45 protein-coding genes and 3 tRNA genes (2 of these 48 running past the window's edge) are annotated in these 57,671 nt (G+C 67.9%); 23 read left to right on the forward strand and 25 right to left on the reverse strand.

What is annotated here, in order from left to right; all coding sequences use genetic code 11:
- The 3 genes in view from ASF87_RS17710 to eccCa are tightly spaced (each overlapping or abutting the next) and all read left to right on the forward strand, a layout consistent with a single transcriptional unit that may run on beyond the window.
- Positions 1–1,162, forward strand: partial view of a hypothetical protein gene (locus ASF87_RS17710; RefSeq protein WP_056375523.1) — the 3' portion only. 203 nt of this gene lie to the left of the window's left edge; the window shows 1,162 of its 1,365 coding nt (coding positions 204–1,365); the start codon falls outside the window, past its left edge; the stop codon is at positions 1,160–1,162.
- A complete protein-coding gene (locus tag ASF87_RS08730; protein WP_056375524.1) occupies positions 1,159–2,403 on the forward strand; it encodes an RDD family protein in 1,245 nt (414 codons plus the stop codon). Before ASF87_RS17710 ends, ASF87_RS08730 begins: the two co-directional genes overlap by 4 nt.
- Positions 2,400–6,374, forward strand: a complete 3,975-nt coding sequence (eccCa, locus tag ASF87_RS08735) for a type VII secretion protein EccCa (RefSeq protein ID WP_056375525.1) — start codon at positions 2,400–2,402, stop codon at positions 6,372–6,374. Before ASF87_RS08730 ends, eccCa begins: the two co-directional genes overlap by 4 nt.
- 49 nt (positions 6,375–6,423) lie before the next feature.
- Here eccCa and ASF87_RS08740 read toward each other — a convergent pair whose 3' ends face one another.
- Positions 6,424–6,894, reverse strand: a complete 471-nt coding sequence (locus tag ASF87_RS08740) for a recombinase family protein (protein ID WP_052493032.1) — start codon at positions 6,892–6,894, stop codon at positions 6,424–6,426.
- A gap of 52 nt (positions 6,895–6,946) precedes the next feature.
- Positions 6,947–7,936, reverse strand: a complete 990-nt coding sequence (locus ASF87_RS08745) for a malate dehydrogenase (protein ID WP_056375526.1) — start codon at positions 7,934–7,936, stop codon at positions 6,947–6,949.
- A 51-nt stretch (positions 7,937–7,987) separates the two neighbouring features.
- Here ASF87_RS08745 and ypfJ point away from each other — a divergent pair, with 51 nt between their 5' ends.
- Together ypfJ and pip are read left to right on the forward strand one after the other, a co-directional pair.
- Positions 7,988–8,872 (forward strand): KPN_02809 family neutral zinc metallopeptidase, encoded by an 885-nt coding sequence (gene ypfJ / locus ASF87_RS08750; protein WP_042542245.1) that lies wholly within the window; start codon positions 7,988–7,990, stop codon positions 8,870–8,872.
- A 2-nt stretch (positions 8,873–8,874) separates the two neighbouring features.
- Positions 8,875–9,837, forward strand: coding sequence for a prolyl aminopeptidase (gene pip, locus ASF87_RS08755; RefSeq protein ID WP_056375527.1), 963 nt, complete (start codon positions 8,875–8,877; stop codon positions 9,835–9,837).
- A gap of 56 nt (positions 9,838–9,893) precedes the next feature.
- On the opposite strand, the gene ASF87_RS08760 is transcribed toward pip, so the two are convergent.
- From ASF87_RS08760 to ASF87_RS08770, 3 genes are read right to left on the reverse strand one after another with little or no spacing between them, the layout of a single operon-like run.
- Complete coding sequence (locus ASF87_RS08760; protein WP_056375528.1) at positions 9,894–11,648, reverse strand: aldehyde dehydrogenase family protein; 1,755 nt, start codon at positions 11,646–11,648, stop codon at positions 9,894–9,896.
- Between the two features lie 46 nt (positions 11,649–11,694).
- Complete coding sequence (locus tag ASF87_RS08765; RefSeq protein ID WP_056376424.1) at positions 11,695–13,074, reverse strand: MFS transporter; 1,380 nt, start codon at positions 13,072–13,074, stop codon at positions 11,695–11,697.
- Positions 13,075–13,112: 38 nt separating this feature from the next.
- Positions 13,113–13,376, reverse strand: coding sequence for a glutaredoxin domain-containing protein (locus ASF87_RS08770; protein ID WP_042542249.1), 264 nt, complete (start codon positions 13,374–13,376; stop codon positions 13,113–13,115).
- A 99-nt stretch (positions 13,377–13,475) separates the two neighbouring features.
- On the opposite strand from ASF87_RS08770, the gene ASF87_RS08775 reads away from it, so the two are divergent.
- Entirely contained in the window at positions 13,476–13,868 is a 393-nt protein-coding gene (locus ASF87_RS08775) for an SIP domain-containing protein (protein WP_056375529.1), read from the forward strand.
- Positions 13,869–13,898: 30 nt separating this feature from the next.
- Here ASF87_RS08775 and ASF87_RS08780 read toward each other — a convergent pair whose 3' ends face one another.
- A complete protein-coding gene (locus ASF87_RS08780; protein WP_056375530.1) occupies positions 13,899–14,357 on the reverse strand; it encodes an adenylyltransferase/cytidyltransferase family protein in 459 nt (152 codons plus the stop codon).
- Between the two features lie 97 nt (positions 14,358–14,454).
- Between ASF87_RS08780 and ASF87_RS08785 the strand changes: the two genes are divergently transcribed.
- The 8 genes from ASF87_RS08785 (at position 14,455) to ASF87_RS17715 (ending at position 29,230) form a co-directional block, all read left to right on the forward strand.
- Positions 14,455–15,696, forward strand: a complete 1,242-nt coding sequence (locus ASF87_RS08785; RefSeq protein ID WP_056375531.1) for a glycosyltransferase — start codon at positions 14,455–14,457, stop codon at positions 15,694–15,696.
- Positions 15,697–15,799: 103 nt separating this feature from the next.
- Entirely contained in the window at positions 15,800–17,008 is a 1,209-nt protein-coding gene (locus ASF87_RS08790) for a lipopolysaccharide biosynthesis protein (protein ID WP_056375532.1), read from the forward strand.
- A 59-nt stretch (positions 17,009–17,067) separates the two neighbouring features.
- Positions 17,068–18,393, forward strand: coding sequence for a YveK family protein (locus ASF87_RS08795; protein ID WP_056375533.1), 1,326 nt, complete (start codon positions 17,068–17,070; stop codon positions 18,391–18,393).
- The gene (locus tag ASF87_RS08800) at positions 18,377–19,654 is read left to right on the forward strand and encodes an O-antigen ligase family protein (RefSeq protein WP_156145974.1); all 1,278 of its coding nucleotides are present in this window, start codon (positions 18,377–18,379) and stop codon (positions 19,652–19,654) included. The genes ASF87_RS08795 and ASF87_RS08800 overlap by 17 nt, the downstream gene beginning before the upstream one ends.
- Before the next feature lie 57 nt (positions 19,655–19,711).
- Positions 19,712–20,362, forward strand: a complete 651-nt coding sequence (locus ASF87_RS08805; protein ID WP_157550032.1) for a hypothetical protein — start codon at positions 19,712–19,714, stop codon at positions 20,360–20,362.
- A gap of 95 nt (positions 20,363–20,457) precedes the next feature.
- Positions 20,458–25,806, forward strand: a complete 5,349-nt coding sequence (locus ASF87_RS08810; protein WP_082508806.1) for a PKD domain-containing protein — start codon at positions 20,458–20,460, stop codon at positions 25,804–25,806.
- A 131-nt stretch (positions 25,807–25,937) separates the two neighbouring features.
- A complete protein-coding gene (locus ASF87_RS08815) occupies positions 25,938–26,519 on the forward strand; it encodes a CDP-alcohol phosphatidyltransferase family protein (protein ID WP_327037341.1) in 582 nt (193 codons plus the stop codon).
- Between the two features lie 233 nt (positions 26,520–26,752).
- Entirely contained in the window at positions 26,753–29,230 is a 2,478-nt protein-coding gene (locus tag ASF87_RS17715; RefSeq protein WP_157550033.1) for a right-handed parallel beta-helix repeat-containing protein, read from the forward strand.
- Positions 29,231–29,479: 249 nt separating this feature from the next.
- Here ASF87_RS17715 and ASF87_RS08825 read toward each other — a convergent pair whose 3' ends face one another.
- The 7 genes from ASF87_RS08825 to ASF87_RS08855 all read right to left on the reverse strand — a co-directional run bounded on the left by ASF87_RS08825 (position 29,480) and on the right by ASF87_RS08855 (position 40,988).
- Positions 29,480–34,195 (reverse strand): LamG domain-containing protein, encoded by a 4,716-nt coding sequence (locus ASF87_RS08825; RefSeq protein ID WP_162238677.1) that lies wholly within the window; start codon positions 34,193–34,195, stop codon positions 29,480–29,482.
- 64 nt (positions 34,196–34,259) lie between these two features.
- Positions 34,260–34,877 carry a DUF4352 domain-containing protein gene (locus ASF87_RS17720; protein WP_056375540.1) on the reverse strand — a complete coding sequence of 206 codons (618 nt, stop codon included), beginning with the start codon at positions 34,875–34,877 and terminating at the stop codon, positions 34,260–34,262.
- A 188-nt stretch (positions 34,878–35,065) separates the two neighbouring features.
- Positions 35,066–36,205 carry a glycosyltransferase family 4 protein gene (locus ASF87_RS08835; protein ID WP_056375541.1) on the reverse strand — a complete coding sequence of 380 codons (1,140 nt, stop codon included), beginning with the start codon at positions 36,203–36,205 and terminating at the stop codon, positions 35,066–35,068.
- 1 nt (position 36,206) lies between these two features.
- Entirely contained in the window at positions 36,207–37,094 is an 888-nt protein-coding gene (locus ASF87_RS08840) for a hypothetical protein (protein WP_197065936.1), read from the reverse strand.
- A gap of 2 nt (positions 37,095–37,096) precedes the next feature.
- Positions 37,097–38,212, reverse strand: coding sequence for a Gfo/Idh/MocA family protein (locus tag ASF87_RS08845; protein WP_042536937.1), 1,116 nt, complete (start codon positions 38,210–38,212; stop codon positions 37,097–37,099).
- Positions 38,209–39,357, reverse strand: a complete 1,149-nt coding sequence (locus ASF87_RS08850; protein WP_056375542.1) for a DUF1972 domain-containing protein — start codon at positions 39,355–39,357, stop codon at positions 38,209–38,211. Before ASF87_RS08850 ends, ASF87_RS08845 begins: the two co-directional genes overlap by 4 nt.
- Before the next feature lie 98 nt (positions 39,358–39,455).
- Complete coding sequence (locus ASF87_RS08855) at positions 39,456–40,988, reverse strand: sugar transferase (RefSeq protein WP_056375543.1); 1,533 nt, start codon at positions 40,986–40,988, stop codon at positions 39,456–39,458.
- Positions 40,989–41,339: 351 nt separating this feature from the next.
- Between ASF87_RS08855 and ASF87_RS08860 the strand changes: the two genes are divergently transcribed.
- The 7 genes from ASF87_RS08860 to ASF87_RS08890 all read left to right on the forward strand — a co-directional run bounded on the left by ASF87_RS08860 (position 41,340) and on the right by ASF87_RS08890 (position 46,802).
- Positions 41,340–42,470 carry a low temperature requirement protein A gene (locus ASF87_RS08860; protein ID WP_056376425.1) on the forward strand — a complete coding sequence of 377 codons (1,131 nt, stop codon included), beginning with the start codon at positions 41,340–41,342 and terminating at the stop codon, positions 42,468–42,470.
- 89 nt (positions 42,471–42,559) lie between these two features.
- Complete coding sequence (locus ASF87_RS08865; RefSeq protein ID WP_056376426.1) at positions 42,560–43,543, forward strand: intradiol ring-cleavage dioxygenase; 984 nt, start codon at positions 42,560–42,562, stop codon at positions 43,541–43,543.
- A gap of 38 nt (positions 43,544–43,581) precedes the next feature.
- Positions 43,582–43,824 carry a twin-arginine translocase TatA/TatE family subunit gene (tatA, locus tag ASF87_RS08870; RefSeq protein ID WP_056375544.1) on the forward strand — a complete coding sequence of 81 codons (243 nt, stop codon included), beginning with the start codon at positions 43,582–43,584 and terminating at the stop codon, positions 43,822–43,824.
- A gap of 3 nt (positions 43,825–43,827) precedes the next feature.
- Positions 43,828–44,634, forward strand: coding sequence for a twin-arginine translocase subunit TatC (gene tatC, locus ASF87_RS08875; protein WP_082508811.1), 807 nt, complete (start codon positions 43,828–43,830; stop codon positions 44,632–44,634).
- Between the two features lie 2 nt (positions 44,635–44,636).
- Positions 44,637–44,849: a Sec-independent protein translocase subunit TatA/TatB gene (locus tag ASF87_RS08880; RefSeq protein ID WP_162238678.1), complete on the forward strand. Its 213-nt coding sequence runs from the start codon at positions 44,637–44,639 to the stop codon at positions 44,847–44,849.
- Between the two features lie 402 nt (positions 44,850–45,251).
- The gene (locus ASF87_RS08885) at positions 45,252–45,536 is read left to right on the forward strand and encodes a hypothetical protein (RefSeq protein WP_157550036.1); all 285 of its coding nucleotides are present in this window, start codon (positions 45,252–45,254) and stop codon (positions 45,534–45,536) included.
- 147 nt (positions 45,537–45,683) lie between these two features.
- Complete coding sequence (locus tag ASF87_RS08890; protein WP_056376428.1) at positions 45,684–46,802, forward strand: fatty acid desaturase family protein; 1,119 nt, start codon at positions 45,684–45,686, stop codon at positions 46,800–46,802.
- Between the two features lie 71 nt (positions 46,803–46,873).
- On the opposite strand, the gene ASF87_RS08895 is transcribed toward ASF87_RS08890, so the two are convergent.
- The 6 genes from ASF87_RS08895 to ASF87_RS08920 form a co-directional block, all read right to left on the reverse strand.
- The gene (locus ASF87_RS08895) at positions 46,874–47,497 is read right to left on the reverse strand and encodes a response regulator (protein WP_056375547.1); all 624 of its coding nucleotides are present in this window, start codon (positions 47,495–47,497) and stop codon (positions 46,874–46,876) included.
- Positions 47,494–48,708 carry a sensor histidine kinase gene (locus tag ASF87_RS08900; protein ID WP_157550037.1) on the reverse strand — a complete coding sequence of 405 codons (1,215 nt, stop codon included), beginning with the start codon at positions 48,706–48,708 and terminating at the stop codon, positions 47,494–47,496. The genes ASF87_RS08895 and ASF87_RS08900 overlap by 4 nt, the downstream gene beginning before the upstream one ends.
- A 106-nt stretch (positions 48,709–48,814) precedes the next feature.
- Positions 48,815–49,648 (reverse strand): ABC transporter permease, encoded by an 834-nt coding sequence (locus ASF87_RS08905; protein ID WP_056375549.1) that lies wholly within the window; start codon positions 49,646–49,648, stop codon positions 48,815–48,817.
- Positions 49,645–50,550 carry an ABC transporter ATP-binding protein gene (locus ASF87_RS08910; RefSeq protein WP_056375550.1) on the reverse strand — a complete coding sequence of 302 codons (906 nt, stop codon included), beginning with the start codon at positions 50,548–50,550 and terminating at the stop codon, positions 49,645–49,647. The genes ASF87_RS08905 and ASF87_RS08910 overlap by 4 nt, the downstream gene beginning before the upstream one ends.
- A gap of 146 nt (positions 50,551–50,696) precedes the next feature.
- Positions 50,697–52,118, reverse strand: coding sequence for a hypothetical protein (locus ASF87_RS08915; RefSeq protein WP_056375551.1), 1,422 nt, complete (start codon positions 52,116–52,118; stop codon positions 50,697–50,699).
- A 167-nt stretch (positions 52,119–52,285) separates the two neighbouring features.
- The gene (locus ASF87_RS08920) at positions 52,286–52,789 is read right to left on the reverse strand and encodes a hypothetical protein (RefSeq protein WP_056375552.1); all 504 of its coding nucleotides are present in this window, start codon (positions 52,787–52,789) and stop codon (positions 52,286–52,288) included.
- Between the two features lie 71 nt (positions 52,790–52,860).
- Between ASF87_RS08920 and ASF87_RS08925 the strand changes: the two genes are divergently transcribed.
- Positions 52,861–53,595 (forward strand): DUF2071 domain-containing protein, encoded by a 735-nt coding sequence (locus ASF87_RS08925; protein WP_056375553.1) that lies wholly within the window; start codon positions 52,861–52,863, stop codon positions 53,593–53,595.
- Here ASF87_RS08925 and ASF87_RS08930 read toward each other — a convergent pair.
- From ASF87_RS08930 to ASF87_RS08955, 6 genes are all read right to left on the reverse strand, one after another.
- Entirely contained in the window at positions 53,576–54,496 is a 921-nt protein-coding gene (locus ASF87_RS08930) for an AEC family transporter (protein ID WP_056375554.1), read from the reverse strand. The two genes, ASF87_RS08925 and ASF87_RS08930, sit on opposite strands and share 20 nt — an antisense overlap.
- A 314-nt stretch (positions 54,497–54,810) precedes the next feature.
- Complete coding sequence (locus tag ASF87_RS08935) at positions 54,811–55,434, reverse strand: GntR family transcriptional regulator (RefSeq protein WP_056375555.1); 624 nt, start codon at positions 55,432–55,434, stop codon at positions 54,811–54,813.
- Between the two features lie 105 nt (positions 55,435–55,539).
- Complete coding sequence (locus tag ASF87_RS08940) at positions 55,540–55,848, reverse strand: hypothetical protein (RefSeq protein WP_056375556.1); 309 nt, start codon at positions 55,846–55,848, stop codon at positions 55,540–55,542.
- Between the two features lie 121 nt (positions 55,849–55,969).
- A tRNA-Phe gene (locus tag ASF87_RS08945) sits at positions 55,970–56,042 on the reverse strand.
- Between the two features lie 71 nt (positions 56,043–56,113).
- Positions 56,114–56,187 (reverse strand) — tRNA-Asp (locus ASF87_RS08950).
- Positions 56,188–56,216: 29 nt separating this feature from the next.
- Positions 56,217–56,289: transfer RNA gene (locus ASF87_RS08955), tRNA-Glu, on the reverse strand.
- Positions 56,290–56,500: 211 nt separating this feature from the next.
- Between ASF87_RS08955 and ASF87_RS08960 the strand changes: the two genes are divergently transcribed.
- Positions 56,501–57,671, forward strand: partial view of a peptidoglycan DD-metalloendopeptidase family protein gene (locus ASF87_RS08960; RefSeq protein ID WP_056375557.1) — the 5' portion only. The gene runs 197 nt beyond the window's last position; 1,171 of the gene's 1,368 nt are visible here — the first part of the coding sequence; its start codon is at positions 56,501–56,503; its stop codon lies off the right edge, out of view.

The following is a 57,671-nucleotide window of genomic DNA, read 5'->3' on the forward strand; positions in this document are numbered from 1 at the left end:
TCTCTATGCGCTCATCGACCGCACGGCGCTGGCGCCGCAGGCCCGACCTGCGGTGACGAACGAACGGGCGTCGCGCGCAGACCACGGTGCTCGATGGTGGATGCTCGCGGTCAGCGGGCTGCTGCTCGTCGCCGTCTTCGCACAGGGGGCCGGAGATCCGCTGCTCAGACTCCTGATCGGTCTCTTCCTCGTGGTCGGTGCCGTCAGCGGAGCGGTCGCATGGTCGCGCCGGGATTCGGCGGCAGGGGTGCGCGGCATCCTCGGGGTCCTCGCCCCGGTCCTCCTCTCGTTCGCCGCGGGTGCTCTCCTGATCCCGGCGGAACTCGACGCGAGCGCGCACCTCTCCGCCGCCGCAGGTCTTCTCGCCGCCGGAATCACCACGGCGGTCATCGCCGTCTCTGCCCGAGCGCGTCCGATGCGGGCGGCCGCCGGAACCGCGACCGTGCTCCTCGTCGCCCTCGCCGCGGTCTGGGGGCTCGCGTTGCTGCTGCGCTGGGGACCTGCCGAGGCCGCCGCCATCTCGCTCGGACTCGTGCCGCTCGGACTGCGCGCTCTGCCGAGCAGCCTGGTGAACCTCCCTGAGGGGTACTTCATCGACTACAAGCACTTCATGACCAGTCGCTGGACGGTCCGCGGAGCCATCCCCGAGTCCGTCGGTCTCCTGCGACCCGAGCGCATCATCGCCGTCGTCGACGATTCCTCGGCACGACTCATCGCCGGAACCGCCGTGCTCAGCATCGTCGCCGCGCTGATGACCCCCCTCGCGTTCCTGCGCCCGTGGCCGGACGACCCCTTCGTGATCTCCGGAGGCATCGCACTTCTCGTCTGCGTCGGCCTCGCGCTGCTGCTGACACCCCGGCACACGACCTCGCGCATCCTCCGGTGGCTTCCCCGTGCGGCCGCCGCCGTGGTGTTCCTGGTCGCCGGTCTGCAGGCATCCGCCGCGATGGGCGACGGCTTCCAGGTGCTCGGTGCCCTTGTGCTGTTCGCTGTCGGTCTCACCGCGGTCGCGGTCATCATCCCCATCTCGCGCGGCGCGAGCTCGCTCGTCTGGTCGCGCTTCGGAGACGCCTTCGAATGGCTCGCCGTCGCGCTCGCCCTCCCCGCGGCGCTCCTCTACGCGAATGCGCTGTCCCTCCTTCGTGGAATGATGGCGGGATGATCGGGAACGGCGAACCACAGCCCTGGCCGGGCGGTGGCACCATGCCACCCGTGCATCCGGGGCCCGGCCAGCCTGGTGAGATCCCCGCGCTGCCGCCGGCGTTGATCGCGGCTCCGCCCGGAGTCGACGGCGCACCGCTTCGGTCGGGATCCACGCCTCCCGCACCGACGCCGATCGTCTCGACACGCGCCAGGACGAGACGCCCCTCTGACGGGCTCGGCCCGGCTTTCGTCGGCGCGCCGGCGGGGACCGGAGCGCGGATCGCCGCCTTCACACTCGATGCCGCGGCAGTGATCCTCAGCGCGGCGATCGTGCTCATCACCACCCGCAGCATGCTGCTCGCAGGGCTCACGGCCGCCGAGCTCGCGATCTTCCTCTGCGTGCTCGAAGCGCGCACCGGACTCACCCTCGGCAACGCCGTGCTGCGTCTGCGCGCCGCCCGCGGCGACCGGCCCTACTCGCCGGGCGTCGGGCGCCAGTTCGTTCGCGCGATCATCACCGGCGCCGGTCTCCTGGTGGCGGTCGGCAGCTGGGTCGTCGTCGCGTCGAGCGCGTGGGATCGCGGTGGTCGCCGTCAGTCCTGGGCCGATCGCGTCGCCGGCACCGTCGTGGTCTCGGTCCCGCCTCGTGCCGCCGCGGACGCGCAGCAGAAGGTCTCCGTCGCCGAGGCCGCCGCCCCTCTGACGCCTCCGCAGGTCGTGCCTCTGGGCGCACACCCGTCCGTCATCGACGAGGACTCCGAGCCGACCGAATCTCGCGCGGCCTCGCACCGCACCGAGACGCCCGCACCCGTGGCGCAGGGCGACGACAGGCCGCTCTTCACCGTCGCACCGGCCGCAGCACAGCAGTCCGATCCCGCCGCCCAGGCATCCGAGTCCGGAGCGCTGCTCCTGATCTTCGACACCGGGCAGCGCGTGCAGCTCGGGCTGCCGCTCGCGGCGAACCTCGGACGCGGACCTGTGGCGAGTGTGCACGACGACCGACTCGTGATCGTGACCGACCCCGACTCTTCGGTGTCGAAGACGCACCTGCGCCTCGAGCACTCGCGCGGCCGCACCTGGGTCACCGATTTCGGATCCACCAACGGCTCCGACATCCGATCCGACGACGGGCAGACGACCGAGCTCGTCGCCGGTGAGCGCGTCCTGCTCGACGACGCGGATCGCGTCAGGATCGGCAACCGCAGCTTCACCATCAGCCTCCTGCTGGCCACTGACAGCAGCGCCGGAGAGAGAGCATGACAGGACCCCGTCTCGCGCCGCCCCGCGTCCCCTCCGGAAAGCTCCCCGTTCAGGCGCCTCCTGAGCTCCAGCCCAATGACGGCGGCATGGGGATCCTCGGATCCCTGCTGCCGATGCTGGGCAGCGTGGGTGCGATCGTCATGGTCACGATGTCGAACCAGTCGGTGACGGGTCTGCTCACCGGCGGCATGTTCCTGCTGTCGTCGCTCGGGTTCGTCGCGGTGAACGGCTGGCGTCAGCGATCGCAGCGTCAGGCCGCGACCCTCGGCGAGCGTCGCGAGTACCTCGCGTACCTGACCGAGCTGCGCCAGACAGTGCGGGTCGCGGCGCGGCAGCAGCGCCGCGCCGCGAACTGGCACCTTCCTGCGCCGTCGGCCCTGCCGTACATCGCCGAAGAGCGCACGAGGGTGTGGGAGCGCGGCGCGAACGACCCCGATTTCCTCTCCGTGCGCGTCGGCACGAGCGATCAGCCGCTGTGCATCTCGCTCGAGGCGCCGGAGCTGCCTCCGCTCGCGCAGCTCGACCCGGTCGCCGCCTCGGCTGCGCATCGCTTCATGCTGACGCACGAGATCCAGAAGAACCTCTCGCTCGGCATCACGCTGCGCGACTACGCCCGTGTCGAGATCACGGGAGACGAGACCGAATCCCGCGGCCTCGCGCGCGCCATGCTGCTGCACCTCGCGACCATGCACGACCCCGACGCGGTGCAGATCGTGATCGCGGCAGACGCGGCTGTCCTGCCGCAGTGGGAATGGGCCAAGTGGATGCCGCACACGCATTCGCGCACGGTCAGGGACGGTCTCGGCGCCGCACGCATGATCGGCTCTCAGCTGTCAGAGCTCGAGGACATGCTCCCCGCCGAGGTGCGCGAGCGGCCGCGGTTCGCCCGCGACGGCTCCGGCGCCAAGGTGCCGCACATCGTGATCCTGACGGATGGCGTCACCACCTCGTTCAACGACGTGCTCGTGAGCGGCGACGGCGTGCAGGGGGTGACCGTGATCGACCTCCCCTCCCGGTGGGGTGATCTCGACGACCCGAACGCCCTGCGCATCGCGTTCGCGCCGGGCGACAAGGGCAGCCGAGCCGAGCTCGTCAGCCTGCAGGTGCCTGCTCGCCCCTTCGAGGCCGACGCGATCAGCATCGTCGAAGCCGAGGCGACCGCCCGGCGACTGATCGCCCTCTACTCGGGCGGCACGACGATCACGAAGAAGAAGAGCGCGACCGATCAGGCCGAGCTCGTCGAGCTGCTCGGCCTCCCCGACGTCCGTGATCTCGATCTCGATGCGGCCTGGTCGCCGCGTCTCGAGCGTGATCGGCTGCGTGTGCCCATCGGGCAGACGGAAGACGGCAGCCCGCTGATCCTCGACATCAAAGAGTCGGCTCAGCAGGGCATGGGCCCGCACGGCCTCATCATCGGTGCGACCGGTTCGGGAAAGTCCGAGGTCCTCCGCACGCTCGTCCTCGCGCTCGCGATGACGCACTCGCCCGAGCAGCTCAACTTCGTGCTCGTCGACTTCAAGGGTGGGGCCACCTTCGCAGGCATGGCCGACATGCCGCACGTGTCGGCGATCATCACGAACCTCGGTGAGGAGATCTCGCTGGTCGACCGCATGCAGGATGCGCTGCAGGGCGAGATGGTTCGGCGTCAGGAACTGCTCCGGGCGACCGGACCCTTCGCCAACGTCGCCGACTACGAGAAGGCCCGCCGTGGCGGCCGCACCGACCTCGCCCCGCTTCCCGCGCTGCTCATCGTCGCCGACGAGTTCTCGGAGCTGCTGTCGGCGAAGCCCGAGTTCGTCGACACCTTCGTGAACATCGGCCGACTCGGCCGTTCGCTCCAGGTGCACCTGCTGCTCTCGTCGCAGCGTCTGGAAGAGGGCAAGCTCCGCGGACTCGACACCCACCTGTCGTATCGCATCGGTCTGCGCACCTTCTCCGCCGCGGAATCGCGCACCGTCCTCGGAGTCCCCGACGCCTATCACCTGCCCACGCAGCCCGGCGCCGGAATCCTGAAGTCCGACACCGAGACCATGACGCAGTTCCGTGCGGCCTATGTGTCAGGGCCCCCGCCCCGGCGGCGGCGCCGTGCGGCATCCGGTTCTGCGCAGAGCACGGGCTCGACAGCGGTCGAGCTCTTCACCGCCGCGCCGGTCTGGCGAGCCGAGACGACGGTCGAGGAGCCCGAGGTCGTCGTCGACGCCGAGCCCGAAGAGAAGCGCAACACGTTCGAGATCGCCGTCGAGATGATGAGCGGACGCGGGCCGGCGGCCCACCAGGTGTGGTTGCCGCCGCTCGAGACCCCTGCCACCCTCGATCAGCTGTTCGGTGATCTCGTCGAAGACCCGGCCCTCGGACTCATCTCGCCGCGGTGGAGAGGTGCTGGTGCGCTCACGGTGCCGCTCGGAATCGTCGACGTGCCGCTCGAGCAGCGGCGCGAGAACCTCGCGATCTCGCTCGGGGGCGCAGCCGGTCACATGGCGATCGTCGGTGCGCCGCTCAGCGGAAAGAGCACCCTCGCCCGCACCGCGCTGGTCGCCCTCGCCCTCACGCACACACCGCAGGAGGTGCAGTTCTTCGTCATCGACTTCGGCGGTGGCAGCTTCACGGGACTGCAACGTTTCACGCACATCAGCGGCGTGGCCACGCGCTCGGAGCCAGACATCGTGCGCCGCACGGTCGCCGAGGTCACCAGCCTGCTCAACGCGCGCGAGGTGTATTTCCGCCAGAACGGCATCGATTCGATCGACACCTACCGGCAGCGCCGCGCCCAAGGGCTCGCCGATGACGGATACGGTGACATCTTCCTCATGGTCGACGGCTGGGGAACCCTGCGTGCAGAGTTCGAGATGCTCGAGCCGCAGATCCATGCCATCGCCGCGCGGGGACTCACCTACGGCGTGCACATCATCATCACGGCGTCGCGCTGGATGGAGGTCCGTGCCAACATCAAGGACCTCATCGGCACCCGCATCGAATTGCGTCTCGGCGACCCGACGGACTCCGAGGTCAACCGCAAGGCCGCCGAGAACGTCACGGCGATCCCTGGTCGCGGTCTCAACGAGAACGGCCTGCAGATGCTCACGGCGCTGCCGCGCATCGACGGCGTCGACGACGCATCCTCGCTCGCCGGCGGCATCGACGATCTCGTCACCCGCGTGGCGTCCGCGTGGCATGGCCCCGCCGGGCCCAAGCTGCGTCTGCTGCCCTCGCGCATCAGCCACGCCGACCTCCGGGCAGTGGCCGCTGCCGCGTCGGCGGACGGCTCGGAGCCGCGAGAGATCCTGCTCGGCATCGACGAGGCGAACCTCGCGCCGTTCTCGATCGACCCGCTCGAAGAGCCGCTGCTCTATCTCTACGGCGACGCAGACTCGGGCAAGTCGTCGATGCTCCGCGGCGTCGTGCACGAGATCACGCGTCTCTACGGTCCGACCGAGGCGAAGATCTTCGTCGTCGACTACCGTCGCGCGCTGCTCGGTGAGATCCCGCAGGAGTACCTCGGGGCCTACCTCACCTCGCACGAGATGACCGAGGGCGGGATGAGCGAGCTCGCCCAGTTCTTCCAGAGCCGCATCCCCGGCTCCGACGTCACGCCCGACCAGCTGCGCTCACGGTCGTGGTGGAAGGGCGCAGAGGGCTTCGTGCTCATCGACGACTACGACCTCGTGTCGACGTCGCAGGGCAACCCGGTCGCGGTGCTCGCCCCGCTGCTCGCGCAGGCGGCAGACCTCGGTCTTCACGTGATCCTCACGCGTCGCACCGGTGGAGCGAGCCGTGCCGCCTACGATCCGATCATCCAGCGCATGACCGACCTGGGCGCCACCGGCATCCTGCTCTCGGGAAACCCCGAGGAGGGACAGCTGATCGGCAAGGTCAAGGCGATCCCGGCGATCCCCGGCCGTGCCCAGATCGTCAGCCGCGACCGCGGCCTGGTCGCAGCGCAGCTGCTGTGGGTGCCGCCGAGCTATCAGTGATCTGGCTGGGCGCGGTCAGTGGGCGAGTGTGCCGACTGGCCGCCTGAGCTCAGCGGGTCGCGTCGGCGAGGTGACGTGCGTCGTGGCTCAGCACCTTGACGATGATGCCGTGGCGACGCAGCTCCTTGGCGGTGCGAGCACCCTCCTCGGCGTCGCGCCCCAGAGCGTTGATGTTCGCCACGACGAGAACGTCTCCGGTCTTCAGTGTGCCGATCAGGCGCGACAGTCGATCGCTCCAGCTCTCGAGGATGTCGGGAGCGGGGTGACGGAACCCCTCGATCGGCACCCCGAACCGGGTGAGGTCGTCGCGCTGCTCGACCACCGACGGCATGCCCTCGCGGGAGACGACGAGTCCGACCAGGCGCGACCCGTCGGGGCGCGCGAGCCAGAAGTCGCGGTTCTGCTGCAGTTCGGTGAAGCACTTGGGGCACTCCGCGGCCGCGTGCGGCAGATGCAGCGGACTCGTCAGGGCCTCGTCGACGGATGCCGTCGCCTTCATGGGATCGATCGTCTCGCTCATCGCGCACCTCCGGCATCCATTCTGCCCTGATCGGAGCCGGCGCGGTGACCTTTCAGAGCATCCCGAGCGCGCGTACCGCTTCTCGTTCGTCTACGAGCTCAGCCACGGAGGCGTCGAGGCGAGCCTGGGCCCATTCACTGATCTCGAGCCCTTCGACGATGTGCCACTCTCCGTCGATCGACCGCACCGGGAACGACGAGATCAGACCAGCGGGAACGCCGTACTCGCCGTGCGAGACGACCCCGGCAGAGGTCCAGTCGTCGGTGCCGTGCACCCAGTCGCGCACGTGCTCGATCGTGGCGTTCGCGGCAGACGCCACGGAAGACGAGCCGCGCACCTGGATGATCTCCGCGCCTCGCTTCGCGACACGAGGGATGAAGGTCCCATCGAGCCAGGCGGGCACATCGCCGACGATGGCCTCGAGCGCATCCGCGACCGGTTCTCCTGCCACAGTCGCGTGCGAGACGTCGGGGAACTGCGTCGCCGAGTGGTTGCCCCAGATGGGCACACGACGAATCGTGTCGACCGGCACTGCGAGCGTCTGCGCCAGCTGTGCCCTGGCGCGGTTCTCGTCGAGTCGGGTGAGAGCGGTGAATCGCTCTGCAGGGATGCCGTCTGCCGCGGCCGCGGCGATCAGCGCGTTCGTGTTCGCCGGGTTGCCCACCACGGTGACGCGCACGTCGGACGACGCGTGGGCCGCGATCGCGGCGCCCTGCGGGCCGAAGATGCCGGCGTTGGCCGCGAGCAGGTCTCCGCGTTCCATCCCGGGTCCTCGTGGACGAGCGCCGACCAGCAGAGCGAGGTCGCACCCGTCGAAGCCGACGGCGGGGTCGTCCGTGACCTCGACGTGCTCGAGCAGGCCGAAGGCGCCGTCCTGCAGCTCGAGGGCCGCTCCCTCGGCGGCGCCGAGCCCCTGGGGGATCTCCAGCAGCCGCAGTCGCACCTTCTCGTCGGGGCCGAGCATGTCTCCGGCGGCGATTCTGAACAGCAGTGCGTAGCCGATCTGTCCGCCCGCACCCGTGAGCGTGATGGTGGTCGTCATGACTCGAGCCTACGACCGTGAAGTGGCCGCCGTGCAGAGTACCCTCGTGGCATGACCTTCAACCCTGACGCGGATGTCTCCGGCAACACCGCCCGCCGACGCGGCCGCGGCGCCGTCGTCGCCGGAGCGGGCGGTGTCGGCCTGCTCGGCATCATCGCCCTGATCGCCGGACCACTGCTGGGCATCGACCTGACCGGCCTGCTGGGCGGCGGTGGCGGCACCGGCGGGGGCACCGAGCCTGCGGGCGGCAGCGTGATCGAGAACTGCCTCACCGGCGAGGACGCCAACGAGAACGTCGACTGCCGGGTGGCGGCCTCGCAGCTGGCGCTCGACGGCTACTGGGAGGACCACGTCGAGGGCTACCGCCCGCCGCAGCTCATCATCGTCGACGGAGCCACCTCGACCTCGTGCGGCACCGCGTCGAACGCGGTCGGCCCGTTCTACTGCCCGCCCGATGAGACGGTCTTCATCGATCCCACGTTCTTCGACCTCATGCAGCAGCAGTTCGGGGCATCCGCCGGCGATCTCGCTCAGCTCTACATCGTGGGTCACGAGTGGGGCCACCACATCCAGTACATCACCGACGTGATGAATCAGTATCCGAACAACGGCACCGGCCCGGACAGCAACGGCGTGCGTATCGAGCTGCAGGCCGACTGCTATGCGGGCGCCTGGATCGGGCAGATGACCCAGGAGAAGGACCCGGACGGTGTTCCCTACTTGTTGGAGCCGACCGAGGCGGAGATCACCGACGCCCTGAACGCCGCGAACACGGTCGGCGACGACAACATCCAGGAGCAGTCGTCCGGTTCGGTCAATCCCGAGAGTTTCACGCATGGCACCAGCGAGCAGCGGCAGGGCTGGTTCGCGAGCGGCTACAAGTACGGACTCGATGTGTGCGCCGACCCGCTCACGGCGGCGCCCGGAGAACTCTGACCATGGAACTCGACGCGCTGTATCCGCCCATCGAACCGTACGAGTCCGGTGAACTGCTCGTCGGCGACGGGCACCGCATGTACTGGGAGACCAGCGGCAACCCCGACGGCAAACCCGTGGTGTTCCTGCACGGCGGCCCCGGCAGCGGCACGTCGCCGTGGCAGCGCAGGTTCTTCGACCCTGAGGTATATCGGATCGTGCTCCTCGACCAGCGCGGGTGCGGGCGCAGCACTCCGCACGCGAGCGCCCCCGATGTCGACCTCCGCTTCGTCACCACCGCGCACCTGATCGCCGACATCGAGCTGCTTCGCCGCAACCTCGGCATCGAGCGGTGGCAGGTGTTCGGCGGGTCGTGGGGGAGTGCACTCGCGCTCGCCTACGCGCAGGCTCATCCGGATGCCGTCAGCGAGCTGATCCTGCGGGGCATCTTCACACTCCGTCGGGCAGAGCTGGAGTGGTTCTACGAGGGCGGCGCCGCCGCTCTGTTCCCCGACCTCTGGGAGGAGTACATCGCGCCCATCCCGGTGCTCGAGCGCTCGCACATGATCGAGGCATATCACCGGCGTCTGTTCGACCCCGATCCGGCCGTGCACGAACCGGCGGCTGTCGCCTGGTCGCGGTGGGAAGCCTCGACGGTCACGTTGCGCCCGGATGCCGCGCAGATCGACGCGATGTCCGACCCGCACACGGCGACCGCCTTCGCCCGCATCGAGAACCACTTCTTCGTGAACCGTGGATGGTGGACCGAGGGGCAGCTCATCGCCGGTGTCGACGGCATCCGTCACATCCCGACCGTCATCGTGCAGGGGCGCCACGACGTGTGCACTCCGATGATGACCGCCTGGGACCTGCATACCGCCTGGCCGGAGGCCGAGTTCGTCGTCGTCGACGATGCCGGCCACTCGGCGACGGAGCCCGGCATCCAGCGCGCGCTGCGCGCCGCGACCGACCGCTTCGCCGGCTGATCCCGCGGCGGCTGGGCCTCCGCGCCGGCCAAGCCCTCGCGGTGGCCGGTCGCACGTCAGGCGCGCAGCGCCGCGGCCAAGGTCTTCAACAGCCCGATCGTGCCGCCGTGCGCACGGAACCGCGTGAGGCCCTCGCTCACCGCTGCGCCCGTGCGGGAGGAGACGAACCACGGCGGCTTGGGCAGGATGGTGAGGCGCCCGCCGCCGTTGACGATCGGAAGAGAACGCGGGAACGGCCGGAAGGGTCCGCGGATCACAGAGCGCTCGACGCGATCGAGCAGGAGCGCGTTGTGGACGACGCCGATGCCGCTGCCGACGTCGGTGATCGTGCTGCCGGGGAACGCTCCCCACGTCATGGTCGGGGTGATGAAGCCGAAGGCCGTCCAGCCGTTGATCGCGATCGAACCATAGCGAAGGTCGGCGATCGCACGGTCGAAGCCCGCGCCGAGCGCCTTCTCGGTCGACGGGTCGATCAGCAGGTTCGCGCCGAGCGTGCCCTGCAGCCGGTCGTTCGCGTAGGCCACGGCCGCGTCGAGGAACTCCTGGCCGGTGCCCGCCACCGAGACGACGCCCAGCACCGGAGCGAAGTACTCGGTGCTCTGCAGTGCCGTCGCGTCGTCGCCGTCGGAGACCTCGACCAGCAGGCGATCGCCGAGCACGAGGGCGTCGGGGTACGCATCGGTCGCGAGGTGCATCCTCGAGGGCGAACCGGGGTACCAGATCGGCCGCTCCGGAGCGTTCGCGTAGGCGCGGCGCAGAGCGGCTCGGAAGTCATCGGCCTGCGCCCAATCCGACGAGATGATCACCACCTGGCCGGCGATGCAGTTGTGCCCGCTGTTCTGCAGGCGCATGGTCGCGACGTGCTCCGCCTGATACGTGAGATCGGCGTCCGTCCACTCACCGGGAACGATGATGATGGGCGACACCCCGCCGAGCTCGGCCGTGATGGGCTTCTTCAGCAGCGGACGGTTCTCACGGCGGCGCCGCGTGGCCGCAGCCCCGGCGCCCCACACGATGGCGTCGAAGGTCGCGGCCGACCCCGTGATGTGCACGTGCACGAGGTCGGGGTGGCCGGTCAGATAGGCGCCGACGTCGGGCCCGCCGCGCGTGATGCGCAGCAGCCCAGGACCGATGAGCGGCGCGAGCGCTCGCTTGTAGACGGGCACGAGGGCGTCCTGCGTCGGATTGACCTTGAGCAGCGCCGTGCGATTGTGAGCGAGCAGTTCGTAGAGCACGTCGAGCACCGGGATCGAGGTGATGTTGCCGGCGCCGAGCACGAGTCCCACGCCCCCCGGGTCCGACGGGGTGCGCTGCGCGAGCCCTGCCGCGGCGCGCGCGCCGTTGGGGGTGACGCCGGGTTCGAGCCAGACCTCTCCCGTGTAGCCGGAGAGCAGGAACCGGTCGATGCCGGTGAGGGGAAAGGCCTGCACGCGCGTGCGTCCGCCGGGAGCCCGGTCGATCGTGATCCCGTCCAGCGGGTTGGTGCCGTTCGCGAGGCGCGTGAGCGTCTCGATGTAGGCGTCGAGGGCGCCGAGCACGCTGTAGGGCCCGCTGAGCCATTCCTCTCCGCGCAGCGGATGCCGGCGGTCGAGACCCTTCGACGCGGCCGCGGTGTCGGCCCAGTCCTCCGCAGCTGCGGCGACGCTCGAGCGCACGGCTCGCAGCGGGGTGACCCGCTGGGCGAGCGTCAGGGCAGACCACGTGCGGGTGCCGCCCTGAAGGTCGTCGATCGCGGTGTCGAGGCGATCGCGTTCGGCATCTCCGAGCTCCGGGGTCTTCGTCGAAGCGGCGGGGGGTGTCGCAGAAGTCATCGGCGTCTCCTTCGGACGGGATCCCAGCTTATGTCGCGCACTCCGGTCAGACGTCGATGTCGGCGCGGCGCAGGCGGTAGCGGCGAAGCGTGAGCAGGCTCGCCGCCATCAGCAGGGCGGGCAGGATGCTGAATGCGAGCACGATGCCCGTGATCGCAGCACCCGGTTGCTGCGCGGTCGTACCCGCGACACTCGAGACGTATCCCGTCGCGGCCAGCGTGAGAGAGACCGCGCTCGCCCCGAGCGCGAACCCGACGGTCTCTCCCGCCGTCCAGACGCCCGTGAAGGTGCCGGCCTGGCCTCGTCCGGTGCGGCGCTCGTCGTGCGAGATCACATCGGGCAGCATCGCCATCGGCAGCGACTGCAGCCCGGCATAGGCGATGCCGGCCACAGCGATCGAGCCATACATCCAGGGGCCCGGCGTCCAGACCGCGAGGACGAGCGATGCGGCGGCGATCAGGAAGAGGATGCTCGCGAGAGCGAACGCCCGCTCCTTGCCCAGGCGCCGGGCGGCGACCGTCCAGCCCGGCGTCGCGATCAGGGCGGGCCCCACGAGCGCCAGGAACACGAGTGTCACGGCGTCTTCCGAGCGCAGCACCCACGTGGCGACGTACTGTGCGCCGGCGAGCATCGTCCCGGTGGCGAGCGCCTGCAGAAGGAATGTGCTGAGGAGGGCGCGGAACGGCTGACTGCGTCGAAGAGTGCGGAGGCCTGCGGCATACTGCTCCCGGAGTCCCGCCGGAGCGACCGCGGTGGGGCGTTCGTCCGCGGCCATATGACGGGCGGCGGCATCCGCTGTCCGTGACGCGACGAGCATGCCGACGCCGATGACCACGCCCGCCACCACGCCCATCAGCAGGTATCCCACGACGGGGTCGGCGGTGGCACCCCTCAGCTCGGGGCCGCCGGCGCCGAAGAGCAGGATGGATGCCGTGAGCACGACGACGCGCCACCCGAGCAGCCGGGTGCGCTCGTCGTAGCCCGAGGTCAGTTCGGCGGGCAGTGCGACGTAGGGCACCTGGAACAGGCTGAAGGACGTCGCTGTGGCGAGGAACGCGAGGAGCACGCAGACGGCGCCGGCGGCGGGACCCCATGACGGGGGCACCGCGAAGGTGAGCCCGAAGAACACCGGAAGAGTGAGGCCGCCTGCGACCATGAGACCTCGACGCGAGCCAGTCCTCGCGTACTGACGGTCCGACGCGGCGCCGATCACCGGGTCGATGATGACGTCCCAGATCTTCGCCCCGGTCACGATGAGGCCGGCGGTGAGCGCGGCGACACCCAGATTGTCGGTGAGGAAGTACGTCAGCACCAGCCCGGGGAGGGTCGCGTACCCGCCTGTGCCGAGCGAGCCGATCGCGTAGCGGGCGACCGTGCGGGCGGACAGGCGGACGGAGGCTTCGTCGGGCCGAGCCGCGGTGCTCATCGCGCCAGTGTATCGGTGCGCGAAGAGCACGCTTCAGGTCAGATGAGCGAGAGCTCCCGGAGCTTCGACTCGACGTCCGCGTTCGACGGCTCGACGTGGTGCGAGGAGTCGGGGTAGAGCACCACGGGGATGTTCATTCGGCCCGAGATCTCCTTCGCGATGTCGGCCGCCGAGGGGTCGGCGACGAGGTCGACGTAGGTGTACTCCACGCCGAGGGAGTCGAGTTGCTTCTTGGTGCGGATGCAGTCGCGGCACCAGTCGGCGCCGAACACGGTGATCGCGGAGTCAGCAGGAGAAGTCATGCTTCCAGCGTAGAGCGCCCTGGCTGGGCGGGCGCCGAGCGGGGGGACGTCACTGATCGATCATTGCTCACTAAGGGTAGCCTTACCTATACTTAGGGCATGAACAGCGCGTGCGAGCATCTCGAAGACCCCGAGTGGGAGAACATCGAGGGGGTCGTGCTCATCGCGGGCGACTCGACCGACGCGGGAGCCATCGCCGCCATCGCGGCGCGGCTGCCCTGGGATGCCGAGGGGGTCATCCTCCTCGAGGCGGCGGCACGCATCCAGTTCCGCCACATCGACGTGCCCGAGGGGGTGTCGGTGCGCTGGCTGCTGCGCGGCGATGGCATCCGTCAGCATGCGAAAGGCGAACGCCTCGCGAATGCCGTGCACTCGTGGTGCATCGAGTGGACGTGCGCAGAGCCCGCGCTGCAGTGGACGGTCTGGCTCGGCGCGCATACACCGCCGCACGTGGCGCGGATGGCACGCAGCCTGCTCGGCGTCGCCAACTGACGCCGCGGGCGCTGGGTCTGCGGGCCGGATTCAGCGGGTCGCGAGCGCCGGAGCCCCGACGGTCGCGCCGGCGCTGATCGCGTCGAGCGCGCGACGGAGAGACGAGCTCGACGTGTGCGCCGTGTACGGGAAGTACACCACCTCGACGCCCACCTCCGCGAACTCCCGCTCGAGCCGCAGGCCCTTGTCGGTGCCGCGCCAGTCGTCGCCCTTGAAGAAGTGCGTGAACTGCACGTCTCGCCACGAATCCATCTTCGACGGAGTGGTCTCGATGTAGACGTCGTCGACGAACGAGATGTGACGGACGATCTCCGCTCGCTCAGCGGTCGGGATGACGGGCTCGATGCCCTTCACCTGCCGCAGCATCTCATCGCTGACGACACCGGCGACGAGAATGTCGCAGTGCTGCTTGGCGTGACGAAGAAGGTTGAGATGCCCGACGTGAAACAGGTCGAAAGCACCCACGGCATAGCCGATGCGCGTCCCCATGATCTCCCCAGATCAATAATTCCCCAGAGGCGGATCCCCATCCGCCCAGCGACTCCCACAGCCGCATCCCGTCACTCTAGCAGGTCGTCGTTTCCTCATGCATAGGAACACATGGAACTATGGAGTCCGCAGTGCTGTCGGCACAGGGGAGGGGCGCACAGTGGGGACATCGGTCACCGTCATCGTGCCGACCTTCAACGAGCGCGAGAACGTCGCCGAGCTCGTCGCACGCACCGCCGTCGCGCTCGCCGGATACGACGCGGAGATCCTCTTCGTCGACGACAGCACCGATAGCACCGCCGCTGAGGTCGAGCGGGTGGCCGCCGACGCCCCGCTGCCGGTCAGGGTCATCCACCGCACGGACAACACCGGCGGACTCGGGGGAGCGGTCGCCGTGGGCCTCGAGGCCGCGGCATCCGATCTCTGCATCGTCATGGACGGCGACCTGCAGCATCCGCCCGAACTGCTTCCTGCGCTGGTGCGCCGGCACGACGAAGGCGATGCCGATGTCGTGGCAGCCTCGCGCTACATCGGCGGGGGCGACATGAGCGGTCTGGGCACTGCCGTGCGGTTCGGAGTCTCTCGGTCGGCCACCTGGCTGACGCGAGCGATGTTTCCGATCCGTCTCGCGCGCAGCACCGATCCGATGACCGGCTTCTTCCTGGTCGACCGCACGCGCCTCGACCTCTCCGCCCTCAGGCCGCAGGGCTTCAAGATCCTTCTCGAGATCCTCGCCCGCACCGATCTGCGCATCGCCGAGGTGCCGATGGAGTTCGGCGAGCGCCGCCACGGAACCTCCAAGGCGAGCCTGCGTCAGGGGGCGACCTTCGTCGCGCACCTGGCCAGACTGCGATTCGGCAAGATGTCGCTCTTCGCGATGATCGGTGTGATCGGGGCGGTCGCCAACCTCGGCATCATGTGGCTGCTGACGCTGGCCGGTGTGCCCTACATCTGGGCGGCGATCATCGGCGCCGAGGTCACCATCATCGGCAACTTCATCCTGCAGGAGCGATTCGTCTTCGCGGATATGCGCACGGATGCGCGCGGGTTGGGCGGTCGCTTCGCCGCGTCGTTCACGTTCAACAACGTCGAGGCCGCGCTGCGCATCCCTGTGATGGCATTGATGGTCGAGACCTGGCATATCTCGAGCGTCCTCGCGACGGGACTGTCGCTCATCGTCGCGTTCTTCGCACGCTTCCTCTTCCACTCCCTGGTCGTATATGCGCCGAAACGACGCGTGAAGGCGGATGCGACGACGGGCGAGCCGAAGCCGGACACCGCGACCGTGCGCATCATCCGGGCGATCGACGCCGAGGCGATGAAGCCCGGCGAGCTCTGAGGTCGTGCCGCCTCAGATCACCGCGCGGCGCGCCGGGGCCCCACGGTAGACCCGAACTCGTGGGTCCGGTCTTGCGTGCGAGGATGTCTGGCGGGGAGGCGAGATGAAACGCAAGGCTCTGGGGGCCGTGATCGCGCAAGCGGCGCAGGCGGGAATAGGTCTGCTTCTGCAGATCCTCGTCGCGCGGCTGCTCGGGATCGATGAGTACGGGCGCTTCGCGATCCTGTACGGGGTCGTGATCGTCGCGACGGCCGTAGTGACGGGACTCATCGGCGATTCACTCGTCGTGCTCGAGCGTTCGCAGCGTGCGATCCGGGCCGGTCTGCAGGCGATGCTGCTCATCACGTCGGCGGTGCTCGCGGCGGGTGCGTTCCTGACCGCCTGGCTGACGGGCTTCTCGGATGCGCTCGAAGCGGCGATCTTCGCGGTCGCCCTCGCCGCATTCGCCGTCGAGGAGATCGTGCGGCGGCTCCTGATCGCCCACATGTCGTTCGTGCGCACCGCCGCCACCGATATCTCGGGATTCATCGTCGCGCTCGCGATCATCCTCATTGTGAATGCGACCGGAACCCTCTCGCTGGGGGTGTTCCTCGCGGGCATCGCTGCGGGGCAGATCGTCGCGACAGTCATCGGCTGGCTGCTCGTGCCCCGCTCCGATCGACATCTCGTCGGACTCCGCGGTGCCACGATCGCCCCTGTCTGGCGCTATGGCATGTGGCGCGGACTGCAGCAGGTGCTGCGCCCCAGCCTGTTCACGGTGCTGCGCCTCCTGGTGCTCGCGGGCGCCGGACTCACCGCGGTCGGCCTGCTCGAAGCTGCGCGCACGTACACATCGCCACTGATCCTGGTGATCGGTGGGCTCTCGTCGTTCCTGTTCGTGCGCTTCGCCGACCAGCACAAGGCAGGCACGGGAGGCTCCGTCCGTGAAGCGGACCGCGTCGTGGGCTTCCTCCTGATCGGCACGGTCCTGATGAGCGTCGTCGCCGTGGCGCTGGTTCCCTGGGTGAGTCCGCTTCTCTTCGACGTCGAGGTCGATCCGCTCGCGGTGGTCGCCTGGCTCGCGTATGGGATGTCGGTTGCGATCGTCACTCCGTACGGCGCGCTGGGAGCGGTCGGAGGCAAGCAGGTGGCGGTGTTCCTGATCCGCCTCTCGGACACCGTCCTCGCGATCATCGCCGTGATCGTGATGCTCGCGTGGGGAGCGGAACCGTCGACTCTCCCGTTCGCACTCGCGGTGGCTTCGATGCTCGGCGGTCTGGGTCTGCGGTGGCTCGTCGTCGCCGACGGTCGGACCGAGAGGCCGCCGCGGTAACAGGTGGCCGCGGGGCGAATGGTAGGTTTAGGCCCTGTCTTCGACTGAGGGGGTTGGCGATGGAAGATGTTCCTTACGGACGTATTCTGCGCGAGGGATGGGTGGTCATCGTCGTGCTCGCGGTGTTCGGGGCCGGCATGGGGTGGCTCGTGACCAAGATGCTTCCAGAGACCTATGCGGCGACTTCGACCCTCCTGCTGCGCGTCGACTCGACCGAGGCATCGCTGTTCGAGCGCAACCAGTTCAGCCTGGCGCGCATCAAGTCGTATCCGCCGCTGGTCGACAGTCCGGAGGTCATCGACGCCGTACGCGACGACCTCGACCTCGACGACGACGAGTACCCCGACCGCGACATCCGGCGAATGGTCTCGGCCGAGAACACGGCTGACACCGTGCTGCTCGTGGTCCGCGCCGACGCGCCGACCGCCCAGCTCGCAACGGACATCGCCAATTCGGCCGCGACCCACCTGTCTGAGTTGATCGGTGAGACCGAGAACGACGAGGATGACGCGCGCTACACCGTGGCGCTCGATCAGGTGCTGCCGGCGGTCGCACCGCTTGCTCCGATCTCGCCGCAGGTGACGGCGATCACAGGGCTCGGCGGCATCGCGGGTCTCGCGCTCGGAGCGATCGTCGCCGTATACCGCACCACGACCAACCGGCGTCTGCGCACGATCTCGGACGTCCGACGCTCGTCCGGTCTTCCCGTCATCGGGCAGATACCGAGACGCAGCCGTCTGCGCCAGGACGCGAACTCCGGAGCGGCAGTCGCCTACGAGGAAGCGGCCGGAAACCTCGTCGCGCTCGCCGGAGGCGGCGTGCGCACGCACGTGGTCGTCCCGGCCACAGGCGACGCGATGGACGACGAGGCGGTAGCGGGGATGCTCGAGGCCCAGCGGCTGATCGGTGCGACCGCATGCGTCGTGGACACGAGAGAGTCGCACGTGAAGGGCAGGGGTCGCACGCTCAACGAGGTGCTCGAGGGCGAGCCGATCTCGACCGGTGAGGAGGCCGACGCGGTCTTCGTCGCCGACGATCCCATCCCGCTCGAGAAGCTGGTCTCGGAGCTCCCCGACATCATCGCGGCCATGCACGAGGACTTCGATGTGGTGGTCGTCCTGTGTGATCCCGGGGCGTCAGCGCTCATCGAGAAGCTGGTGGGTCCGGGGTCGGGCGTCATCATCAACGTGAAGCACAACTCCACGTCCGCGACCGATCTGGTGGCCGTCACGACGCGCCTGCGGGTCATGGGCGTGCGCCCGGTGGGCGTGGTGATGCTGCACACGGGCTCGAGGTCGCTCGGCTCCATCGCCGAGTCATGGCGGATCTCCGACCGTGATCCGGTTCTCGCGGGCACCGGAGGCTCGCATGCCCGCTCTGACTGACACCCGTCGCCAACCCCGGCAGCAGTCCGCTCACCACCCGAGCACCGCGCGGGTGACGGCGGTGGGCGCTCTCTACGTGCTGATCATCGTCAGCGTGATCCCGTGGCGAAGCGCGACGATCTACTCCGGCGGTGCCGATGGAGTGGTGGTCGCCAAGGCGTTCATCGCTGTGCTCGCGTTCGCCGCCACCCTCGCCCTTGCCGCGCGGACACGCGAGCGGGTCGCCGTAGGGATCGCCCCTGCATGCGTGATCGCCCTCGCTCTGCTGGTGAGCGTGCTGGGTTCGGTTCTCGCGGGCAACGACTCCGCGACGATCATCCTCGTCGGCAGGATGTTCCTGGTGATGGCCACGATCCTCTTCCTGCTCACCACCGTCCCCTGGGTGACGAGCATCGTGTGCCTCCTCGCGGCGATGGCCTCGGTGGCGGTCGTCGCCGCCGTCACGGGCCTGCCGAGTCTCGCGGCAAGTGGTCGCCTCGGCGGCGGCATCCCCGAGATCCATCCGAACGAGCTCGCGGGACTCGTGGCCGCGCCGATCATCGGACTGGTGATCCTGATGCTGCGCAACGGCGTGCGGGTGTGGCGCCTGCTCGCCGCGGTCGTTCTGGTGGGGATCGCCGTGGCCAGCGGATCGCGGACCGGGCTGCTCGCGATCGTCGTCGGAATCGGCGTCGCCGTTCTGGTCAACGGGATCCGCGACCGCAGCGTGCTCTATCTGCTTCTCGGAGCTCTCCCGCTCGGTTACGCCATCGGCTCGTTCACCGACGTGTTCGGCAGCCTGGCCACGAGAGCGGGTTCCAACGACACGTCCACCGCGCTCGACTCGCGCTTCGACGTGTGGAGGGTCGTGCTCGGCTGGGACTGGGGGGAATGGCAGAAGTGGATCGGCATCGGGCTCTCGGCCAAGAAGATCCCTGTCGACATCAAGTGGCGTGACGAGCAGGTGCTCGACAGCAGCTGGGCGTCGCTGCTCGCCCAGACCGGCCTCATCGGCACGGCGCTGATCGCGGCACTCATCGTGTGGTGCGTGGCGAGCGCGCTGATCTCGTCCCGGCGTCGGTGGCTCATCACGCCGCTGCTGACTCTCGTCATCATCCGCTCCGTCACGGAGAGCGGGTTGATCGACAGCGCTACGGCCTTCATCCTGTTCTTCGTCGTGGCCTCGCTGCTCACACATCGGTCGCGACATGCGGACGACCCCGTGGGACCCGAATACGATCGGGTCGACGGGCGCAGGTCACACCACCTGAGTCTCACCTAGAATGTCGGTATATCCGTGTCATCGACGCGGAGAACCGGTGCGCGGAGGAGGGGACCAGTGTCTGAGTCGCTCAACGAGCCGCGTCGGCGGATGGGGTGGCGAGGATGGGCGATCGCCGGCGTGATCGCGGCGCTCCTCATCGGCGGAACGGTCTGGGGTGTGCTGGCGAACAGCGACTCCAGTGAGGGGAATCCCGGTGCTTCGGCATCCCCCGGCGCCACGGGCAGCCCGGGGCCGACACCGACGCCTCAGCCCACTGAGTTCGAGACGCCGTCGCCCGGCTCCACCGACGCGGTCGTCAAACCGGACGCGGGCGATGAGGTGCCGATCGACGAGCCGGCGCCGCCCGTGCAGGGCGTCGTCTCAGAGGTCACGGCACTCGAGGCCATCACTGCCGGCAACGACATCCCGGGAGAGCCGAGCGGCCCGGCGATTCAGGTGACGGTGCGGCTGACGAACGAGTCGGACGAGGCTGTCGATACCGCAGGCGCGAACGTCACTCTCACGTACGGCGGTGACGACAGACTTCCGGCGGCCGGTCTCACGGGAGACGCCTCCTCGGTCTGGCCGGCATCGATCGCAGCGGGCGACAGCGCAGAAGCGATATTCCAGTTTGCAGTTCCCTCTTCTCCTGAGGGGGACCTGCGTGTTACCGTCGATATATTGGCCTCTGCGCCAAACGTCATCTTCGTAGGCCCACGACCCTAGGTCGTCAGCACCGAGCGACGTAATACTGGGGAATCATCGTTCGGTGCCGATGTAGGGGTCGCGCACGAACGGTCCATCATCTGGGGAGATGAACGATGGGCACTACAGCAATGTCTTGGGGACGCCGCGGACGCGGTGCATTGATCGCGATCGCGGTGACGCTCGCCGTCGCCTTCGGATCGCTGGTGACGATGTCGCCCGCGCAGGCGGACGTGAGTCCACCGGCCGGAGAGGCCTCGACGGTCACCGCTGATTCGCTGCCGACGGTGCAGATCAACGGCATCGTCTGGGATCAGGCCGTGGTCGGCAACGTCGTGTACGCCGCCGGCAAGTTCACCAGCGCACGCCCCGCAGGGGCGGCCGCCGGCACGAATGAGACGCCGCGATCGAACCTCCTGGCCTACGACATCCGCACCGGGGTGCTGATCGCGTCGTTCGCGCCGTCGATCAACGGCCAGGTGCGTCAGGTCGAAGCATCGCCAGACGGCACTCGCCTCTACATCGTCGGTGACTTCACGACCGTGAACACCCAGACCCGCAACCGCGTGGCGGCGTTCGACCTGCCGAGCGGAAACCTCGCGGCGTTCAACCCGAACTCCAACGGCGTCACCTCGGGTGTCGCCGCGACCAACGACACCGTGTACATCACCGGGACGTTCGGTCGCGTCTCCGGCAACGACCGTTCCGGCGCCGCAGCGTTCACCCGCGCCGGCGCTCTGCTGCCCTGGGCCCCGGCGCTCGAAGGCCGCCAGGGTCGTGTCGTGACCGTCTCTCCCGCGGGCGACAAGGTGGTCCTCGGCGGTAACTTCCAGACTCTCAACGGCAGCTCGAACCCGGGCTACGGCCTGGCCATGGTCTCGGCATCCGACGCCTCCCTGCTGCCGTTCTCGGCGAACAACGTCATCCGCAACGCAGGACTCGACGCGGCGATCCTCTCGCTCAAGTCGTCCGGCGACGACATCTACGGCACCGGCTACGTGTTCGGCGCCGGTGGCAACCTCGAGGGCTCCTTCCGCGCATCGTGGTCGAGCGGCGACCTCGTCTGGGTCAACGACTGCCACGGCGACCAGTACGACGTGGAGCCGATGGGCGACACCGTGTACGCGGCCGGTCACTCGCACTACTGCGGCAGCCTCGAAGGCGGTTTCCCGCAGAGCGACCCCTGGTCCTTCTACCGCGGTCTCGCGGTCTCGAAAGACGTCGCGCGGACGACGCCCTACGGACTGAACCTCGGATACTACGACTTCGGCGGCAACCCGGCGCCCAAGCTGCTGCACTGGTTCCCCGCTTTCAACGCGGGCAACGTCAGCGGCGCATCGCAGGGCCCGTGGTCGGTCAGCTCCAACAGCGAGTACCTCGTCTACGGCGGTGAGTTCACCCGGGTGAACAACACCGGTCAGCAGGGTCTCGCCCGGTTCGCGGTGACGTCGAAGGCGCCCAACGCGCAGGGGCCGATCCTCTGGAACACGGCCTGGCCCGCCTCGTCGATCGCCCTCACGGGCGGATCGGTCCGCGTCAGCTGGCCGCTCAACTACGACCGTGACAGCGAGTACCTGAAGTACGAGGTGCTGCGCGACAACGCGGTCGTCAAGACCTATGAGAACGTCCGGTCGAAGTCCGCCGACTGGGGGCTCCCTCCGATGGCGTTCGTCGACACCACCGTCACGAACGGAACCACGTACACGTACCGCGTGCGTGCCACCGACAACGAGGGACACTCGATCCTCGGTGGGACGACGACCGTGACGGCATCCGGATCCGCGGCCCCGAGCGCGTACCGCACCGCGGTGCTCGATGACGCACCGTTGAACTACTGGCCCCTCGACGACTCGTCGGCCACGCTCTCGTACGACTGGGCCGGTGCATCCGACCTCGCCGTGCGCAGCGGCGTGACCCGCGGAACCACCGGTGCCATGCTCTCGGACTCGCGCAGCGCGTCGAGCTTCGACGGCTCCGGCGAGGGCTTCGCGTCGACGACATCGGCGATCGCCGGTCCGAACACGTTCGGCATCGAGGCCTGGTTCAAGACGACCGCCACCAACGGTGGAAAGATCGTCGGATTCGGCAACAGCTCCACCGGCACCTCCGGCAGCTACGACCGCCACGTCTACATGGAGCCGAGCGGACAGGTCACCTTCGGTGTCTACCCGGGGTCGTCGCAGACGATCAGCTCGGCCAGCGCGTTCAACGACGGGCAGTGGCACTACGTGTCGGCGGGTCTGAGCGACGGCGGCATGGTGCTCTACATCGACGGCGTCCGCGTCGCCCAGCGCACCGATGTCACGTCGGCGCAGGCGTACAACGGCTACTGGCGAGTCGGAGGCGACAGCCCGTGGTCGGGAGCAGCCTTCTTCCCCGGTCAGATCGACGACGTCGCCATCTACGGCGCCCCGCTGACCCGCGAGCAGGTGGCTTCGCACTACACGGCATCCGGTCGTGAGCTCGAGGGATCGACCGCTCCGGCTGACGCGTACGGCGCGGCCGTGTACGCCGCAGACCCCGCGCTGTACTGGCGACTCGGCGAGTCGACGGGCGACACCGCAGCGGATGCCTCGGGCTACAACCAGAAGGGCACCTACTTCGGCAGCGTCAGCAAGGGCGCCGACGGAGCCCTCGCCGGTGTGACCAACAAGGCGGCCTCGTTCGAGGGTGGCCAGGTCATCAGCCAGAACTCCTACACGAACCCCCGCTCGTACTCGCTCGAGGCATGGTTCAAGACGAGCACGACCACCGGTGGCAAGATCATCGGCTTCGGCAACAGCTCGAACGGCAACTCCTCGGGCTACGACCGTCACGTCTACATGACACCGGACGGCAAGCTCATCTACGGAGTGTGGGTCGGCTTCGCCGACACGCTGCAGACCTCCGCGTCGTACAACGACGGCCAGTGGCACCAGGTGGTCGCCACGCAGGGCGCCACCGGAATGCGCCTCTACGTCGACGGCGTGGAGCAGGGGTCCAACGGCCAGACGAATGCTCAGGACTACACCGGGTACTGGCACGTGGGCGGCGACGTCACGTGGGGTCCGGGCGACTGGGAGTTCGACGGATCGATCGACGAGGTCGCGGTCTACCTGTCGCCGCTGTCCGGAACGACCGTCTCGCAGCACTACGCGCTGGGAACCACGGGAGCGCCCGCGAACATCGCACCGACGGCGAGCTTCACTAACACCGTGACCAAGCTCGGCCTCGCGGTCGACGCGAGCGCCTCCGCGGATGCCGACGGCACGATCGCGAGCTACAGCTGGAACTGGGGCGACGGAACGCCTGCGGGCACCGGAGCCACGGCGACGCACACCTACGCGGTCGCGGGCTCCTACACGGTGACCCTCACGGTGACGGACGACAAGGGCGCGACGGGCACGTCGACGTCCGTCGTCGAAGCCGTCGCGAACCAGGCGCCGGTCTCCTCGTTCACCTCCGCCGCCACCGACCTGAAGGCCGATGTCGACGCGAGCGCCTCGCAGGACACCGACGGCACGATCGCCGGTTACTCGTGGAACTGGGGTGACGGCTCGGCCGCAGGATCGGGCAAGACCGCGACCCACACGTACGCGGCAGCGGGAACGTACACCATCACGCTAACGGTGACCGATGACGAGGGAGCGACGTCGCAGACGACGGCGTCGATCACGGTCACGGCGCCGGTGGGAGCGGTGACCTACGCCACCGACTCGTTCAACCGCACGGTCGCCAGCGGCCTCGGTACCGCGAACACCGGGGGAGCGTGGACCCTGTCGAACACGGCATCCAACTACCTCGTCAGCGGCGCCTACGCGGCGTTCCAGCAGCCGGCCGGAGGAGCGCAGCGGTACGCGTATCTCACGGGAGTCTCCTCGACCGACACCGCAGTCGACGTCGACGTGGTGCTGCCGCAGCTCCCGACCGGGGGCAGCGCGTACTACACGGTGGCCGCACGTCGTGTGGGCACGGAGGACTACCGGTCGCGGGTCATCGTCTCGCCGACCGGCGGGGTCCAGCTGCAGCTGCAGCAGACGGCTACCGTCCTGACGACCGCGTCGACCGGGCTGACCGTGAGCGCCGGTGACGCACTGCACGTGCGCACCGAGGCCACGGGCACCTCGCCGACGACGGTCAGGGCCAAGGTGTGGAAGGTCGGCACGGCTGAGCCCGCGAACTGGACCTCGTCGACGACGAGCTCCACCGCTGGTCTGCAGTCGGCCGGACACGTCGGTCTCGGTGTGTATCTCGGCGGCTCGGTCACCAACGTGCCGTTCCAGACCCGGTTCGACAACTTCTGGGCAGGATCCACGACGGGCGGCCCGACGCCTCCCGCCAACCAGGCGCCGGTCGCCGCATTCACCAGTTCGGTGAGCGGGCTCTCGGCCACGGTGAACGGATCGACCTCGACCGACGCCGACGGCACCATCGCCTCGTACGCCTGGGACTTCGGAGACGGAGCCACGGCCACGGGCGTCACGCCCGCTGCGCATGCATATGCTGCCGCAGGCACGTATCAGGTGAAGCTGACGGTCACGGACGACAAGGGTGCAACCGGAACGGTCACCAAGGCGGTCACGGTGACGGCGGGTCCGGCCAACCAGAACCCTGTCGCATCGTTCACGGCGACTCCGACCGATCTCACGGTCGCGGTCGACGGCACGGCATCGACGGATCCTGACGGCTCTGTCGCCTCGTATGCGTGGAACTTCGGTGACGGGTCGACCGCCACCGGGTCGACGGCTTCGCACCCGTATGCCGCAGCGGGCACATACACGGTGACGCTGACGGTGACCGACAACCTCGGCGCGGCGAACACCGTGACGAAGTCCGTGACGGTGGTCGCTCCGGCCGGTGCGGCCTTCGCCGCCGATGACTTCGGTCGGGCGAACGGCACGCTCGGGGCGGCCCAGACCGGTGGTGTCTGGACGCAGACGAGCGGAGCGGCGAACGTCGCGATCGACAACGGGGCAGCGAAGTTCACGACGCAGGCGGCGGGGCAGACTCGGACGGCATCGTTGAACTCCGCCACCTCGACAAGCACGGATCTGACGTTCACCGTGACCGCGCCGGCGATGCCGGCCGGAGCGCGCGTCTATGTCGCGGCACTCGCTCGAGTCGTCGGGTCGGATGACTACCGGGCGCGGTGGCTGATCGGTGCCGACGGATCGGTGACGGCACAGCTCGCCCGCGGTGGCACGGCATTGGTCTCGCAGAACATGGCGGGCTTCACGTTCGCCGCCGGAACGGTATATAACGTGCGGGTGCAGGCATTCGGCACGGGTACGACGACGCTCCGGAGTAAGCTCTGGGCGGCGGGAACGACGGAGCCGGCTGCCTGGCAGCTGTCCACGACCGATTCCACCGCAGCACTGCAGACCGCCGGTTACGTCGGGATCTCGACCTACGCGGGATCCGGCTTCACCAGTGTTCCGTACACCCTGACATTCGACGACTTCCGAGCACGAGGAGTGACACCCTGACTTTCGCAGATTCGTACCGGAGCCTCGCGGCCGCCCAGAAGGGGCGTGCACGCGGGGCTCCTGCGTACTCGGTCTTCATCAACCGTCCCGTCGGCCGGGTCATCGCAGCCGGCGCATTCACCGCAGGGCTCGTGCCGAATCAGGTCTCCCTGATCAGCGCGGCCTTCACCTTCACGGGGATCGTGCTCCTGGCGACGGTCCCGCCGTCGATCGTGCTCGGGATCATCGTCTGGCTGCTCCTGGCGGTCGGCTATGCCTGGGACAGCGCAGACGGGCAGGTCGCGAGGCTCCGTGGGGGAGGCTCGCTCGCGGGGGAGTGGCTCGATCACGTGCTGGACTCCACCAAGCTCGTCGCTCTTCCGCTCGCAGTCGCCATCGGCTGGTACCGGTTCTTCCCGCTGCCGTCGGACCTCTGGCTTCTGGTGCCGCTCGGCTTCGCAGTCATCTCGACGGTGACGTTCTTCGGGATGATCCTGAACGACCTGCTGCGCGGCAAGAAGGGCGTTGCGCAGGCGGCTCAGGCCGGTGGGTTCTCACTCGGACGCTCTCTGCTCGGGCTTCCGACGGACTACGGCATCCTCTGTTTCGCGTTCGTGCTGTGGGGCTGGCCGCAGGCTTTCATGCTGATATACAGCCTCCTCGCCCTCGCCGCGCTGCTGTACTTGGCCGCCGCTCTGGCCATATGGTTCCGGAAGATGTCAGCGCTCGGCTGAGCCCGCACGCGCTCCGAACGCTGACAGTCTGTAGACCAGTATCAGCGAATCCTCAGCCACTGCGCAGGGAATTCAGGCTATTGTCTACGACAATCCGCCACCGAAGTCGGATGTCGTAGCTGCCACACCCGACCCTGCAGTGACGAGAAGCACATCGGAGACCCTCCCCCATGCGTAAAAACTCCCTCCCCCTGATCGCAGCTTTATCCGCACTACTCCTTCCCTTCGCCTCCGTGGCCCCCGCCGCGGCCGCAGAGAGCTCAGGCGTGGTCCTCATCCAGGACTCGATGACGCGCACCGTCGCCAAGGGCCTGGGGACCGCGCCCGACGGCCGAACGTACGACGCCTCACCGCTGACCTCGATCTCGGTCGCGAACGGCAAGGCGAAGCTGTCCGCTGCCGCGCCGGGTGCCACCGTGACCGCGCGACCGGTCGGTCTCTCCGTCCGCGACTCCACTCAGTCGACGGTCTTCACGCTTCCGCAGCTGCCCAAGTCGGGTTCGGGTGTGTACGTGAGCCTGCAGTCGCGACTCACGGCCGACGGCTTCTATCAGACGCAGGTCCGCGTGGATCCGAAGGGCGTGGTGCTTCTCGAGACGCTCCGCGTGAACGCGGGGGTGCAGACGAGCCTCGGCCACGCGTGGGTTCCCGAGCTCCGTGTGAAGGCCGGCGTCCCGTTCGTCCTCGAGACCCGCCTCGCTGGGACGACCGCAGTCACGGTCGATGCACGGGTGACCGCGGCAGGAACGAAGCCGACCACCTGGAAGCTCTCTGTCACGGATCGCTCGGCGAAGCGCCTCGCGGCCCAGGGGCGCGTGGGGGTGCGGCTCTATGTCTCGCGGAGCACACCCGCGCTGGCAGCCCTCTTCGATGACCTCACCGTCACCGCGAAGGCGACGACGACGCCTACTCCGCCGACGACTCCGACGACTCCGACGACTCCGACGACTCCGACGACTCCGACGACACCGACCACCCCGACGACACCGACCACCCCGACGGCTCCCGCCGGTGCGGCCGGAGCGGCCCCGGTCTGGAACGTCGCCGGCGCGAGGACGGGCGCGGGGTCGGCGCTCGTCGGAACCACGAAGTACCCGGTTCCCGCTGGAGCGCTCTTCGTCAGCCCGAGCGGCACAGCGGCCGGCTCGGGTACCTCCGCGGCCCCCTTCGCCACGGTCCAGGCCGCGGTCGACCGGGCGCCTTCTGGTTCGACGCTCGTGCTTCGCGCGGGCTCGTATCACGAGACGGTCGTGATCCCCGCGGGCAAGAAGATCACGATCCAGTCCTATCCGGGTGAGGCGGTCTGGTTCGACGGCGCCTCGACCCTGAAGAACTGGCAGGCTTCCAGCGGTCGCTGGTTCAGCGCGGACTGGAAGTACGACTTCGATTCGACGCCGTCCTTCACCAAGGGCGAGGCCGACGGAACAGAACCCGGGTGGCGGTGGCTGAACGCGGCGTATCCCATGGCCGCGCACCCCGAGCAGGTCTGGATCGACGGCGCTGCTCAGGCCGAGGTCTCTTCGCTGGCGGCACTGAAGCCGGGCACCTTCTTCACCGACGTGGCGAACGACCGGCTCTATCTCGGGAGCGACCCCGCAGGCCGTACGGTGCGCGCGTCGACTCTGACCAAGGCGCTTTCGCTGCGCGGGGAAGGCGCGGTCGTGCGAGGCATCGGCGTCCGCAACTACGCGACGTCCGTCTGGATGATGGGCGCCGTCACCGTCGAAGCGCCGAAGGCGACGATCGAGAACGTCGTGATCTACGACACGGCGTCGACCGGACTCTTCGTCGGCGCCTCGAACGCGACGGTGCGCGATGTGACGCTGGCCCGCAACGGCCTGATGGGGCTCGGCGCCAACTACGCTGACGCGCTGACGATCGATGACCTCCTCGCCGTCGAGAACAACGCCGAGCACTTCAACACGTCGCCCGTCTCCGGCGGCGTGAAGATCGCGAAGTCGCGGGGAGTCACCGTGAGCGATTCCGCCCTGCTGCGCAACGACGGCCCAGGGGTGTGGCTCGATCAATCGGTCTACGACGTGCGCATCACAGGATCCGACCTCGTCGAGAACAGGGGTGCCGGCGCTTTCCTCGAGCTGTCCCAGAAGATCGATTTCGTCAACAACCTCGTCCTTCGGAACGCGGGCAACGGCGTCAAGATCAACAACACCGGCGGCGTGAACCTGTGGAACAACACGATCATCGGCGGTGACCGGGCTGTGAACATCGTGCAGGACAGCCGCAGCTCGACGGATTCGTCCGTGCCGGGACACAACGCTCGGCGCCCGTTCCCGGATTCGACGATGCCGTGGCTGATCCGCGACATCTCGATGGGGAACAACGTCATCGGTGAGAGCGCCGGGAACTGCACGGTGTGCGTCGAGGACTACACGCACCGGTACACCCCGGCCGACCTCAACATCCGCTCGGACGGAAACGTGGTGCAGCGAAACAGCGCTGCGGCGCCCACTTGGTTCGTCATCTGGTCGCGTGGCACGGCCAATGTGAACCCGTATGTGTTCACGACGTGGGCGGATTACCGGACGACGACAGGGCAGGACGCGAACTCCACCGCGGTCGAGGGCAGGAAGGCGACGGATGCCTCGGGAAGACTGCTCGCGGGTGTGACGGCCCCCGCCAGAGGTCTTCCGGCGATCGTGGCGACGATCCTCGGATCGACGACACCCACGATCGGGGCCCGGTTCCCCTGATCGCGATCCGGTTCCCCTGATCGGGGCCCGGTGCCCCCTGGGGGCTCCGGGATGCAGCTGAGAGGCCGTGGGCGCATGTGCCCACGGCCTCTCAGCCGTCTCGGTGGCAGAAGAGCGTGTGGGGTGGCGCCCGCGATCACCATGCCCGGTGCCCCTCATCGCGACTCCCGACCTTCGGTGAGGGCGTGTCATCAACCCAGAAGGGCCGAGGCGGTGATCGCCTCGGCCCTTCGTGTCACGGATGACTGACTACTGCGCGGGCCCTGCCCAGAAGTCGTCGTACGTGTAGACGACAGGCACGGCCGTCGCGCTGGACGACAGGTAGCTGTTCACGCCCACGTAGCCGGGGGCCTGCAGCGAGGCCGTGGCATCGGTCGTCGAAAGGGTCCACGCTGTCGGTTCTGTGGTGGCGGTGCGCCAGACCTTCGCCTTGAGGGTCGTCGGGTTGGTGCCCGTCACCTGGAACTCGACGCTCAGCTGGTCGGCGCTCGTGATCGTCAGACCGGGGACGGTCGTCGACGAGAGGACCGTCTCGACCCCGGCGATCGTCTTCGTCAGCCAGAGGGACACGACGCCGTTCGACGCCACGCGGAACTTCGCCCGATAGTCGTTGGCAGTGTCGATCTGTCGTCCGAGAGCGGAGAAGTAGAACCCGCCACCGGTGGACGGCTGGTTGAACGCCACCGTGAACCGTTCCTCGGTGTTCGTCGACGGCGTCGAGCCGGCGAGCGAGGCCGAGTAGTTGTTCCCCGCTGACAGGGTGACGGTTCCGCCGGTGCCGTTGACGGCGAACTTGCTCAGGGCCGTCGCGCTGGTCGGGAACATGGTCCACGCGCCGCCGGTGGTGGTCGCGGTGCCCCATCCGTTGGTGCCCGTCCGGGTGAAGGCATCCTGCGCCCACACCTGCGGTGCCGCGACGGTGACCGACTTCGTCGTGGTGGCTGTCGCCCCCCGATCGTCCGTCACCGTCAGGGTCACGGTGTAGGTGCCCCCGGCTGCGTAGGTGTGGGACGACGTCGCTCCCGAAGCGGCGCCGCCGTCGCCGAAGTCCCAGGCGTAGGCCGCGACGGTTCCGTCCGCATCCGCTGAGCCCGAGCCGTCGACAGCCACAGCGAGGTTCGCCACCGAGGTGGTGAAGGCCGCAGACGGTGCCTGGTTCGGCGCCACGGTGACGTCATGCGTCACGGTCGCCGTGCCACCTCGGTTGTCCGTCACCGTGAGCTTCACGGTGTAGGTGCCGGCGCTCGCATAGGTGTGGGACGCCGTCGCTCCCGATCCGCTGCCGCCGTCACCGAAGTCCCAGGCGTAGATGTCGATGGTCCCGTCAGGGTCCGTCGATGTCGTGGCATCCACGGTCACTGCGAGCAGGTTCGCCGCGGTCGTGAACGCCGCCGTCGGATCCTGGTTCGGCGCCAGCGTCGTCGTGACGGCCCGCGTCTCGGTGGCAGTGGCGCCGTTGTCGTCCTTCACCGTGAGAGTCACGGTGAAGTCGCCCGCCGTCGCGTAGGTGTGGGTCGTGGTGGCGCCGGTGCCGGTCGTGCCGTCACCGAAGTCCCACTCGTACGACGCGATCGTGCCGTCGGGGTCGGACGATGCCGATCCGTCGAGTGCGACGTCGAGGTGATCCGTGGTGGCGCTGATCGCCGCGGTGGGAGCCTGGTTAGGGGCGACCGTGACCGACCGGGTGAGGGTGTTGACGAGCGAGGTGCTGTCCGTCACCTTCAGCGTGATCGTGTAGGTGCCCCCGGCGGTGTAGACGTGCGACGCCGTCGCCCCCGTCGCGACCGTGCCGTCACCGAAGTCCCACGCGTAGGCGAGCGGCCCCCCGTCGGCATCGGTCGACGTGCTCGCGTCGACGTCGATCTTCAACTTGTCGGCCACCGAGGTGAATGCCGCCACCGGTGCACGCCCGGGAACGGTGCGGCCGCTCGCTGCGAAGTGATCGCGAACCCGCTGCTCCGAGAGCACCGAGGGGTACACGGCGACCTCGTCGAGTGTTCCGGCGATGTAGTTGCTGGACGTGCTGCCCCACGTCCTGTCCGCGCCGATGCGCCAGTATCCGCGATAGTTCTCCGAACTCGCCATCGAGTTGCTGCCGACGAGCTGGGTATCGAGCCACAGCCTCATCCCGTCGGCGCCCTGAGTGGCGACCACGTGGTGCCATTGGCCGTCGTTGTAGGCGGTGGGGGTGACCAGGGTCGTCTGCGGCTGACCGCTTCCGAACTGCACCTTTCCGTCGCTCTGCATGATGACGTGTCTGTCGTACTGGGTGCTGAGCCCGCTGGTGGCGTTGCCGAATCCGATCAGCGTGCCGCCCTTGTTGCTCGTCGTCTTGAACCACAGCTCTGCGCTGTAGGTGGTCGGCGCCGTCCAGGGCTCCTGCGCGACCACGAGCGCGGTCGTGCCGTTGAAGGTGGTCGCGGTTCCGGTCCCGATCGCGGACGTCTGCCCGCGGGTCACGGTTCCGGCGAGATTGCCCGTCGTCCCGCCGGAGGCGGAGTCGACGATGGTGCCCGCCGCCGTCTCGTTGAGACGCCAGTAGAGATCCGGCTTGTCCGTCGACACCGCGGCGCCGTATACATCGGTCGGAGCTGCGGTCCACGCGGCCGAACGCCCGCTCGCGAGGTAGTGCGACTGGATGTCGGCCGGAGTCAGGGCGGACGGGTACACCGCCACGTCGTCGATCGTGCCTGCGAGACCGGCGTTGGTCGGCTTGTTGGTGAAGCCGTTCGTCTGGTCTGCGCCGATGCGCCAGTAGCCGTCATAGACCTTCGGCGAGGTGCGTGCCTGATCGCGATCCACGCGCTTGCCGTCGACGAAGAGCTGCATGCCCTCGGCGCCCACGGTGCCAACGATGTGGTGCCAGTTGCCGTCGTTCACCGCGGTGCGGCTGAAGATCGTGCGGTAGGAGCCGTCGTTGATCGCGAAGTTCGCGCGTCCCGAGTTGTCGAGGTAGAGCACTCGGTCGGTGATCCCCGACGTCGACGTGCCCGTGGCGGAGTCGCCGAAGCCGACGATGCGCCCGCCCCTCGTGTTGGTGGTCTTCACCCACGCCTCGACCGTCGCGGCCGGCGTCGCGGTGCTGACATCCTGCGTCGTCATCTTGGGCGTGCTTCCCCCGGCAGAGGTGATCGCCGCGTTGGAGTCGTTGAGCAGTGCGCCCGACGAGCCGAGCGTGAGGCTCGTGGCCGTACCGGGTGCGTTCCCCACGTCGTCGTACAGTCGCGTTCCGGTCGTCTCGTCGAGGCGCCAGAGGTGGCTGGCACCGCTTGCCCTCACCGCTGCGCGGTACGTGGCGGTCGGCGTGCTCGACACGGTCACATAGGGCGACCAGGCGCTCCACTGCACGTTGCCGTCGGCATCCTTGGCCCTGACCTGGTAGCGCACCTGCGCTCCCGGCGTCTGGCCGCTGTCGGTGATGCTCAGGCTCGGCAGGTTCCAGAACCGGCCGTCGGTGCGGGTGAAGGTCGCGATCTTGACGGAGGGGCTGCGGAACACGTCGTACGTGATCGTGGCGTTGTCGCGATCCCAGACGCTGGTGAACGGGACCCTCACCACTCCGGACTCGTTCGAGTACGGCGCGGGGGTGAGGCCGGCGTTGTAGACCGGGGCGACGGCGTGCGGCGAGACGTTCGTCTTGCCGAACCGGACGAGGCCCTGCTGCGCCACGTTGTTCACCTTCGGGAACTCGCCGCCCAAAACGACGTAGTTCGCGTTTCCGGTGACCGACCATGCGGCTTGACGCGCGCTCGTGTAGGTGCCGAACTCGAGATCGGGGTACCAGTTGAGCTGCTCCGTGTAGGGAAGACCGGTGAAGTCCCACCCGTAGGCGTCCTTCTTGGTGATCACGCCACCCGTGGGCGTGGTGCTCTCGGCGATCGCCTTCACCCAGCGCGAGCGCGGGTTGGTGTCGCCGAAGGCGCCGACAACGCTGCAGTCGTGCTTGTGCGAGACGGAGTAGAGCACGCCGCCCTGCGGGAAGCTCGCATACGTGTCACCGAGGCAGTCGTTGAGCCAGTTGATCTGGCCGGTGTAGGGGTCAGCCGCGAAGGTCCCCTCGAATGATGCTCCTGCACCGAACGCGTACCCGGTGCCGTAGACCTGCGTGCCGTCGGTGCTGAGGCTCGAGATCGCTCCGTTGAGCCCGGCGGTCTTGATCTTGTCGGTGGCGGCCCAGGGGAGTGCGGCCCCGGTCGCGGTGTCGACAGAGGCCATGCCGTATGCGGGTGCCCCGTTGAGGGTGGTGAACGAGCCGCCGATGATGACGCGGGAGGAGTCGGGCGACATCAGCATGTCCCATACGAATCCGTCGCCGGCCGCAGACGGAGCCCACGACGTGATCGTCTTGGAGGTGGTGTTCCAGGCCGCCAGCTCGCTGCGCGGCTGACCGCCGCTGGAGCGGAAGTTGCCGCCCACGTAGACGGTGTCGCCCGCGAAGGCGAAGCCTCTCACCTGTCCGTCCGTGCGGGGCGCCCAGTCGAGCATCGTGCCGGTGGCGACGTCGAAGGCCGCGACGTGCGCGCGGGCCTGACCATCGACGGCCGTGAAGTCGCCGCCGAAGTAGACGGTCTTGCCGTCGGGGGTGACTCGTACGACGAGACCCTGAGCGTCGAAGGAGTGGCTGAAGTTCGGAACGGGGTTTCCTGTGGTGATGTCGAACGCGAACACGTTGTTCGCGTCGATCTCGCCCGGCCCGCCGACGGCGACCCCCGGCGGGCGTGCCTTCGTGAAGCTGCCCGTGACGTACACCGTGTTCCCGGCCACGACCTGACTCCACACGACACCGTTGATCTGCCAGGTGGGCAGGACGTCAGCGGTGACGGTGTTGGGCTGTCCTGGTGTGTCGGCGGACGCTGACTCGGTGGGCAGAGCAATGAATGCGATCGCGGCGAGGGCTGTCGCGGCGGTGGCGATCGTGGCGATCACGCGACGGAGACGGTCTGCTCCGCGAGCGGTGCGTGTCATGGAGGTTCCTCGTGTCGAGAAGCGGTCGGAATCGGTGGTCGCGGACGGGCTCAGCGTGGACATGTCAGTCGAGCCCTCCGCGGAAGACGGCGGATGTATGGTCGCCGTCGAAGTCGACGACCACGGTGACCTCGTCGCGCGCATCCACGGGGAGCGCGAAGGCGTAGGTCGCGGTGGCGCTCTTGCCTGCGGCCACCGTGCCGGCGAAGTCGGTGACCTCCGCTTCGGCGGCGTAGACGCGCACCGCGGTCGCGCCGCTCGCATCGAGCACCGTGAGCACCGACGTGCCGAGGTCGATCGAGTCGGAGGAGCCGTTGTCGATCGTGATCGTCAGCCGGGCGTACTCGCGGCCCGGAAAGCTCCCCGGTCCCTGCGACGTCTCCTTGCCGAACGACACGTCGTCGATGCGGACGCTGACGCCGTCGCCGTAGGACACGGCATCCGAGGTGTCCGCCGGGTCCGCCTTCACGGTCGGTGCATCCGAGTGCCCCGCACGCTCGATCTTCGCGACAGGCTCGTCGGGGGTGGTCGCTCCCGAGTTCGCCGACGGCGCGGAGCTCGCGGACGGTTCAGGAGCGGGAGTCGCCGACGATGTGACCGTCGGATCCGCTCCGCTCGACGGCTCCCCGGTGCCGCTGCAGGCGACCAGGCTCACGCAGAGCGCGAGGGCCGCGATGGACATGCTTGTACGCGCAATCACCATGATTGTCGATTCCCCAGATTCCCCAATCAGGGTTGCCGATGTCGACCCGTTCAGAACGAGTCGATCGGCTTGCGTCATCCCCAAATGACGCTATCCCCAGTGAGCGTGATCCTATCATGTCCACCGGATGGGGGACAAGAGTCCTGTGGATAGATCTCGCTAGACCTTCAGCGAAGAAGTGCGGCGAGGATCCCGTCGGTGTACCGATCGACCGAGAACGCGTCCGCGACCGCCGAGGAATCCGATACGGCGAGAGCCGCCTGCGAGGGCCAATCGTCGATCTTGGCGGCGATCGCCGCCGCGAGTGCAGCAGCGTCGCCGGCGGCGACGAGCGTCGCGCTCTGCGACGAACTCACTGCTTCCGGCAGACCACCGACCTTGCTCACCACCGCAGGACGCGCGGCGAGAGCGGCCTCGACGGCGGTGTTGCCGAACGTCTCGTCGACCAGGGAGGTGATCACGGCGATGTCGCTGCGCGCGAGGTCGTCCCACACCGACGACTTGAATCCCAGGAAGGACACCCGATCCTCGAGTCCGCAGCGGGCGACCTGGGCGCGAAGCTCATCGAGGTATGCCTCGTTGCCGGGGAAGACAGCGCCGACCACGTCGAGACGAACGTCGCGATCCTCGCGAACGAGCGCGTCGAGCGCATCGACCGCCACGTGCACGCCCTTGCGATGTGACAGTCGACCGACGTAGAGGAGGCGCGTCGGGGCGGTGAGCGCGATTCGCGGTGGAACGACCTCACCTGGACCGGGGACCGCGTTGTGCACCACGATCGTCCTGTCGCGGACCCGAGGAGCGGAGGACGCCAGGACGCGACGCGTGAAGTCGCTGTTCGCGATGACGCGATCGCTGAACACGAGCGGCAGGTACAGGGCGCGGCGCACGATGCCGGCGACCGAGCCCTCGCCCTCGTGCACGTGACAGACCGTGCGGCGTCGGCTGATGCGGCCGAGGAGGATCCACAGCGGGGGAGTGATGGTGTTCACGATCACCGCGCCTGGGTCGACGCGTCGGATGAGGCTGAGGCCGGGGCCGACGGCTTTGATCGTCGTCACGACCAGCTCCACGAGTCCCCGTGCGTTCAGCAGACCCTTGCGGACGATCGGTGTCGCGCACTCGACGACCTCGGCTCCGGCTTCCTCGAGCAGCGGCAGGAGGGGCCCTGCCATGGGTACGGTCACCACGACCCTCCGCCCCGCGCCGACGAGCGCGCGCACGGTTTCGAGAACCATCCGATCCGAGCCGTAGAGGTCGGAGCCGGGGTTGGCGATCAGGACGACGTTCGGGTCACCCTTCGGCATGTCAGCGCTGAGGCCAGTACTCGTCGACCAGGCTCACCGTCGATGCGATGTTCGCACGGCTGGATGCGCCGAAGACGATCGACTCGAGGTTCGGCAGCGAGGTCACCCACTCGATGGCTTCGCGAGGCGGGATCGCGCCACTCGCATACACCGACATCGCGACGGCACGGAACTGGCGCTTCTCCATGGCGTCACGGTACGCCTCGACGCCGCCGGACATGCGGAACCCCAGCTTGTTGATGTTGGAGCACACGATCGGGTTCTCGACGCCGGCCTTGTCGAGGTCATCGAGCAATCGAGGGAGGTTCATGGTGATGAAACCGGGCTCCGCGTTGTAGCGCTTGCGCACGTGGTCGGCGAAGATCCGGAAGGCGTCGGTGAATCCCAGACCCGACAGCAGATCGACGACGACGTTCTGCAGCCAGATGACGGGGGTGTCGAGCCCCTCGAACATCTTCATCTCGGCGTCGATGAGCAGGGTCGTCACGCCTTCGATGTCCTTGCGAGCGAGCGACGACGTGCCGCGCGCGATGCTGTCGAGCAGTCCTTCCTCGGGGAGGAACTTGCGGATCGCGCCGAGGAACCCGTCTTCCGTCACAGCGTTCGCGTACTTGTGCGCATACGGCATGCACGGGAAGAACGTCATGTCCGCATAACGGTCCGGATGTGCGCGGACGTGGTCGGTCACCTCCGAGATGCGATCATGCGTGGTGCACATGAACGTGTGAACGCCCTCGTCGTACGCGGCATCGAGCACCCCCATGATCGCACCGGTGTCCTGGAACCGCATCTGCTGAGCGCGGGCCTTCTCTTCGGACATGTGATTGACGCCGAAGAACTGGTTGTCACCGAACAGAAGCCGGTCCATGGTTCGCGTGGGTGTCGTCATGGTCATTTCCCTCCGCGCAGTGCGGTCAGTGCTGCCGCGATGCGCCCCTTCGGTGCCGTGTTCACTGCAAGATCGGACGCGGCGTCGGCGGTGAGCCGTGAGCCGTCGCGCAGAGCATCTTCGCTGATCATCGAGATCACCCTGTCCGTGACCGCCGCTGAGGCGAAGTCGTTGAGCCCGGCGGACGCGCCGGCCTGAGCGCGCTGCACGAACGAGTCGAGCTGAGCGCTGTACTCCTCGCCCCGAAGATAGAACCAGGGCGCTTCCGTCAGGTCGGTCGTGTACCGCACGTTCCAGCCGACGCGATATCCGTCGGGGATGGTCGCGGTGTCGCGCAGGTAGACGTGGATCTCCTGCCGGTCGGCGTAGATCCGCCCGTTCGTTCCCCAGAGGGTGATCTTGGTCGTCATCTTGCGCTGCGACTCGTCGGACCAGTTCGAGATGATCTGCGCCGTGCCGTTCGGGTAGTGCAGCGTGCTCGCGACCGCATCGTCGATCTGCGCCGAGAAGATGCTCGTCAACTGGCTTCCGCTCACCGAGTCCGGCGTGCCGAGATACCAGGTGAGGAGGTTCAGCGGATGGGCCGCGTAATCGTAGAGGCAGCCGCCCCCGGTCGCGCGCTCGCTGCGCCAGGTGCGCCCGGCGGGCTTCAGCACGACGGGGCCGTACGCCTCGGCGAGGGCCGTGTTGACGGTGCCGATGGCGTCGAGGTCGAGCAGGCGCTTGACCTCGCTGAAAGCACCGACGAAGCGATTGTGATAACCGACCTGGGTGACGAGTCCCTTCTGCTCGGCGAGCGCGGTGAGCTCGATGCTGTCGGCCGGATCGATCACGAGCGGCTTCTCGCAGAAGACGTGGATGCCGCGCTCGAGTGCGTTCCGGATCATCCCGGCGTGCAGGTGCGTCGGCGTCGCGATGATGATGGCCTGCGGGCGGGCCTCGTCGAGCATCTTGTCGAGGTCCTTGTAGGGCTTGACCCCGGTGTACTTGGCCAGGATGTCGAGCAGATAGCCGGTGGCGTCGCACACCCCCACCAGATTCACGTCGGGGTGGGCCTTGATCATCGAAAGATGAGACAGCCCCATCTTCCCGAGTCCGACCACTGCGACATCGATCATGCGTTTACCCCTGTCTGCTGCTGTACGTGCCCGCGACGCGCGAGCGCGGTGCGAAGAGCGTGTTCATACTCGGAGCCGATCTTGGTCCACGTGAACTCAGCGTGGAAACGGTCACGGCTGGCGGCGCCCATGCGCCGCCTTCTGCTGTCATCGGAGAGCACATCGTCGAGCAGACCGGCGAGATCGTCGGTTCCGGTGAAGTAGGCGTTGTCGGGTCCGGCGACCCAGGTGTTGTAGGGATTGTCATGGGCGATCACGGCGTTGCCCGCGGCCATCGCCTCGACCAGTGACGGGTTGGTGCCGCCCACCGTGTGCCCGTGCAGGTAGAGAGCGGAGTGGAAGCGGAGCGACTGCAGACGCTCGGGTTCGAAGATCGCCCCAGGGAACAGGACCTCATCGGAGGCTGCGGCGCGCACGGCGAGATGGTATGGATCATCATCTCCGTAGGGACCCACGACCACGAGCGGCATGCCGCGTTTCGCGGACGACCACGCCTTCACGATCTCGAGCACCGAGTTCTCGGGGATCGGGCGGCAGACGATCGTCGCGTACTGATCGGGGACGAGGCCGAGCGCTTCGACGGGGCCGGTCGGCGCGTCGGTGACCTCGTGCGCGCCGTAGGTGATCGTCTGCACCCGCTTCTTCCCGAAGTGCCGACGCAGGTACGTCGCGATCACCGGGTGGTCTGCGATCAGCACGTCTCCGACGAGGCCGGCCAGGCGTTCGTTGGCGAGCAGAATTCCCTGTTTCACGACACCCCACCGCTTGCGGGTCCACTCCATGCCGTCCATGTTGATGACATTGGGGATCCGGCGAAGCCGGGGGATCACGTCGAACACGCCGGTGTTGTAGCCGAAGGTGAGCCAGACATCGCCATCCGAGTGCGCTCGCATCGCGTGACGGATGGAGGTCAGGTCGAACGCCGAGGTCCCCTTCCAGCCCTCGCGGGGCTCGTGGATCAGGACGCGCTGCAGGCCGTTCCATTCGTCCACCGTCGTCGGCCCCTCCCCGGGGATCTGACAGTAGACGATGACGTTCCACCCCTGCTCGCGCAGGTACAGGCCGACGTTCTCGGCGGCCGTCTCGAAGCCGCCGTAGGCGGCGGGAACGCCATGGGTGCCAAGTATCCGGACGGTTGATGGCACGGTGATTTTCCCCTCATGTCGGGTGCTTCCGCACCCACTTCACTGCGTCACGGTTCTGCATCCGCCTCCCCGGCGGACCGAACCACAGTGTTCTGTGACTAGTATGCCCCGCTGGGCCGCACCATGACCTTGGCAGTGCGCCACATGATCTGCAGGTCGTTCATGACCGACCAGTTCTCGACGTAGCGCAGGTCGAGACGAACGCTCTCGTCCCACGAGAGGTCACTGCGGCCGGAGACCTGCCACAGACCCGTGATGCCCGGCTTGATGTAGAGACGACGGAACACGGTGCCGTCGTAGGCGGTGACCTCGGAAGGAAGCGGCGGGCGCGGACCCACGACGCTCATGTCGCCGATGAGGACGTTCCAGAACTGCGGCAGCTCGTCGAGCGACAGCTTGCGCAGGATTCGGCCGACTCGGGTGACACGCGGGTCGTCTTTCATCTTGAACAGCAGGCCCGCGCCCTCGTTCTTCTCTTGGAGCGTCGCGAGCTGCTGCTCGGCATCGGTCTTCATCGAGCGGAACTTCATGATCTGGAAGGTGCGGCCATCTCGGCCGACGCGCTCCTGAGAGAAGAACAGGGGCCCCGGCGAGTCGAGCTTCACGAGCAGGGCGAGGATCGGCGTGATCAGCGCGATCGGGATGAGCGCGACGGATGCGACGGCGATGTCGAGTGCACGCTTGAGCACGTGCTGACCGCCCTCGTACGAGGGGATCTGCACCTGGATGAGCGGAAGCCCCTCGACCGGTGCGAAGGAGATGCGCGGACCGGCGACGTCGGTGAGGCGGCTGGAGAGCACGAGTTCTGCTGCGGTGCCCTCGAGCTGCCAGCTGAGGTGCTTCACGAAATCGGGCTCGCCGTCGGGACGGCTCGCGACGATGATCGTGTCAGCGCCAAGCTCGGCGGCCACGGTCGAGACCGAGTTGACGTTGCCGAGCACCGGGAACTGCGCGCCGCGGGCTTCGACGTCGCGTGCGTTGCCGTCGAGCAGCGTCGCGCCGACGACCTGATACCCGGAGGCACCGATCGGGTGCAGGGTGCGGATGACGTACTCGACGTCGTCGCGGTTGCCGACGACGAGCGTGCGCGAGGCGAAACGCCCTCGCGCACGCTGCGCCGTCAGCCAGTGCCGCCACGCCCAGCGGGTGACGAGCAGCGTGAGAACACCGAGCGGCAGGCCGACGAGCAGCACGAGCTGCGTCGTCTGCCAACCGAGCACGACGCTGAGCATGGCGATGATCCCGAACGCCAGCCCGCTGGCGTGTGCCACACCGCGGTACTCGGTGGCGCTGGCGCGGAACAGCGCTGCGTCACGGGTGTGCAGCGCGCCGAGCATCAGATACCAGAGCGTGCCCAGCAGAGTGCCGGTTCGCAGGGCCTCTTCCCCTGCGACACCGGTCATCACCTGGACCGCTGCTGTGATTCCGACTGCGAACAGGATGACCCCGGCATCCGTGATCCGCAGTCGCATCCGATAACGCCGCTCCCACTGACGGCGTCGCTCCAGCGTTGCGGACACGCGAGGTGTGACCACCGTGCGCGTGACCGACTTGGCGGCTCGCGGAGCAGCGACCGGCGTGAAGACCGTACCCGTGCGGGTGATGCTCAGAGCATCCTCGACGGAAGTCATGCCGAGGCCCCTTGAGCCGTGAATGTACGCAAAATTCCCCAGTGCGCCATAGTTTTCCCCAGATATTCCCCAGACCACGGACCCCACGTCCATGGCATCGTCTGCGTCCCGACCCCTCGGGTCCTGCTGCATCCGTGATCCCAAATCACGAGTTGCGGTCACCGTCCCACACGGTGGTGCTGGCAGCAGGCACTGCAGACTTCGTTCACTCTAGCGGAACCGGACGTTCAGCGGAAGGTAATTCACGCGAGTGGATCAACCTTTATTCCAGTACATGCGCTCCGGGGCCAGCGGCGCCGATATTCTGACCGCGTGACGACCACCTCAGCGACCCGATTCCATCTCAGTCGCATGCTGCCCAGGGATCCGGCGCAACCGCATCGCACCGCAAGCACGCTCGAGTTGTTCTTCGATCTCGTCTTCGTCGTCGCGGTGAGCATCGCCTCGGCCCAACTGCACCATGCGCTGAGCCACGGCGACTTCGTCCACGGCATCACCTCCTATGCGCTGGTGTTCTTCGCGGTGTGGTGGGCGTGGATGAACTTCACGTGGTTCGCCACATCGTTCGACACCGACGACTGGCTCTACCGCGTCACGACGATCGTGCAGATGGGCGGAGTCCTCGTGCTGGCGGCCGGGATCCCTGCGGCGTTCGAGCGCGGTGACTTCACGCTGCCGGTGATCGGCTACATCGTGATGCGTCTCGCGATGATCGGGCAATGGCTGCGCGCGTCACGTGGTGCGGGAGAGCTGAAGGCCGCGACCCGTCGGTACGCTTTCGGCATCGCCGGTGTGCAGGCGCTGTGGGTGCTGTTCCTGTTCATCCCGTCGGGGCCTTTCCAGATCGTGGCCTTCGTCGTCTTCGCGCTCGTCGAGATCAGCGTGCCGGTGTTCGCCGAGCACCGCAAGCAGACGCCCTGGCATCCGCATCACATCACGGAGCGCTACGGTCTCTTCACGCTCATCGTGCTCGGTGAGAGCCTCCTCGCCTCCGCCAACGCGATCATCGATGCGAGGAACGAGCTCGACTCCTTCGTACCGCTCATCTCGATCTCCGTGCTGACCCTGGTGGTGACCGCCTCGCTGTGGTGGATCTACTTCTGGCCGCCGCATCACAAGGCGATCACGACGTTCGGGCGGTCGCTCCGTTACGGGTACTCGCACTATTTCGTCTTCGCCGCGGCCGCCGCGTTCTCGGCCGGAATCGAGGTCGAGCTCGACGTCCTGACCGGCGAGAGTCATCTCCCTCACTCCGTCGGTTCTCTCACGGTGGCCATCCCCATCGCGCTGTTCCTGCTCGGCATCTGGTGGATCGCGATCCGCGAGCACGCCGACAGAGTCGTGAACACGGTCATCCCGCTCGGTGCGGCGGTGGTGCTGCTCGACCCGATCCTGCCGATCCCGGTGGCGATCACGGCCGCCGTCCTCGTCGTGATCGTCGTCGTGCTCGTCCTGCACCCGCCCGTCCGCCGGGAGTCATAGTCTTCGCATAGACGAGACATAGCTCGCTGATCGGGCCCTCCGTGACCATGGGTACATCGACACCCATCTACACCGAGAGGAGCACGATCATGAGCCGCATCCCCGAACCCGTCCAGACCCCTGAGGGCCCGACCTACGAGGGGCGACTGCTCGACCGCGCCGACGAGGAGGTCGTCGATCAGGGCGCCGCCTTCGACATCCGCACGCTGGTGACCCGCCGCGGCGTGCTCGGACTCGCCGGGCTCGGGGTGGGTGCGCTGGTCCTCGCCGCATGCGCTCCGTCGGAGAGCACCACGTCGAGCACGAGCGACTCGACGGCGACGACCGACACGGGTGGCTCGTCCGGATCGACGGCCACCACAGCGACGGGCGAGATCCCGGATGAGACCGCAGGGCCGTACCCCGGCGACGGCTCGAACGGGCCGGATGTCCTCGAGGAGTCCGGCATCGTGCGTCAGGACATCACGACCTCGATCGACGGCTCGGCGACTGCAGACGGCGTACCCCTGACGTTCGAGCTGCAGGTCGTGGACCTCGCGAACGGCAGCGTCCCGTTCGAGGGAGTCGCGGTCTACGCGTGGCACTGCACGGCCGAGGGTGAGTACTCGATGTACTCCTCGGGCCTCGAGGACGTCACCTACCTCCGCGGAGTGCAGGTCGCGGATGCCGAGGGCAAGGTCTCGTTCAGGTCGATCTTCCCCGGATGCTACTCGGGCCGCTGGCCGCACATCCACTTCGAGGTCTATCCGGACGTCGACTCGATCACGGACTCGGCCAACGCCATCGCCACCTCCCAGCTGGCGCTGCCGGAAGACGTCTGCGCCACCGTCTACGCCGACTCGCGGTACCCGGGGTCCTCGCAGAACCTCGCGCAGACGAGCCTCTCCTCCGACAACGTCTTCGGCGACGATTCCGGCGCCCTTCAATTGGCCACGGTCACCGGTGACGCTGGCAGCGGGTACTCCGCATCGCTCGTGGTGGGCGTCGACACGACCACGACGCCGAGCGCGGGCTCCGCCCCGTCGGGCGGCGAGGGCGGCCCAGGCGGCGGTGGTGAGCCGCCGTCCGACTGATCACGAACCACGCACCTCATACGAGAAAGAAGGAAGACATGCTTCAGAACCTCACAGGGTGGCACGCCCTGATCATCCTCGCGATCGTCGTCCTCATCTTCGGCGCCGCGAAGCTCCCCGCCCTCGCCAGGAGCGTCGGCCAGTCCATGCGCATCCTCAAGTCGGAGGTCGCAGAGACCTCCAGCGAGGCGCGGATCGAGCCGGCACCGAGCGTCGGCAGCCCGGCGGATGCTCGCGATTCCGCCGACGTCATCACGCCTGCCCTGCGGGCCGCGGAGTAGAACGTGTCCGCGCTCGTCGCTGACGCCGTCGAGGCGAGCACGTCGTCCGCTCCGACCAGGACGCCCCTGTCGTCGCACCTGCGGGAGGCGCGCACGCGCTCGTACCGCGCGGCGGCAGCGCTCCTGGTCGGGGTTGCCGCCGGCTATGTGCTGTCAGACCAGATCCTCGAGGTGGTTCGGGCACCCATCACTGCGCTCGCCGAGTCGCGCGACGCGAGCCTGAACTACGACAGCATCACCGGGGCATTCGACCTCAAGCTCAAGATCGCACTCTTCGCGGGTGTCGCTCTGTCGAGTCCCGTGTGGATGTACGAGCTCCTCGCCTTCCTGGCCCCCGGCCTCACCACGAAGGAGAAGAAGTACACGTTCGGGTTCCTCGCGGCATCCGTCCCCCTGTTCGCCGGCGGCTGCCTGGCGGGTCTCCTGCTGTTCCCTCGCATGGTCGAACTGCTTGCGAGCTTCGCCGCGACCGAAGACAGCACCCTGCTGCAGGCGTCGTACTACGTCGACTTCATCCTCAAGATCGTGCTCGCCACGGGCATCGCCTTCGTGCTTCCCGTGTTCCTGGTGATGCTCAATCTGCTGGGCGTCGTCTCGGCCGGAGCGATCGCGAGGAGCTGGCGGATCGTCATCGTCGCCATCGTCCTGTTCAGCGCGATCGTGACCCCGGCTGCCGATGTGCTGTCGATGTTCCTGATCGCCGTTCCCATGACCGCGCTGTTCCTGATGGCGTTGCTCATAGCCTGGCTCCATGACCGCAGAGCGCGCCGCAGCGCGGCTGCGATGACCGCCGGCGCGACGGAGGGATGACGATGTTCGGACTCACGATCGAGAAGCTGTTCCTCGTCGCGCTGATCGCGGCGGTGATCATCGGTCCTCGACGGCTGCCCGAGTACGCGCGCCGTCTCGGGGCGCTCGTCCGCCGTGTCACCCTGCTCGCAGGCGACGCGGCGCGGCGAGCCGAGCAGGAGACCGGTGTGGCGAGCATCCGCCAGGACTGGACGGCGTTGGATCCTCGGCAGTAAGACCCTCGGCGGATCATCCGCGACGCGTGGGCGGCGGGGGAGAACGCGGAGCCGAGGGAGCAGGTGCCGATCGTCACGGAGAACGCTGTGACGGAGGACTCGGCGACGGCGGATGCGGCCGATGACGCACGGCCCGAGCCCGAGGGGGCCTGGATCATGGCGGGGTCGTCGGGCCACCCGCGGCGTGTGTGGGTCCCGGCCGAAAGCTGAAACGCGCACCGGCCAAGCCGACCTGCTAGACTGATGGAGCACCGTGTGTTCTGGCCCTATCTAGGCCGTCCACGGAGCCACTGATCAGGGCCATTACGGACCACGTGCATCGATGCGCGCGGCATCCGCCCTTGATCTCACATCTTGCGGGTCGCGACATCGCGTGCCCGTCACACAGCAATGAGTATGACCATGAGCATGACCACTTTTCCTCCTTCCGATCCGTTGACCTGGAAACAGGCCGACGCAGACGTGCACGTCGCGACCCGATCAGGCGAATTCGCCGGTTTCATCGAGTTCGACGGCACCACCCACCTCGCCCGTGATCAGCGCGGGACCGAGCTCGGCGCCTTCGATTCTCTCGACGACGCGCGCGAGGCACTCGAGGGCGCGTACGCCCCGAAGCGCCGCGCACGCACCTTCTCGTTCGCGCTCCCGCGCGCGCTGAGAAGACGCCCTCGGCGAGCCCGCGCCTGACCGTTTCATTCACAGGACCTGTGAATCGTCAAGGGGTGCCGATGTATTCCCCACGGCGCATGTGCGGGGGGTTAGGTTGAGTTAAGCGTTGGGCGATCTGCCTTGGGCTTATCACAGCTCAAGGGCTCGAATCGACGGGAGAGCAACATCTCCATTTCACAGGTCGAAAAGACCGCGGCCTCGCTCGGACCGGTACGCCAGACGTATTCCGGAAACGCAGACATCCCCCCGATGACGCACGCTTACAAGCAGGTGTCGCAGGTCGTCCGGGAGACGGGCCTTCTCCGGCGTGCCGGATGGTTCTACATCTTCGTCGCCGCCGGCCTCGCCGTCGCCCTCGGAGGACTCATCACCGGCTTCATCCTGCTCGGCGACAGCTGGTTCCAGCTGCTGATCGCCGCTGGCCTCGGCCTCGTCCTCACGCAGGTGGCGTTCCTCGCCCATGAGGCGGCGCACCGCCAGATCCTCACCTCGGGCCCGGCGAACTTCCGCCTCGCTCGCATCCTGGCCGCCGGCGTCGTCGGCATCAGCTACTCGTGGTGGGACTCCAAGCACACCAAGCACCACGGAAACCCGAACCAGGTCGGAAAGGACCCCGACATCGAGGTCGACACGATCTCGTTCCTCGAGACGGATGCGGCGCAGTCGCGCGGCATCGTCCGCCTGATCACGCGCAAGCAGGGATGGCTGTTCTTCCCGCTGCTGACGCTCGAGGGGCTCAACCTCCACTATCTCGGCGTCAAGCACCTGGTGACCAGCAAGAAGGCCAAGGGCCGTTGGATCGAGCTGGGGCTGATCGCCCTCCGGTTCGCGATCGTTCTGATCCCGGTCTTCCTGATGCTCCCGCTCGGCATGGCGTTCGCCTTCATGGGCGTGCAGCTCGCCGTGTTCGGCGTCTACATGGGGGCGTCGTTCGCCCCGAACCACAAGGGAATGCCGATCATCGATCCGAACGCCCGCCTCGACTTCTTCTCGAAGCAGGTGCGCACCTCGCGCAACATCCGCGGCGGATGGTGGGCCACCTGGCTCATGGGCGGTCTCAACTATCAGGTGGAGCACCACCTGTTCCCGAACATGCCGCGTCCGCACCTCTCCAAGGCCCGCGAGATCGTCCGCGACTACTGCGTCTCGAACGACGTGCCGTACACCGAGACCAGCCTTCTGCGCTCGTACGCGATCGTCATCGAGTACCTCAACCGCGTCGGCCTCGCCGCCGGTGCTGATCCGTTCGACTGCCCGGCAGCCACCCAGTTCGTGCGCGCGTAGACAGTCCGCATCGTCGATTCGAACGGCCCTCATCCCTCGGGATGGGGGCCGTTCGCGTTGTCCGTCGTCGTCTAGATCAGGCCGAGTTCGAGCGCGAGCGTCACGGCGCGCGTGCGGTCGGAGACCTCGAGTTTCTCGAAGACGTGGATCAGGTGGGTCTTCACCGTCGCCTCGCCGATGAACAGCTCTCGGCCGATCTCCGGGTTGCTGCGACCCGCCGCGACGAGGCGGAGCACCTCGCGTTCCCGCGGGCTCAGCTGAGGTCTGCCCGGTCGGTCGCCGCGCATCCGCGTGACGAGCGTGGCGGCGATCGTCGGGGCGAGGACCGTATGGCCGTCAGCGACGGCGCGGATCCCCGCGACGATCTCCTCCTGCGGGGCGGCCTTGAGGAGGTAACCGCTCGCCCCCGCCTCGATCGCACCGAGGATGTCGTCGTCGGTCTCGTACGTCGTCAGGACGAGAACGCGCACCTCGGGCAGTTCGGCAGCGATGCGCGATGTCGCCTCGATGCCGGAGGTGCCGGGCATCCGGAGATCCATCAGCACGACATCCGGGCGCAGACGAGCGGCCAGGTCGACCGCCTCCGCGCCGTTCGCCGCCTGCCCGACGACTTCGAGCCCCGGATCGAGGGCGATGAGTCCCACGATGCCGGACCGCACGATCGGATGGTCGTCGGCGACGATGACTCGGATCATGGCGTCGTCTCCTTCTCGGCCTCGGCCTCTGCCTCGGTCGTGGACTCGGCGTGCAGCGGGATGCGTACGGTCAGGTCCGTGCCGGCCTGCGTCCCGTCTGCGACGGTCAGGGTGCCGCCGACGAGGGAGAGCCGCTCCCGCATCCCGGCAAGACCGAATCCGCGGTCATCGTCGATCGAGACTCCTCCGAGTCCGCGGCCGTCATCGCGGATGCGGAGCTCCGCGGAATCGGTGATCGCGAGCGTGACCCGAATGGATGCGGCGCCGGAGTGCTTGCGCACGTTCGCGAGGCCCTCTTGCGCGCAGCGCAGCAGGACGACCTGAACGTCTCGCGCCAGCACAGCATCCGATGCCGACACATCGACGCGCATGCCGGTCTCCCTCGCGAAGCGGGCTCCGAGGCGGCGGAGCGCGTCTCCGAGCGAGCCGGCGGACGGCGCGGGCGAGGTCACGGCAACGAGAGCCCTGGCTTCGACGAGCGCCTCTCGTGCCGCGCTCTCGATCAGCTCGATCGCCGCGGGCGATCCGTCGAGACGCGCGCGCTCTGCGAGCATGACGATGCTCGCGAGGCTCTGGGCGATCGTGTCATGGACGTCGCGAGCGAGACGAGCGCGCTCCTCGATCGCGCCGGCTTCGCGGCTCGCCGTCTCGAGGCCCGCCTGTGCGTCGGTCAGATCCGCCAGGAGATTCTGGCGCTCGACGCCCCACTCGGCGATGCGCGTGATCCAGAGGCCGAGAGCGAGGCTGAACGCGGTCGACAGACCGGACGAGAGGAAACCGGTGCTGAGCGCATCGGCGGTGAAGTCGCCCCAGTAGCCGTAGGCGAGACCGAGCACGACGCCGTTGCCCACCGTGACCAGCACGGCCTGCAGGGTCGATCGTGACGTCATCCAGATGAGCGGCAGCACCAGGGTCTGCAGCAGCAGCATGTTCGGCTCGATCGCGACGCCCACCGCGAGAAGCGAGATCATCGCGACCTGCAGCAGCGCCGAGACAGCGGGCGCAGGATCCTCGACGCCCTCATGAATCCCGACATAGGCGCGGGCGCCGAACGCGTAGACGAGGAAGACCCCGACGGTGATGGCGACGAGCACCCAGCGTGACCCGGGGAAGCTCTGCGGGAGGGTGAGAGAGAGGCCGGCCACCGCGAGCAGCAGCGCGGTCGCGGCGATGTCCCACCCCAGGCGCTCTCGGCGGATCACGCGGCTCATGCGCACCACTCTTCCACTGTTCGACACGGCCCGATGCACGGCCCGACGCACAGCCCGACGCCGCGATGACGTCGAACCGCGCGCCGGGGCGACAGCGACGCCGGTGTCATCCGCTCTGTCGGATCCAGCGGAAGGTCGCGCGGCTGAGGATGAAGCCTGCGATGAGCCAGATCGCCAGCATGATCGCGACGAGACCGAGGTTCCATTCGCCGCCCGGTTCTGCGGCTTTGAACGAGTCGGGCAGGATCGCCGCTCGCATCCCCTGAGCGATCCACTTGAGGGGGAACACGGCGGCGACGTTCTGCAGCCACTCGGGCAGGGCTGAGAAGGCGATGTAGACGCCCGAGATGAACTGCAGCAGCAGCACGACCGGGATCACCACCGCCGATGCGGTCTTGCCCGAACGCGGGAGCGCCGACAGGGCGATGCCGAGCAGCGTGCACGAGAGCAGACCGAGCACGAACACCCAGGCGAACAGGCCCCAGGATTCGGCGTCCGAGGGCAGCTGCACCTTGTAGAGCACGACCGCGACGGTGAGGAGCAGCGCCATCTGCAGGATCGCGGTCACGAACACCTCGCCGATCTTGCCGATGAAGTACGTGGCGGGCGAGATCGGGGTGCTTCCGAGGCGCTTCAGCGTGCCGTCGCTCTTCTCGACTGCGATCTCGATCGAGAGGCCCTGCACTCCCGAGAGGAAGATGCCGCCCGCGATGAGTCCGGGGAGGTAGTACGTCGCCATGCTCACCTTGTCAGCGCCCTCGCCGACGTCGCCGGTGAAGATGGTCGCGAAGATCAGATACATCACGGTGGGGAACAGGAACGTGAAGAAGACCTGATCTCCCGCACGGAAGTACTGTCGCAGCTCGAAGCCGATGCGACGCACGCCGAGTCGGATCGTGCGGGGGAGGCCGAAGCGCGTCGGTGCGGTCATGGTGCTCATGCCGGCTCCTTCAGGTCGGTGAGGCTGTCGTCTGGCGTGGAGTCCGCGGCGGATGCGGCGTCGTGTTCCCGGATCAGGCCGAGGTAGATGTCCTCGAGGGTCGGACGGACGACCTCCAGGGCATCGGGTTCGCCGATCGTCGTCTGCAGCTCCGAGACGAACGCTCCAGGAGTCGGCGTTCGCTGCTCATGGCGCGTGCCCGTCGCATCCCGCCAGCGCACCACCGGTGTGCGTGCGTCCGGGCCGCCGATCTCGTCGATCGGTCCGATCGCGGCGATCCGCCCCGCGGTGATGACCGCGGCTCGGTCGCCGAGCTGAGCCGCTTCGTCGAGGTAATGGGTGGTCAGCAGGATGGTGGTTCCCTCCGCCTTGAGCGAGCGGATGAGATCCCAGAACTGGCGGCGGGCCTCTGGATCGAAACCCGTGGTCGGTTCGTCGAGGAACAGCATCTCGGGTCGGCCGATGATCCCCAGTGCGACGTCGAGGCGGCGCTGCTGTCCGCCTGAGAGCTTTCCCGCACGGGAACGCTGCTTCTGCTCGAGGCCCACCGCTGCGATCACCTCGTCGATGTCGCGAGGGCGCGGGTAGTACCCGGCGAACTCGGTGAGCAGCTCGCGCACGGTGAAGTTGCCCGCTTCGCCGGTCGACTGCAGCACGATGCCCAAGCGCGCCTTCCAGTCCAGGCCGCCGCGCTGCGGATCGACGTCGAGCACACGTACTTCGCCGGACGTGCGGTGTCGATATCCCTCGAGGATCTCGATGGTCGTCGACTTCCCCGCACCGTTCGGGCCGAGCAGCGCGAACGTCTCGCCCCGGCGGATGTCGAAGCTGATGCCGTCGACGGCGGCGAACCCGCTGTAGTCCTTGCGGAGGTCCCGCACCTCGATCACGCTGTCTGTCATGATCCCAGCGTGCCCGCGGAAGAGCTCGCGCGGTAGCCGTGAAGCGACGGACTCTGACATCCACTGATCGGTGGATGCCCGCCGGAGACAGAACAGGGGCATGAGCGGAATGTCCGCCCACGCCCCTGTTCGTCAGGAGATCGAGATCAGCGCGAGGTCTTCTCGTCGGTCTCGACGACCTCGATGGTGATCTTGCCGTCAATGGTCTCGGCGTCGTCGTCGAGGATCTCATCGTCGAGGGCTTCATCTCCACGGAACTCCTCGACGGGCTCTGCGGTCTCGTCCTGTTCGTCCTCGACGATCTCGGCATCGAGCGTGTCGACGTCGAACGCGTCGTCGTCAGCGTCCGCCACTGCAGAGACGGCGTCGGCGTCGTCCTTCTGCTGGTCGCTGAAGATCCCCTCCGGGCGGATCAGCTCGCGCACCTCGGCCATGAAGCTGGCCAGCTGCTGCTGCTGCCAGCGCAGCTGGCGCGCCTGGTCTTCGGCATCCCGCAGTACTGCGGAAGTGTGACCCGTCACAGAGTCGACGATCTTCTGCGACTTCACGCGCGCACGGTCGAGCGTGTCGCGGGCGCGCACCTGGGCATCCGCTTCGATGGTCTGCGCCTGCGAGCGCATCAGGCGCTCATAGTCATCGGCCTTCGCGGAGATGCGCTGTGCGTGATCGAGCGACGCGGCGACCTGCTCGTTGGCGTCGTTCGTGATGCGCTCGGCGTGGGCGACGGCCTGGTTGTGCAGCACGAGGAACTCCTGCTGGGCGTCGTCCTGACGTCGGGTGAGCGTCTCCTCGAACTCGAGCACGCGCGCGTTCATCTCGCGCACCTCGCGCTCCGCCTCGGCACGCAGCTGGGTCGTCTCGCGAGTGACGAGCGAGCGGAGCGCCGCAGCGCCCTTCTCGGCCTCGGTGCGGATCGCCGTGGCCTCCTGCGTCGCCTGGTGCACCCGCTCGGCAGCGTGTGCGGCCTCGCGCTCGAGCGTCGCCTGGTGCGCGGTGTACTCGGTGTCGATCTTCAGGCGCACCTGGTCGGCGTCGTGCTGAGCGTGGGCGAGGATGCGGGTGACATCGGCATCGGCCTCGGCACGCTGCGTGGTGACCTCTTCGCGAGCTGCGGCCATCAGGCGGTCGGCCTGCACCGCGGCGTTCTGGATGAGCACGTTCGCCTGCTCCTCCGCGACGCGGAGGATCGCCTCGAACTGCTCGCGCGACGGTGCCTCCTGGCCATCCGCGCGCGGGGTGTCGACGAGCTCGTTGGTCAGGGTGGCGACCTGCTGCTCGGTCTCGGCGGCCTTCGCCTTGGTGGCGAGGAGCTCGGCCTCGATCTCTTCGCGGGCGATGCGCTCTTCTTCGCGGAGCGCCTCGACGGCGTCTTCGTGGCGCGCCTCGGTGGCGGCGAGGTCGGCCTTCGCCTGCTGCAGCTGATTGCGCAGCGCGCTCAGAGCCGAGTCGACCTCGGCCTTGTCGTAGCCGCGGAACGAGGCGGTGAAGCCGGACTGCTCACGCGGCGTCTCTTCGATCAGCTTGTCGAAGAAGTCGGGAGTCCGGTCGTCATTGGGGGATTCACTCATTGGTCGGCCTTTCCGGCGCAGGTCACAGAGGGACTGAGGGCTGTGATGAGAAATGGTGCCGTCGCGAGGCCGGCTGCGGTGGGGCCGGGTGCGTCATCAGCAGCTTCAGCCTAGTTGCGGCGGCTGTGAGATGCACCCGATGTTCCGGTACGCGACGTGCGGTCGGTCTAGACCGGTATCCATGTTCCCGTCGCCTCGTCGCGCCGGTGGTGGATCGGCCGTCCCGGGGAGACGTCGATGCCCCTGGCCTGCGCGGCCGTGGAGACGCCGGAGCGCAGGTCTGACCAGAACTCCGAGGTGTTCGGCACGCCCAAGTGCTCGCGGATCCTCTCGACCTCCAGCCGGGTTCCGCGCTCATCGTCGACGAGCCGCACGATCGCATCGTCGGGCTCGATGAATCGGATGCCGTAGCCGCCGCCCCCGAGCCGGGTGAACTTGCGCGGCTGCTGCAGCACGACACCGTCGACGACCTCGCGTGCTGTGGCTTCCGACGCATGCAGCACCAGTGTCGTGTCCAGTTCGTCGAGGATCCCGGTGAGGCGGGTCGTCGCGTAGCGCCGCCCTTCTCTTCCTCCGGCAGCGTCGGTCGAGCGGCGCACCCAACGGGGGAGGAAGATCGCCAGCACGAGGATCGCGGCGATCACGGCGACATAGATGAGCGCGTTGTCCACGCATACAACCTACGGGAGGCGGATACGCCGACACCCTTGGAGTAATTTAGCTACAGTGCTAGATTCACAACATGAGGATCATTCGCGACGTACGGGCGCAGCTGCGCCGGCGACTTCTGATCAGCTACCGGGTGGACCCTGACGTCGCCGTCTCGCTGCTGCCTGCGGGGTTCCGCCCTCGAATCGTCGACGGCTCTGCGGTCGCCGGCGTGTGCGTGCTGGGTCTGGAATCGATCCGCCCGGGCTGGTCGAGCGGTCGATGGGGTCTCCGCTCCGAGAACGCCGCTCATCGGATCGCCGTCGAGTGGGACGGCCCCGACGGCGTCGAGCAGGGGGTCTTCATCTTCGAACGCCACAGTTCGGCATGGCATCCGGTGCTGTTCGGCGGACGACTGTTCCCCGGGGTGCATCGGAGGGCGCGATTCCGGATCGAGGAATCCGGCGATCGTTACGCGCTCGCGATGGAGGCGACCGGGCACAGTCTCGACGCCGATGTCGAAGTGGGCGGCGAGTGGTCGAGCGCGCTGTTCGCATCGGTCGACGAGGCCTCCGACTTCTACCGCTCCGGTCGCGTCGGGTGGTCGACGGCGCGAGACCGACGCACCGTCGAACCCGTCGCGCTCGCCTCCGATTCGTGGAAGGTCGAAGGTGCCCGTCTGCACCACCTTCGGTCGTCGTTCTTCGAGGCGCTTCCCGCCGGGGCTGCGGTCTTCGACAGCGTCGTCGTGATGCGCGATCTCCCGCTGACCCTCTCCGGCGTCGGCGGTCGGCGGGATGCTGCGGTGCTCACCCCAGCAGAAACATGATGAGGATCAGCACGGGCAGGCAGCCGAGCGTGGTGAGGAACACGGTGTCGCGCGAGATGGTCTCGCCGATGTCGTATCGCTGCGAGTAGTTGAAGACGTTCTGGGCGGTCGGAAGCGCCGCGAGGATGACGACGATCAGCACCTCGGCCGAAGAGAGTCCGAAGACGAACTCCGCCACGACCCAGGCGATCAGAGGCATCGCGATGAGCTTGAGCGATGTCGCGACGATGATGTCTCGGCGGTGTCCGGGGGCTCCGAGGACGCGCTGGCCGTGCAGCGAGATGCCGTAACTGATCAGCAGCACCGGCACGGCAGCATCGGCGATCAGCTGCGCGGGCTCCATGACGATGGGCGGAACAGTGATGCCCAGCACCGAGACGAGGGTTCCGAGGAGCGAGGCGATGATGATCGGGTTGGTCGCCGTGCGCACGAGGGTCTTGCGCAGCGAGACCCGGTCGCTCGTGACGGCATCGAGGATCGTCAGCGAGACCGGCGTGAAGACCAGCAGCTGCATGAGCACGACCGGCGCGGGGTAGGCGGCGCTGCCGAGCAGGTAGAGAGACAACGGGATGCCGATGTTGTTCGAGTTGACCTGCCCGGCCGACAGGGCGCCGATCAGCGTCTCTCCGACGGGGCGCTTCCACCAGAGTCGTGCCACCAGCGTGTAGATCGCGATGATCGCGACGGCCGCTATCGCCGAGACGGGGAGCAGCGAGGAGAAGAGCATCTTCGCATCGGCATGGGCGAGCACGGTGAAGAGCAGGAACGGCGACAGCACGAAGAAGATCAGGCGGCCGAGCACATGCCGGGCGTGCGGGCCGAGCAGATCGATCCGCCCGAGCAGGTACCCGAGGGCGATCGCCACCCCCACGACCGCGAATCCGATGAACGTCTCGAGCATGATTCGAGCGTATCCAGCCCGGACTCCCCCCGTCGTCATCGGCGGCTCGGGCAGGGTATCTCGGCATAGCAGTTCGAGCGTCTCGGCGTCAATGGTTGAGCCCCGATCAGCGTCAGTGCCCGTCTCGCCAATACGCTGGCAATACGACGAGCCGCATTCTGCTGCTCTCCGTCGGTCGAACCAGACGTGCCCTCGAGTCTCTCGGTCTTGAGCGCCCACTGGGGGGTGGGTGCGCTTGCGGACCTTCTCATCGACTGATCCGGTCCCCCCGTTCGGGCGCGGGGGACCGGAACCAACTCCTCGGAGTGGATCCGCTACTTCAGGCGGAGCATCCTCTGCACGGCCTTGACGCCGGCGTTCGCGCTGCGAGCGCGCATCGCGGACTCGAGCTCCTCGAGAGACTCCCGCGTGTTCACTCGCGGCTCTCCGAGGTAGAGATCGCGGAACACGAGATACCAGAAGTCGCTCAGCATCAGTCGATAGAGATCGTTCAGCGCACGGTCGGTCAGGAATTCGAAGAGTTCGACATGGGCCTCGATCCAGCCCTTGCCGGACTCGACCGACTCGATCGCCTCGCCGATCAGCTCGCACGCGATGGCGAGGTCCGCCTCGGACAGCGCGAGTGCAGCCTCGCGGATGATCTCGCCGCCCTGAGACGCGGCGAACTCGCGGGTGATGCGTGAGCGTTCGTCGGTGATGTCGGTGACCATCGAATAGCGATTCGCGTGGACTTCCATCAGCCCGGCTCGCGCGAGTCGCTGCACTGCCTCTCGCACCGGGGTGCGGGTGACGCCGAGGTCGTCGGCGATCGCCTTGTCGCTCAGTTTCGCGCCCGGAGCATAAGTGCCGTCGGCGATCGACGTCGCCAATCGGCGGAAGAGCTCCTCAGCTCCGAGGTTCCGCTGCGCCCCAGGCACAACCGGCAGGTCAGGTCCCATATCGATATATTACTTCGCATACGTCGGGTGGGATATCGACCGCGAGAGACGGCCTGCGTGTCTATCGTGCTGCAGCCGCACTCATGGACTGCATCCATGCGGTCGTCACTCTCGTGTGAACGAGACCTCGCGGCTGACGCGCCGGTTGTGGAGGATCAGCACCACGAGCGCTGCGACGGGACCGGCCAGAACCGCCATGATCGTCCAGTGCCATCCCGCGGTGCTCACGAGCGCGGCGCCGAGCACGATGAGTCCGGCGCCCACGGCCCGCAGTGCGATCGAACGCTCAGGCGTCGTCCGAGGCTTGCCGCCGAACGGAACTCGCGTGGTCGCGTTGGCTCGAAGAGTCTTCCCGAGAGCGGTGTGGAAGATCGCGGTCCCGACGACAGCGGCAGCGATTCCGAAGACGAACATGTCATCGACGGTATCAAGTGCGCTGTCCGGCGTTCAGATCGCCTCCGCCCAGGAAAAGCGGAAACCCCCGCCATGTAGAAGCTAGGCGAGGGTTCCTAAGGTGACTGTAATGATCACCCTGTGGCTCCGACGGGCGTCGATCCCGTGACCTCACGATTTTCAGTCGTGCGCTCTACCAACTGAGCTACAGAGCCGTGCGACGGGCTAGACCTGTCGCATCTAGACGAAAGGGCCCTTCTCGAAGAGAAAGGCCCGTCGCTTAGAGCGACCCTGACGGGACTTGAACCCGCGACCTCCGCCGTGACAGGGCGGCACGCTAACCAACTGCGCTACAGGGCCATACTTGTTTTCAATTATACCGGAAGGAGTGACCCCAACGGGATTCGAACCCGTGCTACCGCCGTGAAAGGGCGGCGTCCTAGGCCGCTAAACGATGGGGCCGAAGTCTGTCCCGGAGGACTTCCTTGCCGACGCTCAAGCATAAGGGAAGATCTGAGCAAAACGCGAATCGAGGGCGAGCCTGCTGTACCCCGGGCGTGTTCGGGAGGACGATGGACCCGTATCGCTGTGTCCTCTCGCGCTGTCCGCCTCCTGGTGCGGATGTGAAAGAAGTTGTTAGTGTGGCATTTGTGAAACCGGCGGAAGGGGCCGAGTGAACGACAAGGACTCGACGACGAATGCTGCTGCGGCGGCATCCGACGACTGCGGCTGCGCGCCGACGCCCGCGGAGAGCCGTGCGTTCTGGAAAGACCGCTCGGTCACCCGTCGCGGCGCCCTCACTCTCGGCGCGCTCAGCGTCGTCGCCCTCAGCGCCTTCGGCGTCTCCAATGGCGTGACCGCCGCGTACGCGGCGTCGTATCCCAGCTGGGACGACGTGCAGAACGCCATGAACAGTGAGGCCGCGAAGGCGGGCGAGGTCACTCGCATCGAAGGGCTCATCCAGTCGCTCAAGCAGCGAGTGGCCGACGCTCAGGCCAAGGCCGTCCTCGCGGGCGAGGAGTACAACGCCGCTCAGCTGGCGTACTTCGACGCCATCGCCGTCGCAGATGAGCTCCAGTCGAAGGCCGACGAGCAGGCGCTCGTCGCCGACGACGCGACCAAGAAGGCCGCCCAGCTCGCCGCACAGCTGTACCGCAACGGAGGCGATGACACCGCCCTCGAACTCTTCTTCGCCGGCTCGGCAGACAATGCGGACCAGCTGCTCTCTCGTCTCGGGACGATGGACAAGGTCTACCAGTACAACCAGACGGTGCACGACAACGCTGTCGCCGCACGCAACTCGGCCCAGGCGCTCACCGATCAGGCCGTGGTCGCCCGCACCGAGCGCGATCGCCTGCAGCAGATCGCCGAGCAGAAGATGATCGAGGCCCAGGCCGCAGCCGACGCCGCTCAGGCGGCGCTCGACGAGCAGTCGGCCAACCTCGCGACCATGCAGGCGCAGCTCGCAGCCCTGAAGGACGCCACGGCGACGACCGTGGCCGGCTACCAGGAGGGCGTGCGCGTCGCGGAGGAGGAGCGCAAGCGTCGCGAAGCGGCCGAGGCTGCTGCTGCCGCCGCAGGCAATGGCGGCGGAGGCGGTGGCGGCGGAGGAGTCGGCGGGTCACCCGGATCGGGAGGCTGGGTCCGACCGCACGGCGGCCACCGCAGCGCCGGGTTCGGTCCTCGTCCCAAGCCCTGCGCGGCCTGCTCCGGCTACCACTACGGCGTCGACCTCGCTAACGGCTGCGGAGCGGCGATCTACGCGGCGCAGTCCGGCACCGTCGACTACGCCGGCCCACGGGGCAACTACGGCAACTACATCCGCATCCAGCACGGCGGCGGTG

It is taken from the genome of Microbacterium sp. Leaf161 (assembly GCF_001423645.1).
GTDB lineage: Bacteria > Actinomycetota > Actinomycetes > Actinomycetales > Microbacteriaceae > Microbacterium > Microbacterium forte.

Excerpts from the sequence above, each read along its gene's own strand:
- ASF87_RS08730 (WP_056375524.1), top strand. The coding sequence starts at position 1,159 with ATGATCGGGAACGGCGAACCACAGCCCTGGCCGGGCGGTGGCACCATG.
- eccCa (WP_056375525.1), top strand. The coding sequence starts at position 2,400 with ATGACAGGACCCCGTCTCGCGCCGCCCCGCGTCCCCTCCGGAAAGCTC.
- ASF87_RS08740 (WP_052493032.1), bottom strand. The coding sequence starts at position 6,894 with ATGAGCGAGACGATCGATCCCATGAAGGCGACGGCATCCGTCGACGAG.
- ASF87_RS08745 (WP_056375526.1), bottom strand. The coding sequence starts at position 7,936 with ATGACGACCACCATCACGCTCACGGGTGCGGGCGGACAGATCGGCTAC.
- ypfJ (WP_042542245.1), top strand. The coding sequence starts at position 7,988 with ATGACCTTCAACCCTGACGCGGATGTCTCCGGCAACACCGCCCGCCGA.
- pip (WP_056375527.1), top strand. The coding sequence starts at position 8,875 with ATGGAACTCGACGCGCTGTATCCGCCCATCGAACCGTACGAGTCCGGT.
- ASF87_RS08760 (WP_056375528.1), bottom strand. The coding sequence starts at position 11,648 with ATGACTTCTGCGACACCCCCCGCCGCTTCGACGAAGACCCCGGAGCTC.
- ASF87_RS08765 (WP_056376424.1), bottom strand. The coding sequence starts at position 13,074 with ATGAGCACCGCGGCTCGGCCCGACGAAGCCTCCGTCCGCCTGTCCGCC.
- ASF87_RS08770 (WP_042542249.1), bottom strand. The coding sequence starts at position 13,376 with ATGACTTCTCCTGCTGACTCCGCGATCACCGTGTTCGGCGCCGACTGG.
- ASF87_RS08775 (WP_056375529.1), top strand. The coding sequence starts at position 13,476 with ATGAACAGCGCGTGCGAGCATCTCGAAGACCCCGAGTGGGAGAACATC.
- ASF87_RS08780 (WP_056375530.1), bottom strand. The coding sequence starts at position 14,357 with ATGGGGACGCGCATCGGCTATGCCGTGGGTGCTTTCGACCTGTTTCAC.
- ASF87_RS08785 (WP_056375531.1), top strand. The coding sequence starts at position 14,455 with ATGCATAGGAACACATGGAACTATGGAGTCCGCAGTGCTGTCGGCACA.
- ASF87_RS08790 (WP_056375532.1), top strand. The coding sequence starts at position 15,800 with ATGAAACGCAAGGCTCTGGGGGCCGTGATCGCGCAAGCGGCGCAGGCG.
- ASF87_RS08795 (WP_056375533.1), top strand. The coding sequence starts at position 17,068 with ATGGAAGATGTTCCTTACGGACGTATTCTGCGCGAGGGATGGGTGGTC.
- ASF87_RS08800 (WP_156145974.1), top strand. The coding sequence starts at position 18,377 with ATGCCCGCTCTGACTGACACCCGTCGCCAACCCCGGCAGCAGTCCGCT.
- ASF87_RS08810 (WP_082508806.1), top strand. The coding sequence starts at position 20,458 with ATGGGCACTACAGCAATGTCTTGGGGACGCCGCGGACGCGGTGCATTG.
- ASF87_RS08825 (WP_162238677.1), bottom strand. The coding sequence starts at position 34,195 with ATGACACGCACCGCTCGCGGAGCAGACCGTCTCCGTCGCGTGATCGCC.
- ASF87_RS17720 (WP_056375540.1), bottom strand. The coding sequence starts at position 34,877 with ATGTCCATCGCGGCCCTCGCGCTCTGCGTGAGCCTGGTCGCCTGCAGC.
- ASF87_RS08835 (WP_056375541.1), bottom strand. The coding sequence starts at position 36,205 with ATGCCGAAGGGTGACCCGAACGTCGTCCTGATCGCCAACCCCGGCTCC.
- ASF87_RS08840 (WP_197065936.1), bottom strand. The coding sequence starts at position 37,094 with ATGACGACACCCACGCGAACCATGGACCGGCTTCTGTTCGGTGACAAC.
- ASF87_RS08845 (WP_042536937.1), bottom strand. The coding sequence starts at position 38,212 with ATGATCGATGTCGCAGTGGTCGGACTCGGGAAGATGGGGCTGTCTCAT.
- ASF87_RS08855 (WP_056375543.1), bottom strand. The coding sequence starts at position 40,988 with ATGACTTCCGTCGAGGATGCTCTGAGCATCACCCGCACGGGTACGGTC.
- ASF87_RS08860 (WP_056376425.1), top strand. The coding sequence starts at position 41,340 with ATGCTGCCCAGGGATCCGGCGCAACCGCATCGCACCGCAAGCACGCTC.
- ASF87_RS08865 (WP_056376426.1), top strand. The coding sequence starts at position 42,560 with ATGAGCCGCATCCCCGAACCCGTCCAGACCCCTGAGGGCCCGACCTAC.
- tatA (WP_056375544.1), top strand. The coding sequence starts at position 43,582 with ATGCTTCAGAACCTCACAGGGTGGCACGCCCTGATCATCCTCGCGATC.
- ASF87_RS08880 (WP_162238678.1), top strand. The coding sequence starts at position 44,637 with ATGTTCGGACTCACGATCGAGAAGCTGTTCCTCGTCGCGCTGATCGCG.
- ASF87_RS08885 (WP_157550036.1), top strand. The coding sequence starts at position 45,252 with ATGAGCATGACCACTTTTCCTCCTTCCGATCCGTTGACCTGGAAACAG.
- ASF87_RS08895 (WP_056375547.1), bottom strand. The coding sequence starts at position 47,497 with ATGATCCGAGTCATCGTCGCCGACGACCATCCGATCGTGCGGTCCGGC.
- ASF87_RS08900 (WP_157550037.1), bottom strand. The coding sequence starts at position 48,708 with ATGAGCCGCGTGATCCGCCGAGAGCGCCTGGGGTGGGACATCGCCGCG.
- ASF87_RS08905 (WP_056375549.1), bottom strand. The coding sequence starts at position 49,648 with ATGAGCACCATGACCGCACCGACGCGCTTCGGCCTCCCCCGCACGATC.
- ASF87_RS08910 (WP_056375550.1), bottom strand. The coding sequence starts at position 50,550 with ATGACAGACAGCGTGATCGAGGTGCGGGACCTCCGCAAGGACTACAGC.
- ASF87_RS08915 (WP_056375551.1), bottom strand. The coding sequence starts at position 52,118 with ATGAGTGAATCCCCCAATGACGACCGGACTCCCGACTTCTTCGACAAG.
- ASF87_RS08925 (WP_056375553.1), top strand. The coding sequence starts at position 52,861 with ATGAGGATCATTCGCGACGTACGGGCGCAGCTGCGCCGGCGACTTCTG.
- ASF87_RS08930 (WP_056375554.1), bottom strand. The coding sequence starts at position 54,496 with ATGCTCGAGACGTTCATCGGATTCGCGGTCGTGGGGGTGGCGATCGCC.
- ASF87_RS08935 (WP_056375555.1), bottom strand. The coding sequence starts at position 55,434 with ATGGGACCTGACCTGCCGGTTGTGCCTGGGGCGCAGCGGAACCTCGGA.
- ASF87_RS08940 (WP_056375556.1), bottom strand. The coding sequence starts at position 55,848 with ATGTTCGTCTTCGGAATCGCTGCCGCTGTCGTCGGGACCGCGATCTTC.